At 71.0% G+C, this 56959-nt stretch carries 50 protein-coding genes and 3 pseudogenes (2 of these 53 cut by a window edge); 21 read left to right on the top strand and 32 right to left on the bottom strand.

What is annotated here, in order from left to right:
• Both E0500_RS22575 and E0500_RS22570 read left to right on the top strand, forming a co-directional pair.
• On the top strand, window positions 1-406 hold the 3' portion of the coding sequence (locus E0500_RS22575) for a type 1 glutamine amidotransferase domain-containing protein (RefSeq protein WP_131559872.1). It extends 176 nt beyond the left edge of the window; only the last 406 of its 582 coding nucleotides appear in the window; the start codon falls outside the window, past its left edge; it ends in the stop codon at window positions 404-406.
• The gene (locus tag E0500_RS22570) at window positions 406-2571 is read left to right on the top strand and encodes a catalase (protein ID WP_131559870.1); all 2166 of its coding nucleotides are present in this window, start codon (window positions 406-408) and stop codon (window positions 2569-2571) included. Before E0500_RS22575 ends, E0500_RS22570 begins: the two co-directional genes overlap by 1 nt.
• Before the next feature lie 89 nt (window positions 2572-2660).
• On the opposite strand, the pseudogene E0500_RS22565 reads toward E0500_RS22570, so the two are convergent.
• From E0500_RS22565 to E0500_RS22555, 3 genes and pseudogenes are all read right to left on the bottom strand, one after another.
• Window positions 2661-4364, bottom strand: a pseudogene (locus E0500_RS22565) (glycoside hydrolase family 9 protein); the annotation flags it as partial.
• 543 nt (window positions 4365-4907) lie between these two features.
• Window positions 4908-5495: a TIGR03086 family metal-binding protein gene (locus tag E0500_RS22560; protein ID WP_131559868.1), complete on the bottom strand. Its 588-nt coding sequence runs from the start codon at window positions 5493-5495 to the stop codon at window positions 4908-4910.
• Window positions 5492-5797, bottom strand: coding sequence for a DUF6158 family protein (locus E0500_RS22555; RefSeq protein ID WP_131559889.1), 306 nt, complete (start codon window positions 5795-5797; stop codon window positions 5492-5494). Before E0500_RS22555 ends, E0500_RS22560 begins: the two co-directional genes overlap by 4 nt.
• 13 nt (window positions 5798-5810) lie before the next feature.
• Between E0500_RS22555 and E0500_RS22550 the strand changes: the two genes are divergently transcribed.
• Window positions 5811-6965, top strand: coding sequence for a hypothetical protein (locus E0500_RS22550; protein ID WP_131559866.1), 1155 nt, complete (start codon window positions 5811-5813; stop codon window positions 6963-6965).
• A 108-nt stretch (window positions 6966-7073) separates the two neighbouring features.
• On the opposite strand, the gene E0500_RS22545 is transcribed toward E0500_RS22550, so the two are convergent.
• Window positions 7074-8693, bottom strand: coding sequence for an ABC-F family ATP-binding cassette domain-containing protein (locus tag E0500_RS22545; RefSeq protein ID WP_131559864.1), 1620 nt, complete (start codon window positions 8691-8693; stop codon window positions 7074-7076).
• A gap of 120 nt (window positions 8694-8813) precedes the next feature.
• Here E0500_RS22545 and E0500_RS22540 point away from each other — a divergent pair, with 120 nt between their 5' ends.
• From E0500_RS22540 to E0500_RS22530, 3 genes are all read left to right on the top strand, one after another.
• Window positions 8814-10349: a bifunctional phosphatase PAP2/diacylglycerol kinase family protein gene (locus tag E0500_RS22540; RefSeq protein WP_131559863.1), complete on the top strand. Its 1536-nt coding sequence runs from the start codon at window positions 8814-8816 to the stop codon at window positions 10347-10349.
• A gap of 121 nt (window positions 10350-10470) precedes the next feature.
• Entirely contained in the window at window positions 10471-11352 is an 882-nt protein-coding gene (locus E0500_RS22535) for a class I SAM-dependent methyltransferase (protein WP_131559861.1), read from the top strand.
• Window positions 11353-11401: 49 nt separating this feature from the next.
• Window positions 11402-11572, top strand: coding sequence for a hydrophobic protein (locus E0500_RS22530; protein WP_131559887.1), 171 nt, complete (start codon window positions 11402-11404; stop codon window positions 11570-11572).
• Between the two features lie 35 nt (window positions 11573-11607).
• On the opposite strand, the gene E0500_RS22525 is transcribed toward E0500_RS22530, so the two are convergent.
• From E0500_RS22525 to E0500_RS22465, 13 genes and pseudogenes are all read right to left on the bottom strand, one after another.
• On the bottom strand, window positions 11608-11889 hold the full coding sequence (locus E0500_RS22525) for a gas vesicle protein K (protein WP_131559859.1): 282 nt from the start codon (window positions 11887-11889) through the stop codon (window positions 11608-11610).
• 1 nt (window position 11890) lies between these two features.
• Window positions 11891-12079, bottom strand: a complete 189-nt coding sequence (locus tag E0500_RS22520; protein ID WP_131559857.1) for a gas vesicle protein — start codon at window positions 12077-12079, stop codon at window positions 11891-11893.
• Window positions 12076-12906: a GvpL/GvpF family gas vesicle protein gene (locus E0500_RS22515; RefSeq protein ID WP_131559855.1), complete on the bottom strand. Its 831-nt coding sequence runs from the start codon at window positions 12904-12906 to the stop codon at window positions 12076-12078. The genes E0500_RS22520 and E0500_RS22515 overlap by 4 nt, the downstream gene beginning before the upstream one ends.
• Complete coding sequence (gene gvpJ / locus E0500_RS22510; protein WP_131559853.1) at window positions 12906-13325, bottom strand: gas vesicle protein; 420 nt, start codon at window positions 13323-13325, stop codon at window positions 12906-12908. Before gvpJ ends, E0500_RS22515 begins: the two co-directional genes overlap by 1 nt.
• Window positions 13322-14413, bottom strand: coding sequence for an SRPBCC family protein (locus E0500_RS22505; protein ID WP_131559852.1), 1092 nt, complete (start codon window positions 14411-14413; stop codon window positions 13322-13324). Before E0500_RS22505 ends, gvpJ begins: the two co-directional genes overlap by 4 nt.
• Window positions 14410-15135 carry a DNA primase gene (locus E0500_RS22500; RefSeq protein WP_131559850.1) on the bottom strand — a complete coding sequence of 242 codons (726 nt, stop codon included), beginning with the start codon at window positions 15133-15135 and terminating at the stop codon, window positions 14410-14412. The genes E0500_RS22505 and E0500_RS22500 overlap by 4 nt, the downstream gene beginning before the upstream one ends.
• Window positions 15132-15458, bottom strand: coding sequence for a gas vesicle protein GvpG (locus E0500_RS22495; protein WP_131559848.1), 327 nt, complete (start codon window positions 15456-15458; stop codon window positions 15132-15134). Before E0500_RS22495 ends, E0500_RS22500 begins: the two co-directional genes overlap by 4 nt.
• 33 nt (window positions 15459-15491) lie before the next feature.
• A complete protein-coding gene (locus E0500_RS22490; RefSeq protein WP_131559846.1) occupies window positions 15492-16247 on the bottom strand; it encodes a GvpL/GvpF family gas vesicle protein in 756 nt (251 codons plus the stop codon).
• A complete protein-coding gene (locus tag E0500_RS22485; protein ID WP_131559844.1) occupies window positions 16244-16672 on the bottom strand; it encodes a gas vesicle structural protein GvpA in 429 nt (142 codons plus the stop codon). Before E0500_RS22485 ends, E0500_RS22490 begins: the two co-directional genes overlap by 4 nt.
• A gap of 65 nt (window positions 16673-16737) precedes the next feature.
• Window positions 16738-17052, bottom strand: a complete 315-nt coding sequence (locus E0500_RS22480) for a gas vesicle protein (RefSeq protein WP_165934873.1) — start codon at window positions 17050-17052, stop codon at window positions 16738-16740.
• Between the two features lie 100 nt (window positions 17053-17152).
• Window positions 17153-18066: pseudogene (ligD, locus tag E0500_RS22475) on the bottom strand (non-homologous end-joining DNA ligase).
• A gap of 30 nt (window positions 18067-18096) precedes the next feature.
• Window positions 18097-19944: a transketolase gene (locus E0500_RS22470; RefSeq protein ID WP_131559840.1), complete on the bottom strand. Its 1848-nt coding sequence runs from the start codon at window positions 19942-19944 to the stop codon at window positions 18097-18099.
• The gene (locus tag E0500_RS22465) at window positions 19941-21389 is read right to left on the bottom strand and encodes an NAD(P)/FAD-dependent oxidoreductase (RefSeq protein ID WP_131559838.1); all 1449 of its coding nucleotides are present in this window, start codon (window positions 21387-21389) and stop codon (window positions 19941-19943) included. The genes E0500_RS22470 and E0500_RS22465 overlap by 4 nt, the downstream gene beginning before the upstream one ends.
• 207 nt (window positions 21390-21596) lie before the next feature.
• Here E0500_RS22465 and E0500_RS22460 point away from each other — a divergent pair, with 207 nt between their 5' ends.
• Window positions 21597-22688 (top strand): enolase C-terminal domain-like protein, encoded by a 1092-nt coding sequence (locus E0500_RS22460; RefSeq protein WP_131559836.1) that lies wholly within the window; start codon window positions 21597-21599, stop codon window positions 22686-22688.
• A gap of 20 nt (window positions 22689-22708) precedes the next feature.
• Here E0500_RS22460 and E0500_RS22455 read toward each other — a convergent pair whose 3' ends face one another.
• Complete coding sequence (locus E0500_RS22455; protein WP_309505118.1) at window positions 22709-23773, bottom strand: SDR family oxidoreductase; 1065 nt, start codon at window positions 23771-23773, stop codon at window positions 22709-22711.
• A gap of 88 nt (window positions 23774-23861) precedes the next feature.
• Complete coding sequence (locus tag E0500_RS22450; protein WP_131559835.1) at window positions 23862-24380, bottom strand: phage holin family protein; 519 nt, start codon at window positions 24378-24380, stop codon at window positions 23862-23864.
• Between the two features lie 125 nt (window positions 24381-24505).
• On the opposite strand from E0500_RS22450, the gene E0500_RS22445 reads away from it, so the two are divergent.
• Entirely contained in the window at window positions 24506-24859 is a 354-nt protein-coding gene (locus tag E0500_RS22445; protein ID WP_131559833.1) for a VOC family protein, read from the top strand.
• Between the two features lie 38 nt (window positions 24860-24897).
• Here the strand turns inward: E0500_RS22445 and E0500_RS22440 are convergent, their stop codons facing one another.
• From E0500_RS22440 to E0500_RS22400, 8 genes are all read right to left on the bottom strand, one after another.
• The gene (locus tag E0500_RS22440) at window positions 24898-25803 is read right to left on the bottom strand and encodes an arginase family protein (protein ID WP_131559832.1); all 906 of its coding nucleotides are present in this window, start codon (window positions 25801-25803) and stop codon (window positions 24898-24900) included.
• Between the two features lie 11 nt (window positions 25804-25814).
• Window positions 25815-26390, bottom strand: coding sequence for a GNAT family N-acetyltransferase (locus tag E0500_RS22435; RefSeq protein ID WP_131559830.1), 576 nt, complete (start codon window positions 26388-26390; stop codon window positions 25815-25817).
• Window positions 26391-26445: 55 nt separating this feature from the next.
• Window positions 26446-28233, bottom strand: a complete 1788-nt coding sequence (locus E0500_RS22430; RefSeq protein ID WP_309505117.1) for a CocE/NonD family hydrolase — start codon at window positions 28231-28233, stop codon at window positions 26446-26448.
• Between the two features lie 168 nt (window positions 28234-28401).
• Window positions 28402-29364: an LD-carboxypeptidase gene (locus tag E0500_RS22425; protein ID WP_165934872.1), complete on the bottom strand. Its 963-nt coding sequence runs from the start codon at window positions 29362-29364 to the stop codon at window positions 28402-28404.
• Window positions 29361-31568: a prolyl oligopeptidase family serine peptidase gene (locus E0500_RS44015; RefSeq protein ID WP_258572893.1), complete on the bottom strand. Its 2208-nt coding sequence runs from the start codon at window positions 31566-31568 to the stop codon at window positions 29361-29363. The genes E0500_RS22425 and E0500_RS44015 overlap by 4 nt, the downstream gene beginning before the upstream one ends.
• A gap of 13 nt (window positions 31569-31581) precedes the next feature.
• Complete coding sequence (locus E0500_RS22410) at window positions 31582-32916, bottom strand: M20/M25/M40 family metallo-hydrolase (protein ID WP_131559826.1); 1335 nt, start codon at window positions 32914-32916, stop codon at window positions 31582-31584.
• Window positions 32909-33742 (bottom strand): M55 family metallopeptidase, encoded by an 834-nt coding sequence (locus E0500_RS22405; RefSeq protein WP_131559824.1) that lies wholly within the window; start codon window positions 33740-33742, stop codon window positions 32909-32911. Before E0500_RS22405 ends, E0500_RS22410 begins: the two co-directional genes overlap by 8 nt.
• Window positions 33743-33946: 204 nt before the next feature.
• Window positions 33947-34612, bottom strand: coding sequence for a DUF4232 domain-containing protein (locus tag E0500_RS22400; protein ID WP_131559822.1), 666 nt, complete (start codon window positions 34610-34612; stop codon window positions 33947-33949).
• A gap of 707 nt (window positions 34613-35319) precedes the next feature.
• Here E0500_RS22400 and E0500_RS22395 point away from each other — a divergent pair.
• The 10 genes from E0500_RS22395 (at window position 35320) to E0500_RS22350 (ending at window position 45542) form a co-directional block, all read left to right on the top strand.
• Complete coding sequence (locus tag E0500_RS22395; RefSeq protein WP_131559820.1) at window positions 35320-35523, top strand: terminal protein Tpg-like protein; 204 nt, start codon at window positions 35320-35322, stop codon at window positions 35521-35523.
• A gap of 656 nt (window positions 35524-36179) precedes the next feature.
• The gene (locus E0500_RS22390; protein WP_131559818.1) at window positions 36180-37637 is read left to right on the top strand and encodes an ATP-binding protein; all 1458 of its coding nucleotides are present in this window, start codon (window positions 36180-36182) and stop codon (window positions 37635-37637) included.
• A gap of 2 nt (window positions 37638-37639) precedes the next feature.
• Entirely contained in the window at window positions 37640-38053 is a 414-nt protein-coding gene (locus E0500_RS22385) for a roadblock/LC7 domain-containing protein (RefSeq protein ID WP_131559816.1), read from the top strand.
• Window positions 38050-38430 (top strand): DUF742 domain-containing protein, encoded by a 381-nt coding sequence (locus E0500_RS22380; RefSeq protein ID WP_131559814.1) that lies wholly within the window; start codon window positions 38050-38052, stop codon window positions 38428-38430. The genes E0500_RS22385 and E0500_RS22380 overlap by 4 nt, the downstream gene beginning before the upstream one ends.
• Window positions 38402-39028, top strand: a complete 627-nt coding sequence (locus E0500_RS22375) for a GTP-binding protein (RefSeq protein WP_399119666.1) — start codon at window positions 38402-38404, stop codon at window positions 39026-39028. Before E0500_RS22380 ends, E0500_RS22375 begins: the two co-directional genes overlap by 29 nt.
• A gap of 17 nt (window positions 39029-39045) precedes the next feature.
• Window positions 39046-40320 (top strand): cytochrome P450, encoded by a 1275-nt coding sequence (locus E0500_RS22370; protein WP_131559812.1) that lies wholly within the window; start codon window positions 39046-39048, stop codon window positions 40318-40320.
• A 162-nt stretch (window positions 40321-40482) separates the two neighbouring features.
• Entirely contained in the window at window positions 40483-41565 is a 1083-nt protein-coding gene (locus tag E0500_RS22365) for a polyprenyl synthetase family protein (protein WP_131559810.1), read from the top strand.
• Window positions 41566-41611: 46 nt separating this feature from the next.
• Window positions 41612-43225 carry a prenyltransferase/squalene oxidase repeat-containing protein gene (locus tag E0500_RS22360; RefSeq protein WP_131559808.1) on the top strand — a complete coding sequence of 538 codons (1614 nt, stop codon included), beginning with the start codon at window positions 41612-41614 and terminating at the stop codon, window positions 43223-43225.
• Window positions 43222-44583: a cytochrome P450 gene (locus E0500_RS22355; RefSeq protein WP_165934871.1), complete on the top strand. Its 1362-nt coding sequence runs from the start codon at window positions 43222-43224 to the stop codon at window positions 44581-44583. The genes E0500_RS22360 and E0500_RS22355 overlap by 4 nt, the downstream gene beginning before the upstream one ends.
• The gene (locus E0500_RS22350) at window positions 44580-45542 is read left to right on the top strand and encodes a terpene synthase family protein (protein WP_131559804.1); all 963 of its coding nucleotides are present in this window, start codon (window positions 44580-44582) and stop codon (window positions 45540-45542) included. Before E0500_RS22355 ends, E0500_RS22350 begins: the two co-directional genes overlap by 4 nt.
• Window positions 45543-45638: 96 nt before the next feature.
• Here the strand turns inward: E0500_RS22350 and E0500_RS22345 are convergent, their stop codons facing one another.
• The 5 genes and pseudogenes from E0500_RS22345 to E0500_RS22320 form a co-directional block, all read right to left on the bottom strand.
• A complete protein-coding gene (locus E0500_RS22345) occupies window positions 45639-45836 on the bottom strand; it encodes a hypothetical protein (protein WP_258572892.1) in 198 nt (65 codons plus the stop codon).
• Between the two features lie 409 nt (window positions 45837-46245).
• On the bottom strand, window positions 46246-46971 hold the full coding sequence (locus tag E0500_RS22340) for a class I SAM-dependent methyltransferase (RefSeq protein ID WP_131559800.1): 726 nt from the start codon (window positions 46969-46971) through the stop codon (window positions 46246-46248).
• Window positions 46972-47094: 123 nt separating this feature from the next.
• Window positions 47095-49575, bottom strand: a complete 2481-nt coding sequence (locus E0500_RS22335) for a SpoIIE family protein phosphatase (protein ID WP_131559798.1) — start codon at window positions 49573-49575, stop codon at window positions 47095-47097.
• A 218-nt stretch (window positions 49576-49793) separates the two neighbouring features.
• A pseudogene (locus tag E0500_RS22325) lies at window positions 49794-52252 on the bottom strand (MFS transporter).
• Between the two features lie 820 nt (window positions 52253-53072).
• Complete coding sequence (locus tag E0500_RS22320; protein ID WP_131571802.1) at window positions 53073-53516, bottom strand: SRPBCC family protein; 444 nt, start codon at window positions 53514-53516, stop codon at window positions 53073-53075.
• 210 nt (window positions 53517-53726) lie between these two features.
• Between E0500_RS22320 and E0500_RS22315 the strand changes: the two genes are divergently transcribed.
• The 3 genes from E0500_RS22315 to E0500_RS22305 form a co-directional block, all read left to right on the top strand.
• Window positions 53727-54770 (top strand): Rv2578c family radical SAM protein, encoded by a 1044-nt coding sequence (locus E0500_RS22315; RefSeq protein WP_131571805.1) that lies wholly within the window; start codon window positions 53727-53729, stop codon window positions 54768-54770.
• Between the two features lie 166 nt (window positions 54771-54936).
• Complete coding sequence (locus tag E0500_RS22310; protein ID WP_131571808.1) at window positions 54937-56535, top strand: alpha/beta hydrolase; 1599 nt, start codon at window positions 54937-54939, stop codon at window positions 56533-56535.
• Between the two features lie 66 nt (window positions 56536-56601).
• Window positions 56602-56959 carry the 5' portion of a GNAT family N-acetyltransferase gene (locus E0500_RS22305; protein WP_131571811.1) on the top strand. It continues 182 nt past the right edge of the window, so only the first 358 of its 540 coding nucleotides appear in the window; it begins with the start codon at window positions 56602-56604; the stop codon falls past the right edge of the window.

The following is a 56959-nucleotide window of genomic DNA, read 5'->3' as shown; positions in this document are numbered from 1 at the left end:
GGGCGAGGTGGCGGCCGAGTCCTTCGGCGGGCTGGTCCTGCCGGGCGGGGTGGCCAACCCGGACTTCCTGCGCCTGAACGAGCGGGCCGTGTCCTTCGTGCGGGACTTCTTCGAGCAGGGCCGGCCGGTCGCCGCGATCTGTCACGCGCCGTGGACGCTGATCGAGGCGGACGTGGTCCGCGGCCGTGTGCTCACTTCGTGGCCGAGCCTGCGCACGGACATCCGCAACGCGGGCGGCCTGGGGGCACCTCCCACGCCGTTAAGGCAGTGGGGGAGGGTGGACGAGCAGGTGGTCGTCTGCGACCACGGCCCGAACAAGCTGATCACCAGCCGCAAGCCGGACGACCTCAAGGCGTTCTGTGAGGCGTTCCTGGAGCAGTTCGCCAAGGCCAAGGAGGCCGTCTGATGGACCCCGACAACACTCCCGGAAGGCAGCTCGGCAGGCAGTTCGACAGCCAGAGGAACGACCAGGACACGGGCGACCGCAAGCAACGGCAGCGCGGGGCCTTCCAGGCGGACGATCCCGCGGGCGGGCCGCTCACCACGGACCAGGGCGTCGAGGTCGACCACACCGACGACTCGCTGACCGTCGGCGAGCGCGGGCCCACGCTCATGGAGGACTTCCACTTCCGGGAGAAGCTCACCCACTTCGACCATGAGCGGATTCCCGAGCGGGTGGTGCACGCGCGGGGCGCGGGCGCGTACGGCTACTTCGAACCGTACGAGTCCTGCGCGGAGTTCACCCGTGCCGCCTTCCTCCAGGACCCGTCGGTGCAGACGCCGGTGTTCGTGCGGTTCTCGACGGTGGCGGGGCCGCGTGGCTCGGCGGACACCGTACGGGACGTGCGCGGCTTCGCGACCAAGTTCTACACGTCGGAGGGCAATTACGATCTCGTCGGGAACGATGTCCCCGTCTTCTTCATCCAGGACGGCATCAAGTTCCCCGACTTCGTGCACGCGATCAAGCAGGAGCCGCACAACGAGATTCCCACGGGCTCGTCCGCGCACGACACGCTGTGGGACTTCGTGTCGCTCCAACCGGAGACACTGCACGCGATCATGTGGCTGATGTCGGACCGGGGGATCCCGCGCAGCTTCCGCATGATGCAGGGCTTCGGCGTGCACACCTTCCGGTTCGTGAACGCCGAGGGGCGCGGCACGTTCGTGAAGTTCCACTGGAAGCCGAAGCTGGGCGTGCACTCGATGGTGTGGGACGAGGCGCAGGAGTGCATGGGCCGGGACCCGGACTTCCACCGGCGGGACCTGTGGAACGCGATCGAGGCGGGCGAGTACCCGGAGTACGAGCTGGGTGTCCAACTCGTACCGGAGGAGGACGAGTTCGCGTTCGACTTCGACCTGCTCGACGCCACGAAGATCATCCCGGAGGAGCAGGTGCCGGTGCGGCCGATCGGCCGGATGGTGCTGGACCGCAACCCGGAGAATTTCTTCGCGGAGACGGAGCAGGTGGCGTTCCACACGGGCAACGTCGTCCCGGGCATCGACTTCACCAACGACCCGCTGCTCCAGGCCCGCAACTTCTCCTACCTGGACACCCAGCTGATCCGGCTCGGCGGCCCCAACTTCTCCCAGTTGCCGGTCAACCGCCCGGTCGCGCCCGTACGCACCAACCAGCGCGACGGCTACCACCAGAGCGCGCTCCACTCCGGTACGAACTACTTCCCGAACACGCTCGGCGGCGGCTGCCCCGCCCACGCGGGCGTCGACGGGAGCGCGTACACCCACTACGCGGAACGCGTGGACGGTGCCAAGATCCGGCGGCGCAGCGCGAGTTTCCAGGACCACCACAGCCAGCCCGCGATGTTCTGGAACAGCATGGCGGACTGGGAGAAGCGGCACATCGTGGAGGCGTTCCGCTTCGAGCTCGGCAAGGTCGACGCGCGGACGGTCCGCTCCCGCACGGTGGAGGAGCTCGCCAAGGTGGATCCGGAGCTGGCCTCGCAGGTGGCGGCCGGCATCGGGGTGCCGGAGCCGGCGCGGGACGAGTCGGTGGCGCACAAACTGGTCTCCCCCGCCCTGAGCCTTATGTCGCTGCGCGGCGGCGGCTCGATCCGCACCCGGCTGATCGCGGTGCTCGTCAGCGACGGCGTGGACGCCCAGCAGGTGACCTCCACGCGCGACGCGCTGGCCGCCGAGGGCGCGGTCGTGGAGGCGATCGCCGCCACGGACGGGACCGTGCTCGGCTCGGACGGCGAGCGGTACGCCGTGGACCGGGCGCTGCCGACCGTGGCGTCCGTGCTGTACGACGCGGTGCTGCTGCCTGGCGGGCCCACGGGCACTCCGGCCCATGTGGACGATCCGGACGTCCTGCGGTTCGTGCGGAGCGCCTACCGGCACGGTAAGCCGGTCGGTGCCCTCGGCTCGGGCGTCGGCCTGGTGTCGGCGCTGGAGCCCGAGGGGCTGCGGCTGTGCGCCGAGTTCCACCATGTGGTCGCCGACCGGGGCGTGGTGACGGACACCGCGCCGGGCACACCGAGCGAGGAGTTCCTGCGGGCGTTCGTGGCGGCGGTCGGCGAGCACCGCCACTGGGACAGGCCGCCGGTGCGCTGCTGACTTCCGGCGAATCCAGGAGCAGCGAAACGAAAGGTCCCGGCCGCCGAGCGGCCGGGACCTCCGTCATCATGTGGTCGCGGTGACGTCTGTCAGGCCGCCTTGTCGTCCAGGTACGAGGCCACCCACGCCAGCGGCGCGTTCCAGTTGATGGTGATCTCGTTCGTGGCAAAGGACTCGATGTCGTCCAGGTAGCACTTCGCCGGGGCGCAGCCCTTGAGCTTGGTCTGGGCGACCGGGTCGTCGAGCGAGGAGTTCGGACCGCCCGCCACGGCGCCGGGGGCCGGCTGCGGCAGCTTGGGGTCCTTCTGCTTGGCCCAGAAGCGGTGGTGCTGGTTGTGCGCGTACCGCTCGCCGTAGCCGGTGACGTACGACATGCCCATCGGGTTGCGGCCCAGGATGTAGTCCATGCCACTCGTCACGGCATCGCGGTACTTGGTGTCACCGGTGATGTCGCCGGCGGTGGCGAGGACGACCATGTTGTTCAGCACCTGACCGTTGGAGCCCCACTGGTAGCGGCCTCCGTCGGGGGCGTACGGGACGCCGAACGCGGCCTTGCGGGCATCGGCGGCGTAGCGGTCGGCGGCCTGGGTGACGGTCTTCTTCACGGCCTTGGTCTCGGCCTCGCCCAGCTTGTTCGGCACGGTGGCCAGGTCCAGGGCGCCGAGCCCGCCGACCGACTGCCAGGAGACGCCGGTGCTCGGGAAGAGCGCCTTGCTGTCGTTGTGGAGGGGGGAGTCCAGGACGGCCTCGCGGTACTCCTTGTCGCCGGTCGTGATGAACAGCTCGGCCGCGGCCCAGTAGAACTCGTCCTTGACGTCGTAGTCGCTGTAGGCACCGCCGCCGGTGGCGTCGCCCGGGTCGGCGAACATCTTCGGGTTGGCCTTCGCGGCGTCCCAGGCGGCGCGCGCCGCCTGAAGGGACTTGGCGGCGAACTTCGCGTCGTACGGCTCGAAGAGGCGCGCGGCCTGGGCGGCGGTGGCGGCCAGGTTGAGGGTGGCGGCGGTGGACGGGGCGTGCAGCTCTCGCTTGCCGGCGCTCTTGTCGGCCCGCAGCGGCAGTTCGGACCACTGGGCGTCGTGGATCTTGTGGTGGGCCATGCCCGCGAGCTTCTGGCCCTTGGGCACCTGCATCTTCAGCAGGAAGTCCATCTCCCAGCGCGCCTCGTCGAGGATGTCCGGCACCTTATTGCCGTGCTCGGGCACGAGGAGCCGGCCGTCGCCGAGGGCCTTGCCGTCGGCGCCCTTGGTGTGCAGGGTGCGCTCGTAGGAGGACATCAGCTGGGCGACGGAAATACCGCCGTTGACGACGTACTTGCCGTAGTCACCCGCGTCGTACCAGCCGCCGCTGACGTCCAGGGTGTAGTCGCAGCCCATCGGCTGGCAGGGGACCTTCTGGTCACTGGAGGCCGCACCGTCGACGTGGCCGGCGGGGCGGGCGTACTCCTTGCCGACGAGGCCGGCGTCGATCTTGATACCGCTTCGGTTCTGGTAGAAGTACGCGAGTGAATCGGTGCGCAGCTGCGAGTAGACGTTGTCGTCGATGGCGAAGGGCTCGCTCTTCTGACCGGCGATGGTGACGGTGTAGCCCTTACCGCTCTTGGTGACCTTGCTGAAGTCGAAGGTGTGGACGTTCTCGCCGGAGGACGGGTCGACACCGGCGGGCACGGTCATCCCCTTGGCCACCTCCTTGCCGCCCGCGTCCTTGAGGGACCAGGACAGTGGCGTCTTGGCCTTGGTCACGACCGTGCCCTTCTTCGGGCTCTCGGTCTGGTACCCGACCTGGTTCACCTGCACGGTCGGGGCGGGGCCGGTCTTGGAGGCGGCCGGCTTGGACAGCTGCGGCGCGACGGCAGCGGCGGCCGAACCGGATTCCGAGTCGAAACCGTCGGCAATGGTGGGGACGGCGACAGCGCCGACCACGACACCGGCGACGGTCGCGACCGCCAGCTTGCGGCGTCCGCCACTGTTCAGCCGGTCCAGCACATGGGCCATACGGGGGAGCGGGCGAGGCACCAGGAGGTTCCTTCCGAGGTGGGGGGCAGGAAATCCGCGGTCTTCCAACCGCCGCACCGACTGTAGGAGCGGAACCTGGCCGTAATCGCCGTACGCGTGAGCGAAGTTGAGAACCTTCAATTGAACGAAAAGCGCGTACCTCAATTGAGGTACGCGCCTGGGGGGCACCCGTCAGAACGGGTACGGAACGATCTTCAGAGAGGCAGACAGCCACTCTTTGCAAACGTGCTATGACAGGGGGTGATGCATGACCGCCGGACCCCACGGTGGAGGGATGCGGTCAGACCGCGGAAAGACGGAGGCGGGCCCTGCGCCGGACAGACCCTAGGGCCGCCGCCCGAGCAGGCAGAGCAGCTTCGTCTGCACGTCCGAGCCGGGCGGGGGTTCCACCGGCTCCGCGAACTGGCCGCTCTTCGCCAACTCGGCAGCGTACGGCGTCACTTCGCGCACCGTGAACTGCAGCAGGCCGTCCGGCAGCCGCTCGTCGGCTCCGATGGCGCGCGACAGGTCCCAGCTGTGGACGACGAGATCGGCGACCATCTGTCCGCAGTAGTCGGCGGCCGGGGTGTCGCCGTGCGAGAGGTGGACGGTGCGGTCGAGCGCGCCCGGCGCGGTGAACGCCTCGTGGGTGACGCGGGCCGCCGTGTCCCAGGAGGCCGCCGGGTCGGAGCCGAGCATGTCGCCGTCGAAGGTGTCGCCGACCTCCTCGATCATGCAGCCGTGGAGCACCAGCGGCGACGCCCACAGCTGCTCGGAGACGAGATGGTTGACGAGATCGCGCACCGTCCACTCGGCGCAGGGCGTGCCCGCCTCCCACTGGTCGTCACGGACGGCGTGAGCGAGCGCGCCGAACAGGTCGAGGGCCTCCTCCAGCCGGGTGAGCAGCGGGTTCCTTTCGGCCGTGCCGGTCATGACTCAGCGAGTTTCCGGCACCGCGCGCCCTGACGCGTGCGTCCGGCTGCCACCGGGCGGCGGGGATTGCGGCGCAGGTACTCGCCCTCCAGCTGCGCCATGCGCATGTTGTGGGCACGCAGCGCGTCGTTCGATCCGTAGAGCAGCGTGTCATGGCGTGTGCGGTGGATCGTCTCCAGCTCTTTCATCAGCTGCTGGTCGTCCAGCCGGACCGGGTCGACTCCGTTCATGGTGGTACCCCACTCGTCGTGTCCTTCGGTGCCGTCCGGGTACCCGCCCGGCAAGCGGTACCCGAGTGGCATCCGGGAGGGAGCCATGGATCTCGCCTTTCTGCATCCACTCTACGAACATCCGGGGCCCTGGGCCTCTGTCTATGTCGACACGTCCTCGCACACGGAGTCCACTCCTCACGAGCGTTCCCTGGTGGCCGCGGCCGTCTCCCGGGAGCTCGCCGCCCAGGGTGCCGACGAGCCGACCCGGTCGGCCGTGCACCGGGCGGTGGACGAGCTGCGCCACTCCTCCGAGCCGCACGGCCGGGCCTTCTTCGCCAGGTCGGGCGAGGTGGTGCTGGATCCGCCGCTCGCGCACGCGCCGCCGGGTACCTCGGCGCACTGGGCTCCGCTGCCGCGCACCACCCCACTGCTGGAGCTGGCCGGAGAGGACGCGGTGTGTGTGGTGGCGTACGTGGACCGGCGGGGCGCCGAGTTCGAGCTGCGGGGCTCGCGGGGCAGCCAGGACGTGGGGGCGGTGGCCGGCCGGCAGTGGCCCGTACTCCTGCCCGCACTGCGTGCGGGGCCCGGCCGCCGCCGGTTGTCCCCCACTGCGTCAGGGGCGTGGGGGGACCCCGGGCGGCACTTCCAGCTGCGGGTGGAGAACACCTGGGAGCACAACGCGGCGGAGATCGCCGACGCGCTCGCCGTGTGCCAGGAGGAGACCCGGGCCGACCTGCTGGTCCTCGTCGGCGAGGTGCGCGAGCGGCACGCCGTGCGGGAGCGGCTTCCGCAGCGGCTGCACGACCTCGTGGTGGAGACCCGGCAGGGCACGGGCAGCCGGCTGCTGGACGAGGACGTGGAGCGGGCGCGGGCCGAGCACGTGCACCGGCGGGCCGCGGCGGAGCTGGCGCGGTTCCTGGCGGCGCGGTCCCCGGACGCCGAGGGGCGCACGGCCGCCGTGGAGGGCGTTCCCGCCCTGGTGGAGGCGGCCCGGGAGCACCGTATCGACGAGCTGCTGGTCCGCCCGGCCGGGCCCGACGCGCACCACGAGGTGTGGATCGGCGAGGCCCCGGACCAGCTGGCGGTCCGGCGCACGGACCTGAGGACGCCGGGCGATCAGCGCTCGTGGGCGTCCCGTGCGGACGACGCCCTGCTGCGCTCCGCGGTCGCGACGGACGCCCCGGCACTCTCGGTGACGGCCGCCGCTGCGGGGGAGGCGCCCGAGGGTGGACTGGGGGCTCTGCTGCGCTGGGCGTGACCCGCTGCTGCCATCGAAGGCCCTGATCAAGGCTTGACCAGGGCCTTGATCAGGGCCTTGATCAGGGCGGGCCTTGATCAGGGCCTTGCCCAGGGAGTTACTCAATGCTTATCTGACGCGGTCCACCCTCCGCTCATCCCACACCGGCTCCGGTGTCTCGCGTACGCGGCCGTCGGAGCCGAAGACGAGATAGCGATCGAACGAACGAGCGAACCAGCGGTCGTGGGTGACCGCGAGGACCGTGCCCTCGAAGGCCTCCAGGCCTTCCTGGAGTGCCTCGGCGGACTCCAGGTCCAGGTTGTCCGTCGGCTCGTCCAGCAGCAGCGCGGTGGCGCCCTCCAGCTCCAGGAGCAGGATCTGGAAGCGGGCCTGCTGGCCGCCGGAGAGGCGGTCGAAACGCTGCTCGGCCTGGCCCGTCAGCTCGTAGCGGCGCAGCCGGGACATGGCGGCGCCACGGTCCTGGGCGTGCTCCTTCCACAGGATGTCGAGCAGAGTGCGTCCCTGCAGCTCGGGGTGGGAGTGGGTCTGCGCGAAGTGGCCGGGCACGACCCGGGCGCCCAGCTTCCACTCCCCCGTGTGCGCCACGTGGTCGCCCGCGAGCAGGCGCAGGAAGTGCGACTTGCCGGAACCGTTGGAGCCGAGGACCGCGACGCGTTCGCCGTAGAAGACCTCCAGGTCGAAGGGTTTCATCAGCCCGGTGAGCTCGAGCCGCGCGCAGGTGACGGCCCGCACGCCGGTGCGGCCGCCCTTGAGCCGCATCCTGATGTCCTGCTCGCGCGGCGGCTCCGGCGGCGGTCCGGCCTCCTCGAACTTGCGCAGCCGGGTCTGGGCGGCGCGATAGCGGGAGGCCAGTTCGGCGCTGTTCTCGGCCGCCTGACGCAGCGTCAGCACGAGCTTCTTCAGCTGGGCGTGCTTCTCGTCCCAGCGGCGGCGCAACTCCTCGAACCGCGCGAAGCGTTCACGACGCGCCTCGTGGTACGTGGCGAACCCGCCGCCGTGCACCCATGCGTCCGCGCCCGCCGGGCCCGGTTCCACGCTCACGATCTTCTCGGCGGCACGGGCCAGCAGCTCACGGTCGTGCGAGACGAAGAGCACGGTCTTGCGGGTCTCCTTCAGCCGCTCCTCCAGCCAGCGCTTGCCGGGGACGTCGAGATAGTTGTCGGGCTCATCGAGTAGCAGCACCTCGTCGGTACCACGCAGCAGGGCCTCCAGCACGAGCCGTTTCTGCTCCCCGCCGGACAGGGTGCTCACCTGCCGCCACTGCGCCTTCTCGTACGGCACGCCGAGCGCCGCCGTGGTGCAGATGTCCCAGAGCGTCTCCGCCTCGTATCCGCGCGCCTCGGCCCAGTCGGCGAGGGCCTGCGCGTACTGGAGCTGGGAGGCCTCGTCGTCCACGGTCATGATGGCGTGCTCGGCGGCGTCGACGACCCGGGCCGCCTCCCGGACGCGCGGCGGCGCCACGGACACGAGCAAGTCCCGGACGGTCGTCTCGTCCCGCACGGACCCCACGAACTGCCGCATCACACCCAGGCCGCCGCTCACCCCCACGCTCCCGCCATGAGGCTTCAACTCGCCCGAGAGCAGCCGCAACAGCGTGGTCTTCCCGGCGCCGTTGGGCCCGACGAGGGCGACGACGGCCCCTTCGCCGACCCGGAACGACACATCGCCGAGCAGCGTCCTCCCGTCGGGGAGGTGGTACTCCAGGTGAGCGGCTTCCAGATGTCCCATGAGCAGGCATTGTCCGAGCCCTCCGTACCACCGGGCAAGCACTTTTTCGAGGGGCGCGCGACCGCTCCCGGGGCGACCCCGACTTGACACGAGGTGGCTGCCCTGGGGTACCCGTGCCCCATGAGCCCAGATGTCGATCTCACCGTCCGCCCCCCGGGGCACCACATCCTCAGGGACCGTTTCCTGGCAGCGGACACCCGTCTGTTCGAGGCGGTGGCGGCCCGTCACTGGCCGGGGGCCGGCCCGGTACTGCCCCGGCTGAGCCGTGCCGCGAACCACGGGGTGCTGTGGTTCGCCACGGCGGCGGCCCTCGCCGCGACCCGGAGCCCGAGGGCCCGGCGGGCGGCCACCCGGGGTCTGGCGTCGCTCGCCCTCGCCTCGGCGACGATCAACACCGTCGGCAAGCGTTCGGTCCGCCGCCCCCGTCCACTCCTCGACAACGTCCCGATGCTCCGGCAGCTGAAGCGGCAGCCGATCACCACGTCGTTCCCGTCGGGGCACTCGGCGTCCGCGGCGGCGTTCGCGACGGGTGTCGCCCTGGAGTCCCGCGGCTGGGGTGCGGCCGTCGCGCCGGTGGCGGCCGCGGTCGCACTGTCCCGCGTGTACACGGGCGTGCACTTCCCGAGCGACGTCCTGGTGGGCGCCGCCCTCGGCGTGGGCGCCGCCTACGCCGTACGCGGCCTCGCGCCGACCCGCGACCTGCTCCCGCCCCCCGGACGTCCGGGGTCCCCGAAGCTCTCGACTCCGCTCTACCAGGGAGGTACCCCCATCGCTCCCGCCCTGCCCGACGGCGAGGGCCTGGTCGTGGTGGCGGGCGGGGGCGCGGCGACCGTGGACCACGTGAGCGCGCTGCTGGACGCCCTCCCCCGCGCCGAGGCCGTGGAGTGCGAACCGGACGACGTGCGGACCGAGTTGGAGAAAGCGGCGACGCGCGCCCAGGTGCTGGGCGTGTGCGGCGGCGACGGCGCGGTGAACGCGGCGGCGGAGGTGGCCCTGCGGCACGGCCTCCCCCTCGCCGTCCTCCCCGGCGGCACGCGCGACCACTTCGCGCGGGACCTGGGTCTCGAGGACGTACGGGATCTCGCCCGGGCGGTGCGCGCCGGGGACGCGGTCCGCGTGGACGTGGGGCGGTTCTCCTCCGGTGACCAGGAGGGTGTGTTCCTCAGCATGTGCAGTCTGGGCGTCTATCCGCAGCTGGCGCGTGAACGCGAACGCTGGTCGCGGCTGATCGGCGGCCGGCCGGCCGACGTGCTCGGCGCGGCACGCGTCCTGCGCGGGGACCACCACCCGCTGCGGGCCAGGTTCCAGGACCGGACGCGCCCGCTGTGGCTGCTGTTCGCCGGCAACGGCACGTACCACCGCACAGGCCCCGTCCCCGGGCGCCGCCACGACCTCGCCGACGGTCTGCTCGACGTCCGTGTGGTGCACGGCGGCGGCCACCCTGCCCTGCGCCTGCTCGCCGCCGCCGCGACGGGCCCGCTCACACGGTCCCCGCTCCACGCTGCGATACGCGTCCCCCGCCTGCACCTGGACCGCATCACCCCGGGCACTCTCCTCGCCTACGACGGTGAAGTCACCCAAATCTCGGGCGACTTGACGCTGAGCAAGCTCCCGGAGGCGCTGACGGTCTACCAGCCACGGTCCACCGACAGCTGACACGCGCTGACCACATAGCAAGACGAGGGTCTCAATATTCGACATGCGGGCGTACGGTGCCCAGTACTGCCCCACGGAGCGACGAGCTCCATGGGGCCCGTACGCGACAAGGGGACCGGTCATGTCGAAGCCGCGGGAGACCGCCGTCTACACGCACGGACACCACGAGTCCGTGCTGCGCTCGCACACCTGGCGGACGGCCGCCAACTCGGCGGCCTACCTCCTCGGCTCGCTCCGACCCCATATGAAGGTCCTGGACATCGGCTGCGGCCCGGGCACGATCACCGCGGACCTGGCCGAGCTGGTGCCGGACGGGCATGTCACCGGCGTGGACCGCGCGCCGGGCATCCTGGACCAGGCGCGGGCCACCGCGGCCGAGCGGGGCCTGACGAACGTCGACTTCGCGGTGGCGGACGTGCACGCGCTGGACTACCCGGACGACACCTTCTGTGTGGTCCACGCCCACCAGGTGCTCCAGCACGTGGGCGATCCGGTGCGGGCCCTGCGCGAGATGATCCGGGTGACGAAGCCGGGCGGGTACGTCGCGGTCCGGGACGCGGACTACGCGGCGATGGCCTGGTTCCCGCTGTCGCCGGGCCTGGAGGACTGGCTGGACCTGTACCGGAGGGTCGCCCGCGCCAACGGCGGCGAGCCCGACGCGGGGCGGCGGCTGCGGTCCTGGGCACTGCGGGCCGGTCTCACCGGCATCACCACCACGTCCACCACCTGGACGTTCGCCACGGCCGAGGAGCGGGCCTGGTGGAGCGGGCTGTGGGCGGACCGGACCCTGGCCTCCGCCTACGCCGGGCGCGCCACGGAGGGCGGCCACGCGACGCCGGAGGAGCTCCGGGCGGTGTCCGAGGCGTGGCGGGAATGGGGGCGGCAGGAGGACGGCTGGTTCTCCGTTCTGCACGGGGAGGTTCTGTGCCGGAAGCCGAAAGCCGAAAGCCGGAAGGCCGGGCGGCCGGAAAGCCAGCGGGCCGGAAGTGACTCCGCCTGCTGAGGCCTGATCCCGGGAATCCGGGTCACTCGAAAAGCAGGAGGTGGTCGGAATGGTAGCCGTCCTGCTCGTCCTGCTTCTGGCCCTGATTCTCTTCGGCGTCGGATTCGCGGTGAAGGCACTCTGGTGGCTCGCCCTCATTGTTTTCGTGATCTGGCTGCTGGGTTTCCTCATGCGCGGCACGAGCGCCACGGGCGGCCGGGGTCGCTGGTACCGCTGGTAGGGGCTCAGCCCATCACGGGTCGGCCCCGGGAGGCGTCAGTTCCTCGGAAGCAGTGGTCCGAGCGGTCCGAGGTCCAGGTTCAGGTCCTCGGGCCGCAGGCCGTAACGGTCGCGCAACTCGCCCATGCGGTCCTCCAGCAGCATCAGGGTGAGCCCGATGCGCTCCTCCTGTTCCTCGGTCAGCTCACCCGTGTCGAACCGGCGCACGGCCTGCCGTTCCATGAGCTGACGGAGCAGCTCGACGACGGTCAGGACGAGTTTCACGAGATCGCGCTCCACCGTGTCGGGTTCGAGGTCGAGGCGGTTCCTGCCGGTCACTTCACTCCAACTCCCCCCAGGGTGCGGGGACCTGTTTGTTCACCGAGCTGATGAGCGCGTTGAGGTCGATGCGGACGAGGTCGACGTCCGCGATGCGCAGGGTGAGGTCGCCGGTGATGACGACCCCGCCCGCGAGCAGCCGGTCGAGCAGGTCGACGAGGGCGATCTCACGGCGTTCGACGACGGTCACGCGTCCTCCTCCTCGGGCTTCGCGGGCTCCTCGGACTCCGCGGACGCCTCGGACTTCTCGTGCTCCTCGGTGAACGAGTAGGCGGCCCAGGGGCCGGTGAGTTCTACGCGCAGTCCGGGGGCGTCGTCCTTCGTACGGTCCACGGCTTCCACGAATTCCTCGGAACTTCCGCGCGGGACCAGATAAGCGGCGTTCAGCACGTTCCGGCCTGCGGATCCGGAAAGCGTGGGGTTCTGTGGCGGGTGCAACCGGAAATCCTCGGCACGGCCGGAAAGAGTTTCGTGCAGTCGACTGGAGAACGCCTCGGCCTTCTGCCACATATCCTCGTGGGACCTGCTGCGCATGCGCCGCTGTCGTAGGTAGTCACGCCCGGACGCGGCTCTCTCCTGCGGGCGGTCGGCCTCGGCGGCGCGGGCAGCCTCGGCGGCCTCGGGGTCGAGGTAGACCTTGACGCCCCACTCCACCCGGCCCTCCAGCCGGTCCAGGCTCCGCCGGAAGGCGGCCTCGCGGGCCTCCATCATGACGCGGACACCGCTGTCGTCCCGGAAGACGGTGCCGAGCCGGAGCGGCAGGGGCGTGGTGACCGCGGTGAGCGCGTCGATCACGCCCTGGTGGCCACGGGCGGTGGCGGCCAGCCAGTCCAGGTCCTCCAGGTGCGCCTTGAGGGGATCCTCGGCGAAGTCGCGCTCCGGCACCTCGCTGACGACGGCGATCAGGCCGTGGTGGGGCAGGAGCTTCGGCGGCGCGCCCGCGACCCCGGTCAGCTGGGCCTTCAGCGCGCCGTCGAAGGGGCGGCACACGGCGTAGACGTACCGCAGTCCGGCCATCAGGACTCCTCCTCCTGCGGACGGCTCCGCTCGCGCTCGCTCTCGCTCTGCTCCAGTGACGGTCCGGCCCGGGAGCGGCCACGGCCATCCAGCAACGCCTCACTCTCCGGGCGCCCCTCGTCGAGTGCGGCGATCCGGGCGCGCAACTCGGCGTTCTCGCGGGTGAGTTCCTCGCGGCGCGCCCGGGAGGACAGCATCGGATCGGTCTCCCACCAGTCGATGCCCATCTCCTTCGCCTTGTCCACGGAGGCGACGATGAGGCGCAGCTTGATGGTGAGCAGTTCGATGTCGAGCAGGTTGATACGGATATCTCCCGCGATCACCAGCCCCTTGTCGAGCACACGTTCGAGTATGTCGGCCAGGTTGGCACTTCCTCCACTCTGGCCGTACGGCTCCGGGGCCCGGCTGGGGAACGTCATCGCCGGCTCCCGCTCACAGCGGCCCGGTCCTCGTCCTCTTCTTCCTCGTACTCCTCCTCGGGCTCCTCCTCGGCTGCGTCTTCAGGTGCCTCGCCCTCGGGGGCCTCCTCGCCGCCCTCGTACTCCTCGCCCTCCTCATAGTCCTCGGGCTCCTCGGGCTCCTCGGTCTCTTCTCCCTCCTCGTACTCCTCCTCCGCCACCGCGTCCTCGTGGCTGCGGACGACGTCGCCGTCGCGGATCTCGCCGCGCCAGCCGTCCTCCGCCTCGCCGCGCAGCGTGATGAAGCGGGCGAAGTTCTTGAGGTCGAGCCGGGCCCGGCGGCCCTGGGCGCGCCAGATGTTGCCGGTCTTCTCGAAGAACCCCGACGGGTAGTACTCGATCAACAGCAGGACGCGGGTGAGGTTCTCGCCGAGGCGGTGGAAGGAGACCACGCCCTTCGTGGTGCCCTTCGCACCCTCGGACACCCACGAGATCCGGTCGTCGGGCACCTGCTCGGTGGTGTGGGCCTTCCAGCTGCGGTTGGACCACCAGACCTTGAGCTGCCAGTCGGAGTGCGTGTCGTCGTCGCGCCGTGCGCTCTTCACTCCCTTGGCGAAGGTGCTGAAGGTCTGGTACTGGGTCCACTGGTCGTAGGCGGTGCGCACCGGCACACCGATGTCGATGGACTCGATGATGACCGTGGGCTTGTGGCCCGCCCTGCCCTTGCCCTTGTCCTTGCCGCCGCCCAGGTTCTTCAGGGCACCGACCACGTTCTCCTTGGCCCGGCCGGCGCCGAGCTCCAGGGCAGAGCGCAGCGGCCCCTTGCCCTCGATGAGCTTTCGGCCGCCGTCGAGGGCGAGTCTGCCGAGACCGGGGCTTTTGCCCTCGGCGATGTCGTTGAGCTTCACGGTCGCCTGCCCGAGCCTGTGCCCGGCGCCCACGAGCAGACGTTGGGCCTGGGCGGCCAGATACTCCTGGGCCTCGGCCTTGAGATGGTCGACGGCAGGGCTGTGGGCCAGACCGGCGAGCGGGGTCTCCTTCGCCCCGTTCCCGGCCGAGTCGGCAGCGTTCTTCGCCCGCCCGGTCACCGAACCGACGGTGTCAGTCATCGTCCCCGCCTCCTCTCACGCCCCGCCTCCCGTGTGTCCTTGCGCGGGGCCGCCTGAGCGGCGGCCGTCCTCTTGCCGGACCCCTTCTGCGCGGTGGTCCTGCGGCCCGCAGTCTTCTTCGCGGCCGGCTTCTTCGCCGAGGCCTTCTCCGCGGCCGGCGTCCTGGCCGACTTCCTGGCCGCGGCTTTCCTTGCCGTGCCTGCCCTCGCCGCGCCCTTCCTCTCCACGCCTTTCCTGGCCGACGGCTCCTCCTCGCGCCCCTCCTCGGACTCTTCCTCCGGCCCCTCGTACGCGTCCCGCGCCTCCCCCTCGTCCCGCTCCTCGCGCTCGCGGGGCTCTTCCTCGGTCTCCTCGATCTCGTCCCGCTCCTCCTCGGCATCGGCACCGGGCACGTCCGGGGTCACCTCCGCCGCGAGCTGCTCGCGTACCTGGGCCGTCCGTCCGTGCAGCCGGTCGGCGAGTCCGTCGATCTGCCGTTCGAGCAAGGCGCCGGTGGCCGCCTGGCCCGCACCGCGCGCGTCCTCGCGGAGCTGATCACTGATCTCCTTGAGCTGCGGATTGTTCTGCAGCTGCTGGGACGCCAGATCCGCGAGCGCCCGGGGGCTCAGGTGCATCCGCTTGCCGGCCACGAGGGTGCCGAGCGCGAACGCGAGCTTCATCTTCTTCGTCCGTCCGAGGACGTATCCGGCCCCGACGGCGAGGCCCAGTCCCACGCGATTCATCCTGTCGTCCCCTCGCCTGTCGTACCCCCGCCGGTTCCTTCACCCGTTCCTCCGCCAGTTCCTCCGACGGCTCCTCCGCCCGTTACCGCCCTCCAGTTCAGAGCGATCTCCAGCCGGTCCAGGAGTTCGTCCTCCAGCCGGTCGAACTCGTCCTCATCGATCTCGCCCGCGTCGAGCAACTGCTCAAGCCGGGCGAGTTCGGCACGCACAGCGGCCGGGTCGTAGTACTGGCGCTCGGCCTCGTCCAGTACCTGCCTCACCACCCGGAGGCTGCCGCGGACCGGTGCGAACGGCAGCAGCAGCACCTCACTGATCAGTCCCATGACCGCACCTCACCTGACTGTGCCTCATCGTGCTCACACCGGGGGCCGGGCTTCCGCGGGCTCCGACGGCCCCGGTTCCACGAAGCTGTACGGCGGCAGCGGCCCGTTCACCCGCACGTCGAGGTGCGGATGGCTCTTGCGGACGTCCTCCACGGCCGCGAGGAAGACCTCGGCCGCCCCGTGGTCCACGAGGAACGACACATTGGCCAGCCAGCCGGTGGACTCGGGGCCCGCACTCACCGCTTCGGCGGCGGGCTCCAGCGCGTGCCGCAGGTCCGCCGCATCCTCGGCTTCCTGTCTCTGCACCGCGGCCGCCACCATCTCGCCGAGTTGCATCCGCTGCTCGTAACTTCCGCCGCCCCCCTGCCGGTTGGCCTCGGCGAGAGCCCGGATCTCGGGGCTCTCGGCCATCACCCGGTGCAGCACGGCTTCCTCGTTGTGGCTGGCCTTGACGTTGTACTCGGCTCTGCCGTCCAGAGCCCGAAGCCGCTCCAGGTAGTGCTCGGCACGCTCGGCCAGCACCCCCGTCACGGCCGCGTCGTCCGGGGCGACGCTGCCGAACCGCATGGGCAGCACGGCGCCCGAGGCGCCCGCCTCGCTCAGCACGTGCTGGTGGGCGAGCAGGTCGTTGCGCTTGGGTCGCAGCCCCTCGGGGGCGTCGCTGACGATGGCCTCCAGCCCGCCTTCCGTCAGCACGCGCACGGGCCGCGCCGGATCGCCGACTCCGCCCAAGTCCTTGGGGAGCGCGGGGTGCGAGCTCGCGGCGATGCCGTAGACATAGGTGCTCACTCCTGCTCCACCTCCTTCTTGCGCGAGCTCGTGGCGTTGCGGGCACGCGGCCGCGGTTCCGCATGGCCGTCCTCGCGGGCCTGCCTGAAGGCGTCCGAGAAGGTCTCGGCGGCACCGGACAACGCCCCCTTGGTCTTGCCGCGCGCTCCGGACTCGGTGACCTCACCGACGATGTCCGGCAGGCCGGGGGTCTTGCTCGGCCCGGCCTCCAGGTCGAGCCGGTTGCACGCCTCGGCGAAGCGCAGATATGTATCGACGCTGGCGACCACGACCCGGATGTCGATCTTGAGGATCTCGATCCCGACGAGGGAGACCCGTATGAAGGCATCGATGACCAGCCCTCTGTCGAGAATGAGCTCCACAACGTCGTAGAGGCCCGTGGAGCCGCCTCCGCCGCCTGCCTGCTGTGCCGGGACCACGGTCATGACGACCGTTCCTTCCTTGTCTCGCCTGTCTTGCCTGCCTCGTCGAAGCTGTGCGGGACGGCGGCCTACCGGCCGCCCTGCCGGTGCGGGTCCGCCCTCCCGCGTTCGTAGCGGCGGACTCGCCGGTACCCCGTCAGCTCCCCGTCGGGGTCGAGCTCGACCTGGTAGCTCGCGATCAGGCTCATCGTGTCGGGAACCCGGGCCAGCTCCAGAACCTCGATCTCCAGCGTCCAGCCGTCCTCGCTCTGCTCGAAGGACGTCACGGACTCGGGCGCCATGCCGGTCAGCTCAGCCAGCTGGGTGCGGGCGTGACGCAGCACCTCCACAGGACTGGGCTGACGCGCACCCTGTGACTTTGGTGTGTTCGATGTGTTCGTCATGGCCACCTCGGTCCCCGAGTGGCCCCGCGAACGGCGGCCAAACCTCCACATGGACGTGCGAGAATCCGCGTTTCTGCTCAGTGCTCCTGCCGAGCGGCGTTCAGCCACGCAGCCGGTTCAGCCTCCGTCGGGCCGGGCCCAAGGCACGGCCCCGCCGCGTCAGCCCCTCCCACGGGTCGGTGCGCGCCTGGTCGACGGCGTCGGCGACGGACCAGCGGCGGGCGTCGACGGCCTGGTCGTCCAGCTGGACCCACGCGAGCGGGGTGGCCACGGGCCCGGCCCGGCGCGCACGGCGAAGGGGGCGACCGCTGTCTGCGCGTACGCGTTGCGCTGTACCTCGAGGTAGAGCCGGTCGCCCCGGTCCTGCTTGCGGACGGCCGTGGTGAACTCGTCGGGGTGATCCCGGACGAGCAGCTCGGCGACGTCCCGGGCGAACTCCCGGACCTCGTCGAAGCCGTGGCGGCCGCCCAGGGGCACCACGACGTGCAGTCCTCGCGAACCGGTGGTCATCAGCCCGGCCGGCAGCCCCAGCTCGTCGAGCAGCCCGCCGAGCCGCCGGGCGGCCTGCCGTACCTGATTGAAGTCGTCCTCCGCCGGATCCAGGTCGAAGACCAGGCGGTCGGGCCGGTCGAGCCCGCCTACCCGGGACAGCCACCGGTGCAGGGTGAGACATGCCTGGTCGGCGAGGTAGACGAGGGTGGCCGTATCGTCGCACACCGTGTGGCAGACGGTGCCGCCCTCCTTGGGCACCTCGATCCGCTTGATCCACTCCGGGTAGTACTCGGGCGTGTTCTTCTGCATGAACCGCTGCCCCTCGACGCCGTCGGGGTGCCGTTCCAGCATCAGGGGGCGTCCGCGCAGGTGAGGCAGCAGGAAAGGGGCGACGGACCGGTAGTACTCGACGAGGTCGCCCTTCGTGTACTCCTTGTCCCCGTCGCCCGGGAAGAGCACCTTGTCCGGCCGGTGGACCTCCACGGTGCGGCGGCCGGCCCGCACCGTGCGCGCGCTCGCCATATGAGCCTCCCTGTTCCGGATCGTGGCTGATCAGGGCACCACGGCATGCTCCACCAGCAGCCGGGCCGCCGCCGCGATCGACTCGGCGTCGATGCCCGCGGCGTGCAGTTGCTCGGCGGGCGTGGCCGAGCCCGGCATGTTCCGCACGGCGAGCCGTACCAGGCGCGGCACCGGGCGCCCGTCCAGGAACGCGTCCAGCACCGCGTCACCGATGCCGCCCTCCGCATGGTGGTCCTCGACGGTCACCAGGCAACTCGTGCGTTCGGCGGCCTCGCGCAGGGTGCGGCGGTCGACGGGCTTGACCGAGTACAGGTCGATCACCCGTATCCCGATGCCCTCGCCCTCCAGTGCCTCGGCCGCGGCGAGCGCCTCGTGGACGGTGACCCCGGCCGCGACGAGCGTGAGCCGGTCGTGGTCGCCGGCCTTGAGCACCTTGCTGCCGCCGATGGGGAACTCCTCGGTCGGGCTGTAGATCACGGGGCTCGCCCCGCGGGACGTGCGCAGGTAGCGGATGCCCTCCCGGCCCGCCATCGCGCCGATCAGCTTGGCCGTCTGGTTGGCGTCGCACGGATACAGCACGGTAGAGCCGTGGAGCGCGCGGAACATCGCGAGGTCCTCCAGGCCCATCTGGGAGGGCCCGTCCTGGCCGATGGCGACGCCCGCGTGCGAGCCGACGAGGTTGATCCCGGCGCCGCCGACCGAGGCCATGCGCAGGAAGTCGTGGGCGCGGGTGAAGAACGCGGCGAACGTGGACGCGTACGGCACCCAGCCACGCGCCGCGAACCCGACCGCGGCGGCGACCATCTGCTGCTCGGCGATGTAGCACTCGAAGAAGCGGTCGGGGTGTTCCTTGGCGAAGTACTCGGAGCGCGTGGAGTCGCTGACCTCGCCGTCCAGGGCGACGATGTCGCCGCGGGCCGTGCCGAGGGCGGTGAGGGCGCTTCCGTAGGCGTCACGGGTCGCGACCTGCTCGCCGAGCTCGTAGCGCGGCAGGTCGAGGTGGCCCGTCCGCACGGCATGCAGCATCCTGGCGACCGGCGGTGGCTGGACCTCGATGTGGAGATCGCGGACGCCGCCGAGCTCCGCGATGGCCTCCTCGGGGTCCGGCAGCGGCTTGCCGTGCAGTCCCTCGCGGTCCTGGACGGACTCGACGCCCTTGCCCTTGAGGGTGCGGGCGAGGATCACGGTGGGCTGCCCCCGGGTGGAGAGGGCCTCGCCGTACGCCCGGTCGATCGCGTCCACGTCATGGCCGTCGATCTCGATGGTGTGCCAGTCGAAGGCCCGGAAGCGTCGGGTGTACGCGTGGAGGTCGTGCCCGTGCCGGGTGGGCCCGCGCTGGCCGAGCCGGTTGACGTCGACGATCGTGACGAGGTTGTCGAGGTGCTCGTACCCGGCGTGCTCGGCGGCCTCCCAGATGGAGCCCTCCGCGAGCTCGCTGTCGCCGCACAGCACCCACACGCGGTACCCGGTGCGGTCGAGCCGCTTGCCGGCCAGCGCGATGCCGACGCCCACGGGCAGCCCCTGGCCGAGCGAGCCGGTGGCGGTCTCCACCCACGGCAGGCGCTGCGGGGTCGGGTGCCCTTCGAGCCGGCTGCCGAGCTTGCGGAAGGTCATCAACTCGGTCTCGTTGATGGCGCCCACCGCCTTGTACGCGGCGTACAGCAGCGGGGAGGCATGGCCCTTGGAGAGGACGAAACGGTCGTTGGCGGAGTGCTGCGGGCGCTCGAAGTCGTAGCGGAAGTGGCGGGCGAGCAGAACGGCCATGAGATCGGCAGCCGACATGGAGGAGGTGGGGTGACCGGAGTTCGCGGCGGCCGAGGCGCGGACGCTGTCGACGCGCAACTGCTGTGCGTACTCCGTGAGCTGACGGGTCTTCATGAGTTCTTCTCCGTCTCTGACTGCTGCTCCGATACCCGCACCGGCCCGGGCCCTTCCGGGGGTGGGGACACCTCCTGGCCGGACTTCCCGGTCGCTTCCCGATCCCGGTCCCGGTCCCGTTCGCTTCCGGCGGGTCCCGGTGCCCCCGGAACCCGCGCCAGCTCCGGCGAGGCCGTGTCCAGGGGCACCGACCAGGACCGTACGAGCCCCAACTGGACGGCCTGACGCGGCAGTACGGCGTCCAGGAGCCAGTCCGCGGCGACACGGACGCGGTTGCCGGGCATGGCGGCCAGGTGGTAGCCGCGGGTGACGGCGTCGGCGAGCGGGCCGGAGAGCGGGATACCGAGGGGGTTGGCCGCGGCCTTGGCACCGCCGAGGTCGACGGTGAAGCCCATGTCACGGTGGCGATAGACGCGCCGTTCACCCTTGCCGAGCGAGGCGAGGACGTTGTGGGCCGCGACCTTGCCCTGCCGCCAGGCGTGCTGGGCCGTCATCGCCGTGTACTGGCCCGGCTTTTCCAGGTCCGGCACGGCGGCAGCGTCCCCGCAGGCGAACACGTCGGGGTGACCCGGCACCTGGAGGTACGGGTCGACGAGGAGCCGTCCCCGTTCCAGGGGCCGCCCGGCGCGCTCGACGAACGGATCGGGCCGGACACCGACGCACCACACGAGGGTGCGCGTGTCGATGAACTCGCCGTCACTGAGCCGTACTCCGGTGGGCGTGGCCTCCTCCACGGACGTCTCGGTACGCACGTCCACGCCCCGCTTGCGCAGCACGCGGTCGGCGGTGCGGGAAAGCCGCGCGTCCAGCTCGGGCAGCACGCGAGACGCGATGTCGATCAGCAGCCAGCGCGGCCGCATACCCTCCCGCAGGGGCTGCTTGCGCACCAGCGAGTCGGTGTACAACTGCCCGTGCGCGGCGACCTCCGTGCCCGTGTAGCCCGCGCCGACGACCACGAAGGTGCACCGCGCGGCACAGCTCTTGGGGTCGTGGGACGCGGCGGCGAGCTCCATCTGCCGGGTCACGTGGTCGCGCAGGTACAGCGCCTCGGGCAGCCCCCGGAAACCGTGGGCGTTCTCGGCGACCCCGGGGATGGGCAACAGCTTGTTGACGCTGCCGACGGCGAGCACGAGCCGGTCGTACTCCAGCGTGCCCCCGTCGCTCTCCGGGTCCGTGTAGTGCACGGTGTGCGCGTCGAGGTCGATGCCGTCGGCCTCACCGAGCACCAGCCGTACGTTCGGCAGGGTGCCGGTGACGGAGACACTGACCCGGCGCGGCTCCAGGAGTCCGGCGGCGACCTGGGGCAGCAGGGGCAGGTACAGGAAGTAGTCCGTCGGGTTGAGCAGGGTGATGTCGGCCTTGCTCCGGGTCAGCCGCGACAGGGTGCGGGCCGTCCGGTACCCGGCGAAGCCGGCACCGACGATCACGATGCGGGGTCGACTCACGGTTCGCCTCCTGCGAGGTCGCGTACGGGCCTACCGCGTCCCCCCGGGCAGGGCGCCCAAACGTCCGTGGGTTTCCACCGCGGCCTCCGGGTACTCGGACCGCGGTCCACCGCAGGCTCTCGGTCCGGACGGTGTTCCCTCTCCTCGCCGTCCGGGCCGGGTACACACGTACGGGGAGGGCGCGGGCAGGCCCCGGAGAGGCCCACGATGAAGATCCAGCAACCGGTGGTGTCCGTCTACACCGTCCCCACGGACGCTCCCGAGGCCGACGGGACGCTGGCGTGGGACACCACGACGGTCGTCGTCGCCGAGGTCACGGCGGGCGACACGACGGGCACGGGCTGGACGTACGGTCCGGCGGCGGTCGCCGACCTGCTGCACGAGCAGCTCACGCCGGTCGTCACGGGCCTCGACGCGTTCGACATCGCGGCGGCCCATGACGCGATGTGCCGCACGGTACGCAACGCGGGCCGCCCGGGCGTCGCCTCCTGTGCGATCTCCGCGGTGGACGTGGCCCTCTGGGACCTCAAGGCCCGCCTCCTGGAACTCCCGCTGGCCCGGCTGCTGGGCAGGGCCCGCGACACCGTGCCCGTCTACGGCAGCGGCGGCTTCACGACGTACCACGAAACACATCTGGCCGCGCAGCTGGGTGGCTGGGTGCACGGGCAGGGTATCCCCCGCGTGAAGATCAAGATCGGTGAGGCGTGGGGGCGGGCAGTCCCCCGCGATCTGGCCCGCGTGCAGGCCGCACGCCAAGTGATCGGCCCACAGGCGGAGTTGTACGTCGACGCGAACGGCGCGTACACCCGCAAGCAGGCGATACGGGTCGGACACGCCCTCGCGGACCACGGCGTCGGCTGGTTCGAGGAGCCGGTGTCCTCGGACGACCTGACGGGACTGCGCCTGGTCCGCGACACCCTGGTCTGCGACGTGGCGGCGGGCGAGTACGGCTACGACCTGCCGTACTTCGCCCGCATGCTCGCAGCCGGCGCGGTCGACTGCCTCCAGGTGGACGCCACGCGCTGCGGCGGCATCACGGAGTTCCTCCGCGCCGCCGCCCTCGCCCAGGCCCATGGGCTGGAGATCTCCGCGCACTGCGCGCCGCACGTTCATGCCGCCGCGGCCGCCGCCGTCCCGAACCTCCGTCACATCGAGTGGTTCCACGACCACGTCCGCGTCGAGTCCCTCTTCTTCGATGGCATTCTCGACCCCGCCGGAGGCTTCGTCCGGCCGGGAGCGGGAGTGGGCCACGGTCTGACCCTGCGGTCGGCCGATGTGGAGGAGTACCGCGTCGTGTGAAGACGCTTGTCCGCTATCCGCTATCCGCGCCGACTGCCGACCCGTCGCCGCGCCGCCAGCACGGCCGCCGTCCCGCCGAGCGCTGTTCCGCCCAGCACCGCCCCCGCGCCCAGCCGCCCCCGGTTCCGGGAGAACCACTCCTCGGCGCTGTCCGCCACGGCCTCGTCGTCGAAGCGCCCGTGCGCCCCGAAGTCCCGGCCGTGCGGCCCGTCGGCCGGGCTCCACAGGTTCCCCGGCCCGGCCTGCTCCCCCGTCTCCCGCTGCGCCTCGAACGCCGTCCGTGCCAGATACCGGTCCAGCACTCCGGGAGCCACGGCGTTGGCCAGCAGAGTCGTGACCGTGGAGCCGCCCACCCAGTACTCGCGCCGCCGCGCGTGGCCCGCCGCGTGCACGACGGCCCGCGCGGCCACCTCGGGCTGGAAGACCGGCGCGACGGGCCGGGCCCTGCCGGGAATACGGCTCAACACCCAGTCGAACTGCGGGGTGTTGACGGCAGGGAGCTGCACCATCGTCGTACGCACCCCCGCCCCGGCGTGCAGCAGCTCGCACCGCAGCGACTCGTTGAACCCCTGGATCGCGTGCTTGGCCCCGCAGTACGCGGACTGCAGCGGGATCCCCCGGTACGCGAGCGCCGACCCGACCTGCACGATCGTCCCCCGGTCCCGGGGCAGCATGTGCCGTAGCGCCGCCCGGGTCCCGAACACACAGCCCAGGTACGTCACCTCGGTGACCCGGCGGTACTCGTCGGGCGTGATGTCGGTGAACGGGGCGAAGACCCCGGCGAACGCGTTGTTCACCCAGACATCGATCCGCCCGAACTCGTCGGCGACCTGCTGGGCCGCGTCCTCCACGGCCTTCGCGTCGGACATGTCGACGGTGACGACGAGCGCCTCACCTCCGGCGCGCTCCACCTCGTCCGCGGCCGCGACGAGCCCCTCGCGTCCCCGGGCGAGCAGGGCGACCCGGTCGCCACGGGCGGCGAAGGCCCGTGCCGTGGCCCGGCCCACGCCGCCACTGGCCCCGGTCACCACGACGGCCCTGCGTTTCCTCGGCAGTCGTCTCCTCAGTGCCCGGTGATTCAGCACGGTCCTGTCCCCCTGTTCCCAGCGATGTTCCCAGCGATGGCTTCCGGTCGTGCCGAAAGATCGGCTCTTGTCGGGCCGCCGCACCCGCTCACCGCTCCCGGCGGTGCGGTGCTCCGGGGTCCGTGTCGTCCGGACGCGGCGCTCCCGTACCCGTACCCGTGCCCGTGGCCCCGGGCGCCGATGTACCTGGGGCTCCGGCCGTCCCGCCGACACCGCCAGGGGCGACGGGCGGTACCGGCGGACGCTCCGGTCCGCGCCCGCCCGGGGGCGTCACGGGGGACGTGCCCGGCGCCGTCTCGGGGACGGGCCGGGACGCGGAGGGACGCGCCGCGCTGCGCAGTGCGTACGCAGCGGCGCCCAGCAGCACCGCCGTGATCAGCGCGGCGACCCAGCCGGGCAGGCCCAGCGCGAGCAGCAGGCCGACGGTGAGTGCGAGCGCGGCGCCCGCGTACAGGGCGGCGGCGCCGGACGCGGCGTACAGCGTGGCCGTGCGCCGCTGCTTGCGGCTCTGCTGCCGCAGCTCGTCACGTACGGTCTCGCGGGCCACCTGCGCCAGCTCGTCGACCAGATCCTTGTCCAGATGTTCCAGGTGATCCAAGCGTTCCATGACCGGCGAGTACCCGTGCCCCACCGCACGTAACGCCGCTCGTCACCACCGGCGGATTCCGGGGAGATCCGAAGGAACCCCGGGAAACGATCTCCTGCCCGGCCCGCCCCAACTAGGCTCGGCACATGGAAATTCTGGGAGCCACGCTGCGCATCTGCGTCGACGACCTGGAGACCACGGTCCCCTTCTACGAACGGCTCGCGGGCGGCCCGGCCCTGCGCTTCGAGCGCGGTGGCGTCCAGGTGGCCGCCGTCGGCTGCTTCCTGCTGATGAGCGGTCCCGAGGCCGAGCTGGAGGTGCTCCGCAAGGTCGCCGCCACCATCGCCGTCAAGGATGTGGACGAGGCCCACCAGGTCCTCACCGGCTCGGGCGCGCACGTCCTGGCCGGCCCGGTGGTGACGCCCGCGGGCCGCAATCTGATCGCGATGCACCCGGACGGCACCATCTACGAGTACGTGGACCGTCGCGCGCCCGAGTGAGTACCCGCCGCGGGCGGCTCCGGTCCGCGGCGGGCGGCTCAGCCGGCGGCGCCGGAGAATGCCGCCACGATGACGTCGGTGAGCAGGGCCCCGGCCGTGCCCTCCGGGTCGAGGTCGGGGTCGTAGATGGTGACGTTGAGGCCCGCGCAGTGCGGTGAGGTGACCAGGGGCCGCAGCAGGGCGACGAGTTCGTCGGGCAGCAGCCCGTCCGGGTCGGGGCTGTCGACTGCGGGCATCACCGAGGGGTCGAGGACGTCGGCGTCGAGGTGCACCCAGAAACCGGCCGGCTCGGGCGTCTCGAAGCTCTGCGCGGTGACCTGCCCGAGCTCCTCTGCGCCCCATGTGCGCAGGTCACCCACCGTCACCGTGGGGATCTTGAGGGCGCCCAGTTCGGCCAGGTCGTCCGTGAACGCGTCGCGGATACCGATGAGCCGTATGTCCTCGTCGCGCACGTACGGCTCGCGTCCTTCCAGGTTCGTCAAGTCCTTCTGCCCGCGCCCCGTGGCGAGGGCGAGCTCCTCGCCGCCGGCGGCACCGATCCGGTCGGAGTTCCCCGGATGACGGAAGTCGGCGGAGGCGTCCACGGCCACCAGCCCGTACCTCCCGATGCGGCGCAGCGCCAGCGACGCGCCGAGCTGGATGGAGCAGTCGCCACCGAGGACGACGGGCAGGTCACCGGCGCGGACATGGCGCTCGATCCGGTCGGCCAGCTTCGGCGTGTACGTGGCGATGGCAGCCGCGTTGAACACGCCGTCGCCCTCCTGCCAGTCCCCCCGGTCGTAACGCGGCGGTATTACGCCCCCGCCCTCCTGCGCGCCGAGTCGGCGCACGATGTCCTGCTCGCGCAGGGCCCCGGCGAGCTTGTAGCAGCCGGGCACGGTGCCGGGGGCGGGCGGGCGAAGGCCCAGGTTGGACGGGGCGTCCACGACGACGAGGGTTCTCATGGGCCCCATCCTCACGGACGGGACGACCTCCGGGAAGACTGCGCCTTGGCGATCATCTCGGTGGTGATGGCCCACCGCTCGTGGTCCCGCCAGGCGCCGTCGATGAACAGGAAGTCCGGCGAGAACCCCTCCAGCCGGAAGCCGCACCGCCGGGCGAGCGCGATGGACGCGGCGTTCCGGGGCTGCACGTTGATCTCCAGCCGGTGCAGGCCCATGGTGGTGAAGGCGTACTCGACGACGAGTCGCAGCCCCTCGCTCATGAGCCCCCGCCCCGCGGCGTGCGCGAAGGCGCCGTAGCCGAGAACCCCGCACAGAAACGCGCCCTCGACGATGTTGTTGATGTTGATGTACCCGGCGATGGCCCCGCTGTCCTTCTCACAGACGAGGAACCCTGCCCTCGTCGGGTCCTCGATCAGCCGCTCCGCGTAGGCGGCGTACGCGGTGGGGGTGACCGGCGGGAACAGCCACGGGTGGTGCAGAGCCCTGCTCTCCCGCGCCCGGGCGGTGAACTCGGCGCGGTCGTCGTACGTGAAGTGCCGGATGCCCACGCGGGGGCCTTCGGCCAGGTAGGGAACGGTGTCGGACACCCCGCCACGGTACGCCGGAGCAGGCACCGCCGCGCCCGCTGCCCCCGGCCCCGCGTCAGCGAACGACCGGCAGCCGCAGCACACCCGTGTCCTCGGGCGTGCTGCTGACCGTGACCCGTTCGACGCCGCGGTTGCCGACGTACGCGTCGTCGCTGCCGGCGATCACGAACCGTAGCCGGTGCCCCGCCTCGTACCGGTGCACGATGCCCGGCAGCGACACGGTGAACGGCTTCGTCACGTCCGGGACACGCACGGGTGCCACCAGTCGGCGGACGAGGGTCTGCTTGCCGTCGGGCGCGACGTCGTACAGCTTCGCGAACAGCACGAGCTTGTCCGCCGCGTTCCCGGAGCCCTGCCCACGCTCGGCTCCTGGCGATGTCACCCGGACGGTGACCCGGGGCGCGCCGACGACGTCGACGGGGGCGGTGAGGGGGCCGGTCGTCCAGGCAAGGTGCGTCCCCGGTGTGTCGTACGGCGGCGGGTCGGGAAAGCCGATCAGTCCGGCGAGGGAGCTCTCGGAATGGCTCGTCGGCGTCGGCCAGTTGGTGTAGGAACGGCTCCCGGGGGCGACCTTCCTCGGGCTGTCGACGAGCGTTCCGTCTCCCGAGAGGTACAGGGTCTCGGTGAGGGCGGGGACCTGGGTGGCCGTGGCATACGTGCGCGCCGGGTCCGTGACCCAGTCGCGGTAGTACGCGAACGCCGGTCCCGTGTCGACCGGGCGGTGCCGCAGATGGCGGTCGAACCAGGCGAGGATGCGGCGGCCGACGTAGCTGGACTCCAGGTTGCCCTTCGCCAGGTCGAGTTCGCCGGTCGGCGGGCCGGTGAGGCCGCTGCTGTGGCCCCATGACTGCCAGATCATCCTGGTCTCGGTGCCCTGCGCCCTGAGCGTCCGGTAGGTCGCCGTGGCCTCACCCAGGTTGAAGAGAGTGTCGGCCTGGCCCTGGATCAGGAGGGTCGGTGCCTTCACCGTGCCGAGGTAGGAGACGGGGGACACGCTGCGGGTGTACGCCAGGAACTCCTTCGTCCGTTCCGCCGGGTAGCTGCCCGAGTTCAGCGTCCGGAACATCTCGCAGGCCCGGCTCACGAAGTGCAGACAGCGGCGGGAGTTGAAGCGGGACGGGTCGAGGCTCGGCGCGAGCAGCTGCTGGCCCTCCCCGATGAGGTAGAAGCCGTTGGTCCACTGCCACTTGAAGGCGCCGGGTACCGCGCGGGCATCCGTGGCGTTGTTCGGGGCGACCGAGTAGGCGAGGTCGTTCCAGGTGATCATGGGGACGAGGGCGTCGACGCGGTGGTCGGCGGAGGCCGTCGCCAGCTGGACCGCGCCGCCGTACGACCCGCCGATCATGCCGACTCTCGGGTCTCCCTCGCCGTCCTGGGTGACGAAGTCGGCCTTCGTGCCGTCGTCGGCGGCGCGCGTGCCCGCCAGGAAGTCGACGAGCCGGGACGCTGCCGCGCCGTCGACGCGCGGGTCGTCGAGGGAGATCAGGCAGCCGGACCGGCCGAAGCCGAGGCCGGAGTAGACGAGTCCGACATAGCCGCGCGCCGCGAACGCCCTGCCGATCTCGGCGGTCCCGCGGTCCGACTTGCTGCCGCCGAAGCCGTTGGTGGCGAGGACCGCTGGTGCCGGGTGGGCGGGGTCCACGCCGGCCGGGCGGTAGAGGTCGGCGTCGACCACGCAGGTCCGGCCGCCTGCCTGGACCGTGAACCTCAGAGCGGTGACGGTGTGCTGGCCGGCAGACGCCGCTTCCGACACAGGCCCTAGGAGCGGGACGGCCAGTGCCGTGCCCAGAGCGAGGGCGAGCGAGGAACGGGTTCTGGACGCACGGGTGCGACGACGGGACACGAGGACCTCCACGCAGAGGACAACCCGACTACCGGCCGATAAGTAACGGGCGGTTTGTCATGGTGTGGCACGTGCCGGGACGGGTCAATCACCGGGTCGATCACCGTGTCGTACGTTCCTTGACGGGGCTTCAGTGAAGGACGCCCCCCTCCCCCGGCGCCCCCGGGCTCACACCAGCGCCGGCTCGTCCAGCGTCAGCGTGCCCGCGTCCGCGTCCAGCTCGGCCGTCACTCCGAACGGGATCGTCAGTGCTCCCTCTCGGTGCCCGAACCCGAACTCCTCCACGACCGGCACTCCGAGCCCCGCGAGCCGGTCGGCGAGCAGGGCGCGCACCTCGTCGTAGGGCGCGCACTCGGCCCAGGAGCCGAGCAGAATCCCCGAGACGCCGTCGAGCCAGCCCGCGCGCAGGAGTTGGGTGAGGTAGCGGTCGAGGCGGTACGTCTCCTCGCCGACGTCCTCCAGGCAGAGCAGTCCTCCGCGGGCGGAGGTCCGGCCGTGCCGGCTGCCCAGCTCGGTCGCGAGCAGGCACAGGCACCCCCCGAGCAGGAGGCCCCGGGCCCGCCCGGGTACCAGCGCGGTCGTCCCGGCGGGGGCGATGGTCCGTACTGTCTCCGGCTCGAAGAGTGTGGCCCGCAGATGCTCCTGGGCAGTCGCGTTCTTGAGGAAGTCGACACCCGCCGCCATCGGCCCGTGCAGGGTGACCAGTCCGGCCCGGGTCGCGAACGCCTCGTGCAGCGCGGTGATGTCGCTGAACCCGACGAACACCTTGGGGCCCGCGGCGCGTATCGCGTCCCAGTCGAGCAGGTCGACCATCCGCTGCACCCCGTAGCCTCCCCGGGCGCACAGTACGGCGTCCACGGACGGATCGCACCAGGCGGCCTGGAGGTCGGCGGCCCGGTCGGCGTCCGTGCCCGCGAGGTAGTCGAACCCGGGGTGCCGGTCGAGCACATGGGGTGCCACGACGGGTTCCAGGTCCCAGCCGCGCAGGAGGTCGAGTCCGGTGCTCAGCCGCTCCTCGGGGACGGGGCCGCTGGGCGCGACGATCGCCACCCGGGCCCCGGGAGCGAGACGGGCGGGCCGGGTCAGCGAGGCCGGAGAGGACGGCGGAACCGGACGGGTCGGTGCAGTCACTTGGCGAGCTCCAGGGTCGGGATACCGGGTGGGTTGAGGCCGAAGACCTGTGCGTACAGGGAGAGTTCGGACTCCAGTACCCGCACCATGGTGGTGGCCCGCCGGAATCCGTGGCCCTCGCCCTCGAACGCGATGTAGGCGTGCGGGACCCGCTGTCCCTCCAGCCTCGCCAGGAACCGCTCGCACTGCGCGGGCGGGCAGATCACGTCGTCGAGTCCCTGGAGGAGGAGGAACGGGGTGGTGACCCGCTCGGCGTGCTCGGCGGGCGAGCGCTCCGCGTACCGTGCGGGGACCTCGGCGAGCGGGCCGACCAGCGTTTCCAGGTACTGCGACTCGAAGTCGTGGGTCTCCCCCGAGCCCCAGCTCGCGAGGTCGAGAATCGGGTACAGGATCGTGCCGCAGGCGTAGACGTCGGTCGTGGTGAGTGACGCCGCCGTGGTCCAGCCGCCGGCGCTGCCGCCCCGGATGGCGAGCCGGCCGCGGTCGGCGGTGCCCTCGTCGGCGAGCGCGCGGGCGACGGCCGCGCAGTCCTCGACGTCGACGACGCCCCACTGCTCGCGCAGCCGGTCGCGGTAGGCCCGTCCGTACCCGGTGGACCCGCCGTAGTTGACCTCGGCCACGCCGATGCCGCGCGAGGTGAAGTAGGCGATCGCCAGGTCCAGGACGAGCGGCGCCCGGCTGGTGGGGCCGCCGTGGGCCCAGACCACATAGGGCGGCAGTTCGTCGCCGGGTGCCACATGGTCCGGGTGGTGGGGCGGATAGACGTGAGCGTGGATCTCGCGTCCGGCGGGTCCGTGGAAGGTGCGGATCTGTGGCTCCGGGTAGTACGCCGGGTCCACCGGGTCGTCCTGGGCGGCACCGATCACGCGTGCGTGGCCCAGGGCCTGTGGCGGAAGTGGCGTCGTTCGCCCGGAGGGCGGGCTGGGCGGGCCGGACGGGGTCCGGTGCGTGCTCTCGGCGTGCCGGGCGGAAGACCCCGTTGATGGACCGGACGTACTTGGGCTTTCGCCCGGCGCGGCGAGAGGGCGTGCCAGGCGTCGCCCGGCAGGCGCCACTTCCGCCACAGGCCCTAGGGGGGCGCCCCCGCGCGAGCCCGGTCGGGGGTGGGGGACGGTGTCCAGCTCGACCACCTCGTACGCGCTGCGGGGGCTCGCCCCGATGGTCACGACGCGGCCGCCGTGCACGGCGAGCGTCGGTGCGTACTCGGTCCAGGGGCCGGCCGCGTCGACGACCTCGCCGGTCTCCGGGTCGAGGACCCCGAGCGCGGTGGCGCCCCGTCCGTGCACGACGGCGATCAGTCCGCTCTCCAGGGGCGCGAACCAGCGCGACCCGATCTTCCACAGCGGCCCGCCGAACTCCTCGTCCCGCGCGCACAGGGCGCGCTCCGGGCCGTCCGGTCCCACCCCGTACACGTTCCACCAGCCCGTGCGGTCGCTGGAGTACACGAGGGTGCCGTCTGCCGCCCAGTCGGCCTGGGCGATGGACTCCTCGGGACCGCCTGCCGTGGTCCGCGGCTCCCGGAGCGTGCCGTCGTCGGCCACGTCGGCGACGACCAGCTCCGTGCCGTCCCAGGGCATGCGCGGGTGGTCCCAGGCGAGCCATGCCGCGCGCCGCCCGTCGGGGGAGACGCGAGGGCCCGTGACGAAGCGGTGTCGCTCGCCGGTCAGTTCCCTCACGGCGTCGCGGTCCTGGGCGGCGGAGCCGTCCAGGGGCACGGCGGCGAGGACGCGCCGTACGTCCGTCGGTCCGTCGCCGGTGAACTCCTCCAGGACGCACCACACCTCGTCCCGGTCCGGCCGCAGTTGCGGGTCCACCCACCTCAGGCCGCCGCCCACGGAGGACAGCGGGGTGAGGGGCTGGGGGGCGCCGTCCGCCCGGTACCGGTAGAGCCGCTGGTCGGCGAAGTTCACGAACACCACGAGGGGCTCGCCGTCCCGTACCGTTCCGGCCCACGGCTGGCCGCCGTACTCGATGACCCGGCTGCGCACGTTCCACGGGGCGGGCAGCAAGGACTCCTCCTCGCCGTCGGGTCCCCGCCGGACCAGGGTGCGCCGGCCGCCCTCGGTGGGCCGTGGCTCGGTCCACCAGACCTCCTCGCCGACGAAGCCCACGTACTCGGCGTGGCCGTCGTGCGCGGCGGCGAGCGTCGCGTCGATCGGCGAGGGCCACGAACCGTACGGCAGCGTCTGCACCTGATCCCCCATTTCCCTGTCGTCCCTAGGCCGTCCGCAGGAAGCGGTCCAGGACATCTACCCCGAAGTGCAGTGCTTCGACCGGTACGCGCTCGTCGACACCGTGGAAGAGTGCCCCGTAGTCGTAGCCCTCCGGCAGCTTCAGCGGCGAGAACCCGTAGCCGGTGATGCCGAGGCGTGAGAACTGCTTGGCGTCCGTGCCGCCCGACATGCAGAACGGCACCACGTGGCCCTCGGGCGCGAACTCCTCGACGGCGGACCGCATCCGTGCGAACGTCGCCGATTCCACGGGTGACTGGAGGGCCGCCTCGCGGTGGTGGAACTCCCAGTCCACGTCGGGTCCGGTGAGCCGGTCGAGGGTCGTACGGAACTCGTCCTCGCCGCCGGGCAGATACCGGCCGTCAACGTACGCGACGGCCTCCCCGGGGATCACGTTGACCTTGTACCCGGCGTCCAGCATGGTCGGGTTGGCGCTGTTGCGGACGGTCGGCTCGACCAACGCGGCGGCCGGGCCGAGCTTGCCGAGGAGTCCGTCGACACCGTCGGGGTCGTCGAGGTCGGGCTCGATCCCGTACAGGGCGGCCAGTTCGGTGAGGGCTGCGCGCACGGTCGGGGTGAGCCGGACGGGCCACTCGTGGGCGCCGATGCGTGCGATGGCCTCCGCCAGCCGGGTGACCGCGTTGGCGCGGTTCACCTTGGAGCCGTGGCCCGCCCGCCCGCGCGCGGTGAGCTTCAGCCAGCCGGTGCCGCGCTCGCCCGCCGCGATGGGGTAGATCTGCCGTCCGGAGCCGTCGTGGAAGGTGAACGCACCCGATTCGCTGATGCCCTCGGTGCAGCCCTCGAAGAGTCCGGCGTGCTCGTCGGCGAGGAACCCGGAGCCGTCCTCGGCGCTCGCCTCCTCGTCGGCGGTGAAGGCGATGACGAGGTCGCGCCGGGGCCGCACCCCGAGCCGTGCCCAGGCGCGCACGACCGCGAGGATCATCGCGTCCATGTTCTTCATGTCGACGGCGCCCCGCCCCCAGACGACGCCGTCGCGGATCTCCCCGGAGAACGGGTGCACGCTCCAGTCCTCCGCCTGGGCCGGCACCACGTCCAGGTGACCGTGGACGAGCAGCGCGTCGGCGGACGGGTCGGTGCCCTCGATGCGGGCGACGACGTTCGTGCGGCCCTTGGTGCGCTCCAGCAGGGTGGGCTCCAGACCGGCCCCGGCCAACTGCTCGGCGGCGTACTCGGCGGCCGGGCGCTCCTGGCAGTCCCCGCCGCCGCGGTTGGTGGTGTCGATGCGGATGAGGTCGGAGGTGAACCGTACTACCTCGTCGAGCGCCTCCTCGTCGACGTGTCCTCGTGTGCTGTCAGCCATACTGTTCCTCCACCGCGGCCGAAACGATCGTGGTGACCGCCTTGAACGTGCGAATGCCCTCGTACATGGTCGCGCTGGTGTAGGCGACCTTCCGCTCTCCGACGCGGTCCACGCCCGGGACGACGGTGGCCGCCATCGCCAGGTGCTCCGCGTCGAACTCCAGCGCCACGGTGAACGGCCCGCCGACGGCCGGTTCGTGACGCACCGCCAGCGATGCCGCCTGCTTGGCCGCCGCGCGGATGTCGGCGGCCGTTCTGGCCGGTGTCCGGCACACCGCCGCGTACCGCGACACATGGTCCTTTACCGCGACCTTGAGCGCCTCGGGAGCGTACCCGAGGGCGTCCTCGCAGGCCACGTCGTCGCCGGTGACAAGGACGACGGGGACGCCGTACTCGGCGACGACGTGCGCGTTCAGCAGGCCCTCACTCGCCCGTACGTCATTGACCCACACCCCGGTGATCGAGTTCGCGAGGTAGGTGTGGGCGAGGACGCCCTCCATGCCGGCGCCCGCGTGGTAGCCGACGAACGCGATGCCGTCCACGTCCCCGTGCTGCACGCCCTCGACCATGGACAGGGACTTGTGGCGTCCGGTGAGCATCTGGGCGCGCTCGTCGAGCCGCTCCAGCAGCAGGTTGCGCATGGACCAGTGCGCTTCGTTGATCAGTACCTCGTCGGCTCCGCCGTCGAAGAAGCCGAGCACCGCCGCGTTCACGTCCGAGGTGAACATCGACCGGCACCGCTCCCACTGCGGTGTCCCCGGCAGCACGTCGCCCGGCCAGGTCACACCGGTGGCGCCTTCCATGTCGGCGCTGATGAGGATCTTCATACTGCTTCACGTTACGCGTCGGCGGGGGATGTCGCCGACCGGCACCCGGAACCTCCCGCAACCCACCAGTGCCTCGGCGGCGTGTGCGGCAGGACGCCCTCGGAGGCCGGCCGGTACATCACCTGGCGAAGCGTGTCCTTGGGTGGGGCGTACAGCTCAACGATCTGTCTCACAGGCCGGAACGTGAAGCGCAGGGCGTACGGGTCAGCTCGCCCCGCCCTGGCCGGCGCTGCCCATCGGGCCGACCTTGACGGGGGAGCCGGCGCCGTCGGTGACGGGCAGGGTGGCGGCGCCCGGCCATTCGAGGGAGAACGACTTCGTCTCGTCCGGCGGGGTCACCACAAGGGCGGTGACGCTGACGCCGGAGCCGCCCGAGTCGTTGATCGGGTAGGTGACGCCGAAGTGCACCGACTCGCCATCCTTGAGGATCATCGGGCTGGACTCCTGGCCACTGCGTGTGGCGGACAGATCCCCCTCGCTGGTCTTCAGGTCGACGCCCGCGTATCCGGACAGGGCGCAGTCCGAACCGCCGCCGTTCACGAACGTGACCGCGACTGTGCCCTCGGTGTCGCCGTCGATGGTGCTGTCCTGCGCGGTGATGTCCAGGTCGTCGGTGCGGCACTTGCCGACCTTGGCGTTCGCGTCGGAGCCGCTCCCGGCGGCCGTGCCCTGCCCACCGGAGCCCTTTTCGCCACCCTGATCCGAACCACCCTGATCCGAACCGTCCGAGCCCGAACCGCCGCCCGTGGAAGACGCAGAGGACGCGGACGACCCGTCGCTCTGTGCCGTGCCGTCATCGCCGTTGCAGGCCGTGAGCGAGAGACCCGCAGCAACGGCCAGGGCAGCGAAGGTGAGCTTGCGAACGCGCATCGTTTCTTCCTCAGTCTCGGTTGGAGGTGCCCGCCGCTCGGTCCGGGTCGGTACCAGCGAGCGTTTCTGCACACCAGGACCCGCCCGACCCGGCGAACCGTTCCGCCCAACTGCTGCCTAGGACACCTCCGTTACACACACAGCCCTGCACACCGCGGACCATCACGGCGAAAACCGGGCCCCTCCCGTACCCCTGCCGTGCCCCTCCCCTGATGCCGTCCGGCCCAGGAAACGGGGCCCGGACACGGTGTCCCCCGGCACGTCGGGGCTCATCCGGCGGCCAGCCGTGACGCCGGTTCCGGCCACCAATCGGCACCATTTCGCGATCACCGCCCGCTGGGACAGACCCGTGACCCGGCGGATCTTGACCACGGTTGTCAGCGCCGGATCCTGGCCCGCGGACGCGGTGGTCGCCGCGTGCCCGAGGCCGACTGGGATCAACTGCGCAACGTCGGGAAAGGGCGGCGCCCCCACTCGCCGCCCTGGTGAAGGCGCTGCTTCACTGCCACCGCCCGGCACCGCCCGGCACGCGAAAGCGCTCGCCGTACGGCTTCCCGACGGACGCGTGGCGCTGTCCCAGCGGTGACCACGGCGCTCCCTTCCGTCGTCGCCGTGCGCCTGGTCCCCCAGACCGGGCGGGCGTTCACGAAGGCCGGCGGCACGATTCGGGTTCGCCGCGTTCGGCGGGCTCCTCGGACGATCCGCGGGTGCGGTGGATCACCCAGTACCTACCAGGAGAGGTCGCCCGGGAGTTGTTCGCCGCCCGGGACGCCGGCGCGGGCGAGCAGCAGCAGATGGTGATCCTCGCCCGCGCGCTGGGACACTCCTTTTTCCGCGACGGGAGCCGCCACACACACGGCCTGCACATCGCCTTCACTGACGTCGAGTTAGCCGACTTCTCGATCGGATGACTTCACCTCCGACCGGGGGGATTCGGCGAGGCATGTGGCCGACCCCGCGGGCGAGCCGGTTCAGCGCTGTTGTGGCCTTTCACGTACGACAGGCAGGGCGTCGTAGCGCCTGCCCTCCCGCCGGGCCTTCAGCCGTCTCGCCTGACCCGCATGCTGTCAGCCACGCCGCCGCCCGTCGCCGTGATCATCGATTGTGGCGAGGATGTGAAGCCCGGATGATCTCGCTTCTCCCTGGGTGATCCCAACGCCTTGCCGAGGCTGGCTTTGCAGGTCAACTCCCGTAAGATGAGCCGCGCTTCGGCGTAAGACATCGCCGAGATGCGGCAGGACTTGATGGCGGTAAGCACCTGCGTTCGCCGCCAGTCTGTAATGGAGTCCTGATCGACGGTGACTGAAAGTAGGACCGGCCCGGCGACTGTGCCAGAGGCCAACGACTGCGAGGCGCTTGAAGGCCCCGTGATGTGTGAGGGCCAACGACTTCCTTCATGTCGGGTCTTGCGCCGGACCGTCCGGGCCGGCAGGCGGTTTGCCGCATCGCAGCGCTTCGGCTCAACTTTCCGGTACCGCTCGGCTCCCACCGCCGTATGGGCGGCGAACTGCCGTCGATATCCGGAGACTTGCCCCTTTTCCTCTTAATCCCCTAGGACCCCTTTTCCGTGACCTCTCTCTCCGAACCCGAACTTGCGCTCGGCGCCGTGACTGCCGTCATCGCTGTCGTCGCACTGCTGCTGGCGCTCTTGTGCCGCAAACACGTGCGACACGGCAGGAAAATGGAAGCAGCTCTGAAGAGCTCCGAGGCGCGCGTGCTCGGCATGGAAACCGCCGCGAAGAGCGCTGAGGCGCGCGTGCAGTCCGCCGAGGCGGGCAGGCTCGGCGCCGAATCGCGTGCGGATGACGCGGAAGCTCGCGCGGGGATGTTCCGCGACGAGGTGAGTCATCTCGTCTCCGTTCGGCTTCCGGCCCTCGCGCTTCATCTGATCAGCTCTCACCATCCCGTTCCTGGGCTGCTGCACGAGGATGCGGCGGAGCCCAAGGATGTGGAACTCCTCGACTCCGTACTCGCGTTGGTTTCGGGGATTGCCCTGAAGGAACGTCGCCGCGTGGACGCTGCCGCCCGGGCTGCCCTGCGCGGCGCGAGCCAGGACTCGCAGGCTCTGTCCTACCGTCTGCAGACGGAGCTTGACGCCCTGCAGAAGGAGTTCACCGGGTCTCGGAGTCTGACGCACAAGGTGCTCACCGCCGACCACCTCAATGAGCAGAATCTGCGGCTCATCCAGCGGACCGCCATCGTGTGCGGGGCGTGGCCGGGGCACGTTCGCAAGGACACCTACGTGACCGAGATCGTCACGGGTGCCTCTTCCCGGCTGCGGGGCTTCGAGCGTGTCAAGATCAACTCTCGACTCGGAGCCAGCGACATCGGGATTGTCGGGCGTGCCGCCGAACCCATCGCTGTGGCCTGCACGGAGCTCATGGCCAACGCGCTGGAGCACTCCCGTGACGACCTCGCGGTGGATGTCAGTCTGGTCAAGACCGGGAACGGCAGCGTCTGCATCACGGTCGATGACGCGGGCAAGGGCATGACCCCGGAAGCAGTCGCCCGGGGTGCCCGCCTGATATCGGCCGAACAGCATGAAGTGATGCTCACCGAACTCGGTGACCCGCCCTCCCAGGGTTTCGCCGCCATCGGCCGCCTCGTCGCCGATCATGGCTTCCATGTATCCATCGATAACCCGTCTCCCTATGGCGGGGTGCGCGCTGTGGTGACCATCCCCCCGAACCTCCTGACCTCGATCGACGGGGAAGCCGCGCCGCCTTCTGTGATGGCGCCCCTGCCCGCCATGGCGCCCAGGGCCGACATTCGGCCCACCCCGGCCACCGATGACGCCCCAGCCGCCGATGACGCGGCGACTGTCTCGCGTCCGCGCACTCCCACTCCGGGCGCGGCGGCGGACTTGCCGCAGCGTCGCCGCCGGGTGCACGCCGCGCCGACCGGCGAAGTCGCCGCTCCCACGCACCGCGCCCCGGATCCGGAGCGGTCCCGCGACGCCTGGAGTGACTTCCAGAAGGGCCTCGAAAGCGGCCAGAACGGTACTGATTTGGAGGAAACGCAGTGACCATGCCCGACCGTGACAACGAGACTTGGTACTTGGCTCCCATCACCGAGATCCCCGGTGTCCGCCATGCCCTGATCATGACCCTCGACGGGATGGTCCAGGCCAGGTCCGAGGACCTCCCGAAGGACGCGGCGGACGGTATAGCCGCGATGACCTCCTCCCTGCACGCCGCTTCTCGCGCTGCTTCCATCCCGGCGCTGGAGGCCCCGGCGGACAGCCCCATTGAGACCGTCACGGTGAAGATGGCGGCAGGCACGTACATGGTGATGCCGGCCGGTGCCAACACCTTGATCGCGGCCGCGGGTGACGACTCGATGCCCATGGGGGTGGTCGCCCACACCATGGCCCGCCAGGCGATGAAGCTCGGGGAGCAGTTCATGTCCGTCTCCGCGCGTGTCAACGACGGCGCGTCATGAGCCGCGACAAGCACCAGCGGCGGCTGCTCCCGGCGTATCTGGCGACCGGCAGTGGTACCGCTTCGTTGCCCAGCACTCTCGATACGCTGACGGCCCTGCGTGCCAGTGGCCGTCCGCTCGCGTCGTACCACACACCGGTGCACCGGCGCGTCGTCGAGTTGGTGACCGACGGTTCCCTCACCGCGGTCGAGATAGCCGGCTATCTCTCCCTCCCCGTCAGTGTCTGCCTGATGCTCGCCGAGCAACTCGTCAGTGACGGCCTGTTAAACGCCAGCGTGCCCACCCCCGATGCTCTCGCCCCCTCGCGCGCCGGCAGGCCGTCGAGGCAACTCATGGAAGAGGTGCTGAGTGGACTCCAAGCCCTCCGTGTCGCCTGACCCGCGTCCCGCGTACCTGCCCGAGAGGGAGCACCAGAGGGTCAAGATCCTTGTCGCCGGTCCTATGGGCGTGGGCAAGACGACCGCGATCAAGACGCTGTCACAGATCCCCACGCTGCACACCGAAGAAGTCATGACGGACGCGGCGGTCGGGACCGACGATCTCAGCCTCGCCGGCCTGCGGGACAAGAAGACCACCACGGTCGGCATCGACTTCGGTCGACTGACCCTCCCGGGCGACCGGATCGTCCTGTATCTGCACGGAACTCCGGGGCAGCGCCGGTTCCTTCCCCTGTGGGAGGGGATCGCCTTCGGGGCTCTCGGTGCGCTCGTCCTGGCGGACACCCGGCGCCTGGACGAGTCCTTCGAGGTGATGGATCTCATCGAGGAGCGCGGTTTGCCGTACGCCGTGGCGGTCAATATCTTCCCTGACTCGCCCGACTACGACTTGGAGATCGTTCGCTCGAAGCTGGACCTGCACCCGGACACCCCACTGGTCACCTGTGATGCCCGAGAGATGAACAGCAGTCTCAACGCGCTCATCGAACTGACCGCCCATTCCATATCTTCTGTCGGCGTCGGAGTCGGAGCCTCGTGAGCATCACACCACCAGCCGTGACCGCTGTGCCCCTGCACGGGCCCGAGCACGCGGCCGATCCGCAGCGAAGCTACGAACTGCTGCGGCTTCAGGGGCCTGTCGGCCTCGCGGAGATCGCACCTGGTGTCGTTGTCCATCTGGTGACCGACTACCGGGCGGCGCTCGACCTCCTGCAGGACACCGACACATGGACCAAGGACACCCGGAGCTGGCTGCCGCAAGTTCCCGAGAACAGCCCGATCAGACCGTTGGTGGAGTGGCGGCCGAGCCTCTTCTTCGCGGACGGTGAAGAGCACGCGTATCTGCGCAAGGTGATCACGGACAGCTTCGGACTCCTTGATCCGTACGATGTTCGTGTTCTGACGTTCCGTCATGCCGACCGGCTCCTCCAGGATTTCGCCGCTGCCGGAACGGTCGACCTGGTCAGCCAGTACGCACAGCAGCTGCCCCTGATGGTCTTCAACGCACTGTTCGGCATGGGGGACGAATACGGTCCCCAGCTTGTGCGGGCTCTCTCCGCGATGATGGACACCGATCCGGAGAAGAAGGCAGAAGGCGCCCAGTCGTTCGGCGCATACCTGCAGACCCTGTATCAGACCAAGGCCGCACAGCGCGGCCATGACCTGACCTCCTGGTTCATCGACCATCCCAACGGGCTGAACCAGGAAGAGGCGATCAACCAGATCCTCATCACCCTGGGCGCGGGGAACGAGCCGACGGCCAACCTCATCGCGAACACATGCGTCCGGATGCTGAGTGACGACCGGTACTACGGCACGCTCACCACCGGAAGTCTGCCCATCCAGCACGCCATCGACGACGCTCTGTGGAACGACTCGCCGCTGGCCAACTACAGCTTCCACTTCCCCAAGGAGGACATCACCTTTCACGGCACACGCATTCCCGCCGGCTCCCCGGTCATGGTCTCGTACGCCGCCGCCAACACCTGCCCGCACGCCGGGGCGCCGTCCGACGGCTACCGCTCGGGAACCAAGGCGCACCTGGCCTTCGCCGCCGGCCCCCATACCTGTCCGGCCCGCGACCTCGCCCTGCTGATCGCGACCGCCGCGATCGAGAGACTCGCCAGCTACCTGCCGGACATCGAACTCGCCGTCTCCCCGGATCAGCTGACCTACCGCGACGGAGCCATCCACCGGACGCTCACCTCGCTCCCTGCCCGGTTCACTCCGCTGACCCCCGACGCCAACGGCGCCACCCCCTGGAGCCGGAACTCCCCCAGCCCCAAGACGGACACGGGGCCTCCCCAACGGCAGGCAACCGCGAGTCGGTGACCTCTTCCTAGCCTGCTCATCCACACCGCGTCGCGGTGGTGCCACCCGGCGGTACGACGGCACCACCGCGACACTCGCGGGAAAAAGCACTGTCTCCGGCCCCATCCCTCTGCCCGAACGGAATCGCAACGACGGTTCTTGACCGAAAGAGGATCACCACCGATGACGGATACACTCCCCGGCACCAGCCTGCCGGGCCTCTCCTCCGTACGACACAAGGTGGGCGCGGCTCTCACTGGATTCCTGGATGCCAAGGACCAAACCGCGCCGGGAACCGAACTGCTTCACCTGACCACAACCCTGCGCGGGCTTCTCTCCAGCGGGAAACGGCTTCGAGCCGTGTTGTGCGTGTACGGATGGCAGGCCGCCGGAGCCACCGGAGAGATAACGGCCGCCATACGCGCGGCGGCCAGCCTCGAACTCTTCCAAGCGTTCGCCCTGGTGCACGACGACGTGATGGACGACAGCGATGTCCGCCGCGGTCAGCCGTCCGCCCACCGCGCGCTCGCCGCCGCGTACACCGACAGCGGCGGTCCGCACGGCCGCGCCGAGGCACACGGTATGGGCGCGGCTGTCCTGCTCGGCGACCTGGCACTGGTGTGGTCCGACGAACTCCTCCACACCGCGAGCCCCGCCCCGAGCCAACTCGCCACGCTGCTCCCCCTGGTGGCCGAGATGCGCAGCGAAGTCATGTACGGCCAGCTCCTGGACCTTCAGACCACCGGCCGACTGACCGGTGACGTCGAAACAGCACTGCGCGTCATCCGTTACAAGACCGCCAAGTACACCATTGAACGTCCCCTGCACATCGGGGCGGCCCTGGCCGGAGCCACGCAGCCCATGCTCGACGCGTGCACCGCCTTCGGTATCCCACTAGGAGAAGCGTTTCAGCTGCGCGACGACCTGCTCGGCGTGTTCGGCGATCCCGCCAAGACCGGCAAATCGATCCTGGACGACCTGCGCGAGGGCAAGGCCACCGTACTGATGGCTCTGGCGGTCCAACGGGCGTCTCCCACCGAACTCACGACCTTGCGCAGGCTCGTCGGCCGAAGCGACCTGAACGAGGACCAAGCCTCCCAGGTCCGCGAGATCCTGGACGCGACCGGCGCCAGGCAGACAGTGGAAGAAATGATCACCACGCGCCGGAACGCCGCCCTCACCGCTCTGGACGAGGCTCCCTTCACCGAAGCAGCCACCGCCCGACTGCGCCAGATCGCCCTGACCGCCACGGAACGGCAGGCATGACCGCCCGCCCGTACACCCGTCACCGGAACCGTGAGGTGGAAAGCACATGAGCGGCACGGCCGTGAGCACAACCTACGTCGAACAGGCCGCACGCCTGGTGGCCAAGACCGATCAGGACCCGTGGGGCAGCGTCCGCCCCTCCCTGTACGAGACCGCCCGGGTCATCTCGGCGGCCCCCTGGCTGCCCGGGGAACCGCGCCGTGTCGCCTATCTGCTGCAGGAGCAGGCGTCCGACGGCAGTTGGGGCGAAGGACCTGAACGCTACCGGCTTCTGCCGACGCTCAGCGCGGTGGAAGCGGCGCTCGCGGTCCTGCGGCGAGGCTCTACGTCCGCGGAGGTCACCCGACGGCTCGCGACCGCCGTGGACAGGGGCCTGGCCGCGCTACGCGCGTTGCCGTCGGCAGGACCGTGGCCCGACACCGCCGCGGCCGAAATCCTTGTCCCCAGCCTCATCGCGAAGATCCACGATCACGTGGCCCTCACCGCCGAGGACGAGATACCGGGCCTCGGAGGATGGCGCCCGGGGCCCGGCCCCACCATCCCCCGAGGCTATGACCAGGCCGCGCCCGCGTACGTGGCGAAGCGGTGCGCCTCGGCGGGCAGCCTCCCCGTCAAGCTTCACCACACGTTCGAAGGCGTGGCCGGGTACCTGCCTCAGGCGCTCATACCCGACGGGCAGGACCTGCTGGGCAGTTCTCCGGCCGCCACCGCCGCGCGAGCCTGGGCATCGCCGACACTCACGGCGGGAGCCGTGGCGGCCCTTGAACCCGTGGCGCGGCGCTACTCGGGTCTGTTCCCCGAGGCGGCCCCGATCCTCGTCTTCGAGCGTCTGTGGGTCGCCGCCGCGCTGGCTCGCGTCCACCTGCCGGCCGCTGCCCTGCCCACCATCCGGCGGTGGACCGCCGACATCTACGACCCCCAGGGAGTACGCGGCGCGCCCGGCCTCATGGTGGACGCCGACGACACCGCCATGGCCGTGCTGGTGGCCACGCTCGTCGGCCTGCCGTACACCCCTGAGCCGCTCGACCTGTTCCACAACGGCAGCCACTACGACTGTTACATCGGCGAGGACACCGGATCGATCACGGCGAACGCCCACGCTCTCCAAGCGCTGGGCAGCTACCTGCGCCGTCACCCCGAAACACAGCACACCTACGGCCCTCGTACGGACAAACTGCGCGACTGGCTCATCAGCCAGCAGCAGCCCGAAGGACCATGGCCCGACAAATGGCATGCCTCCCCCTATTACGCCACCATGCGGTGCGTGACCGCGCTCGCGCGGTACGGCGGAGTCCACGCGTCCACGGCCGTCGAAGCGGCCGCCGCCTGGACGGTGGAAACCCAGCACGACGACGGTTCGTGGGGCATATGGGGCGGCACCGTCGAAGAGACCGCGTATGCCGCACAGATCCTGCTGTCCACCGCCACCCCCACGCGGCAGCCAGAGCAGGCTCGCGCACTGGACCGTGCCGAGACCTACTTGAACGCCGCAGCGGGCCGGGGCCACCGCCACCCGGCCCTGTGGCACGACAAAACCCTGTACGCACCCGACGCGATGATCGAAGCGGAAGTGCTCGCGGTACGGGAGACGCTGCGGACACGCCACGGCGTCAACCGGCCAGGGGCCACGCACACGGACGCGGAAAGGACCGAAGCGTGACAGCCAGCATGAACGTTCCGCCAGTCGCACCCGGGAAGCTGCCGCTCATCGGACACGCCGTGCCCCTGATCAGGGACCGTCTGGCGTTCATCCAACGTCTGCGCACCTACGGCCCCATCGTCCGCGTCACCGTCGGCCCGAAGACCCTGACCGTGGTCAACTCGCCCGAGCTGATGCACAAGATGCTCACCAGCCAGGCCGACCAGTTCACCAAAGGGCTGCTCTTCGAAAAGCTCAAGCTCTTCGGCAAGGACGCCCTGCCGGTCGCGGAAGGCAAACCGCACCTGCGCCGGCGCCGCATGATGCAGCCGGCCTTCCACCGCGAGCAGATCGCCGGCTACGTCACCACCATGCGCGACACCGTTGAGCCGTACATCACGAGTTGGCACGACGGAACCCCGCTGGACCTGAAGACCGAGATGCAGCTGATGACCCAGGGCGTCGTCATGTCAGCCCTGTTCTCCTCGTCCCCCGAGCGCGAACCCGCCCACACGATCCTCCACAGCGTCGACACCGTCTTCAGGACCGCCATTCAGCGTGCCCTGATGCCCGTCTCCGCGCTGGAACGGCTCCCCATCCGGCGCAACCGAAAGGCCAAGGCCGCCGCCACCGCGCTGCGCGGCGCGGTCGCCGACATCATCACGGAACACCGCACGAACCCCGGCGCGTACGACGACATCGTGTCGCTGCTCCTGACCGCCCAGGACGAAACCGGCGCGACACTGCCCGACGACGAGATCCTGTCCGAGGTCACCGGGCTGCTCGCCGCGGGCTCCGAGACCACCGCGGTCGTCCTCGCCTGGCTGTTCCACGAACTGGGCCGGAACCCGGACCTGGAGCGCCAACTGCACGAGGAAGTCGACCCCGTGCTCGCCGAAGGCCCGCTCACCGTCGACAAGATTTCCCGCCTGCCCTTCACCCGCAGGCTCGTCAGCGAGACGCTGCGTCTGTACAGCCCCGCGTGGCTCGTGACCCGGCGGACCATCGCGCCCGTGACCCTCGGCGAGTTCAGCCTGCCCGCCGGGGAGGACGTGATCTGGAGCGCGTACGCACTGCACCGGGACCCCGGCCTCTATCCCGATCCGCTGCGCTTCGACCCCGACCGCTGGCTGCCCGAGCGTCCCCAGCCGCCCAAGGGAGCCTTCATCCCCTTCGGTTCCGGCAAACGTATGTGCATGGGGGACGCGTTCGCCTGGACCGAGGCGACCATCATCACCGCGATGGTCGCGTCCCGATGGCGGCTGCGGCCGATCCCCGGCTCCACCGTACGGCCGGTCGGTGCGATCACCACGCACCCCTCGTCCCTCCACATGGTCCCCGAGGCCAGGCAGCACGCCCTCACAGGGATGGCCCGATGACCGACGCGACCCGCACGATCCCCCGTGTCCTGCCCATGCCCGACCTGCGGGACTCCTTCCCCGGGCCCTTCCCGGCCAGCCCCTACGCCGACGACATCGAGCAGCACGCCGCCCGGTGGCTGCACACCTTCCCGCTCGTGACCTCACCACGCGCACGGAGCGCCCTGTCCAACATCACAGGCCAGGGCATGGCCCGCACTTTCCCGACGGCCGACCTGGACGACCTTCTGCTCTGCGCCGACCTGTTCCTGTGGCTCACCGCGTTCGACGACGCGCACGGTGAGGCCACGGGAGCCCGCGACCCGGCCCTTCTGGTCCGGCAGATCAGTGAGAGCGTCCACCTCCTGGCAGGCCACGAGGAGCCACCGACCGGGCCCAGCGTCTTCGGTGCCGCGCTGCACGACCTTCTGGCCCGGCTCCGGCAACGGGCCGCGCCCACGCAGTATCTGCGGATCACCGCACACCTGCGGGACAACCTCTTCGGCATCCTCTGGGAGGCGCATCACCTCGACCGACCCGACCACGTCACCTTGCCCGATTACCGTGCGATGCGCCCTCATACGGTCTTCGTGCGAACCCTCATGGCGACCGCGGAACTCATGCTCGGGTACGAACTCACCGAGCAGGAGCGGTCCTTGGCGTCGGTGCGCGAACTGGAGACGGCCGTCGCGGACCTCGCCGGCTGGATCAATGACCTCGCCTCGTACGCGAAGGAGACAGCTCACGAAGGGCCGGGCCAGCTCGGCCTTCCCACGCTGCTGATGCGAGAGCACGCGTGTGACCTCGAAGAAGCGTTCCGGCGGGCCTCCCGCATGTGCGAACAGCGGGCCGCGGTGGCCGCCGCCCGAATCGCCGAACTGACTGCCGGTCAAGGGCCGCTCGCCGATCACGCGCGGGCCGCCAAGTCCATCGCATCCTCGTATGCCTGGCACATCCATCACTCCCGCTACCAGATATAAGCCTCGGGCTGCGCGCTGGGTGGCCTTGGCCTGTTCAGAACCGCCACGGGCCCCGGATCGGATGATCCGGGGCCCGTGGGTGGGCACATGTCGTCGTCAGCCCGCGGCGAGCTGGACGCCACCGCCGAGGCCGGCGGCGTGGACGCCCGCGCCGAGGCCCGCGCCGACACCCTCGGCCGAGGCGCCGGCCGTGACGCCCGCACCGACGCCGGCGAGCGGCGTGTCGAGGAAGAGGCCGCCGGAGACGCCGGCCGCGAGACCGCCGGAGACGTTGTCCAGGTCGGCGTCGGACATCTCAGCAGTTGCAACCTGAGGAGTGAGGTTCATAACGCGCGGTTCCCTTCGCATGAGCAATTCCGAACGGCGAAGTCCGCCCGGTTCCCGAACCGGGAACCGGGCGGACTTCGCGATGAGCAGGATCAAAGCACGTCAGCGTAGGGACGGCCAGCCGCTCGGAGCCTGATCGGGGCTCTTGGCGAAAGCCGACGTCACCGGTGTGGCAGCACGGTGACCGAGCTCACCGGCACCTTCACACGGCCTGCCGTCCCGCTGCACGCACGACGGTTGCCACGGGCTCCGGCGATGGTCATCGTCGCGGGAGAACCCTCGTGCGGCGGCCCAGTCGTGACGACTGTCCGGTTTGCTTACGAAGTGCCGGTGAACGGTGTGCAGGTTTACCGGAGGTTGCCGCCTCCCCGTACCCTCATGCCGCGCGCCCGGCCACCACCCACTGCGCCGGCAACTCGACACGCGTGCCGTCGGGTGCGTGCTCGGTGGTGAGGAGGGACAGTTCGCCGCCGCCGAGGAGGGCGAGGCCGGCCGCGTTCAGGTACTCGGGGACCGCCTCGTCGGCCACCTCGCCCGGGGCGATGCCGTGCCTGAGGACGGGCGCCAGCTTGGACGGCGGCCCCTCGGTGCCGCGGGCCAGCCCCTGCAGCAACGGGCGGGCGGTTTCGGAGAGTTCGACGAGGAGGACCCGGCCGCGCTCGCCCACGAGGGTCGCGAGGCCGTCGGCGAGGGGCTGGCGGTCGTCGGGGTCGCACTGGTGCAGGACACCCCGCATGTAGACGTTGGCGTCGCCGAGTTCCGTGTGCAGCGCCTGGATCTCCGCCTTCTCCACCGCGTCGAGCTGCCGGTACCCGGCCTGTCCCGCGGGATCGGCGCGCCGGGCGTGGTCGAGCGCGGCGGCCGATATGTCGGCGCCGACGACGTGCCGGAAGCGGTCGGCCAGGAACCGTGTCTGGGTGCCGTTGCCGCAGCCGAGGTCCACCAGGGGCAGGCCCGGGTCCACCAGGTACGGCTCCAAGAGGGCTAGATGGACGCCCGCGGTCAGCGCGGGCTCCGCGTCCCAGAAGACGGCACCCTGTTCCTTGGGGGCCTCGCTCCAGAAGCCCTCCCAGGCTTCCCGGTACCGACTCGTCACACTCATGCCCACTCCCCGGATGCGACCGTGGCCCACCCGAGGTGGCGGACCAGATCGGGTGTATCGCGCCGGGGGTGATCCCACAAGCGCCCCGGCGCATTCGTTCGCGCCGGGGTGGGTGTCAGGGTGTCAGCGGGAGCGGCGCGGCGGCGTCAGCTCGAACCACACCGTCTTGCCGGTGCTGGTCCGGCTGGTCCCCCACTCCCGGGCCAGTGTGCTGACCACGCGCATCCCACGCCCGAACTCGTCGGCGGGGCCCGCGCTGAGCAGCGTCGGCAGGGTGGGGTCGTCGTCATCGACCTCGCACAGCAGCGTGTCACCCCGGACCAGACGCAGCGCGACCCGGCGGCCGTCCGCGTGCCGTACGGCATTGGTGACCAGTTCGCTGACCAGCGTCTCGGCGGTGTCCACGAGCGTGTTCAGGCCCCAGACATGGAGCTGTTCACGGACGGCGGCACGGGCCCTGCCGACCTCGGCCGGGTCACGGGCGAGCCGCCACTCGGCGACGTCCTCGGGTTCGATGCCGTTGAGCCTGGCCATCAGCAGGGCCACGTCGTCCTTGCGGCCGCCACGCGTGTTGAGGGCACGGATGATGGTGTCGCAGGCGTCGTCCATGGAGGCGGCCGGGTGGGCGGCGGACTCGCAGAGCGTGGCGAGGCCGACGCCGATGTCCTCGCCGCGCATCTCGACCAGGCCGTCGGTGCACATCACGAGCCGGTCGCCGGGCTCCACGCGCACGCGTACGGCCTCGAAGGGCACCCCTCCGACGCCGATGGGCGCGCCCGTGGGCAGGTCGAGCAGCCCACTGCTGCCGTCCTCGGCGCGGACCAGCACGGGTGGGATGTGGCCCGCGTTGGCGAGGTGCAGTTCGCTCGCGATCGGGTCGTAGACGGCGTACAGACAGGTCGCGAGGTAGTGCTCGCCGAGGCGCTGGGCGAGGTCGTCGAGGTTGCGCAGGAGCTGTGCGGGCGGCAGGTCGAGTCCGGCCATCGTCTGGACGGCCGTGCGCAACTGGCCCATCATCGCTGCCGAGTTCAGGCCGTGTCCCATGACGTCGCCCACGACCAGGGCGGTGCGGGCGCCGGGCAGCTTCACCGAGTCGAACCAGTCACCGCCGACGCGCCCCAGCAACGTACCCGGCAGATAGCGGGTGGCGATGTCGCAGCCCGGCATACGGGCCGCGATCTGCGGCAGCATGCTGTCCTGGAGCGTCTCGGCGACGTTCTCCTGGTACGTGTACATGCGCGCGTTGTCGAGGACGAGGCCCGCGCGGGCGGCGAGTTCGGCGCCGGTGACGCGGTCCATGTCGTTGAAGACCGGCCGCTCCGGGTGGCGCAGCAGGATCATGAAGCCGAGCACCACATTGCGCGCCTTCAGGGGCACGACCAGCATGGAACGGCCGGTGATCAGCGGCCGGATGTCACGCTTCTCGAACTGCGCGGCGATCGCGTGTCCCATCTCCTCGCTGATGCGCGGCACGAGGACGGGCTCGCCGGTGGTCATGCACTGGAAGAACGGCGTGTGCGCGGGGAAGGGCATGGCCTCGCCGACCGGGACGACATCGTCCCAGCGCCCCGGCTCGTCGGTGTGCTCCAGGGCCACGCGGTGCCACATGGTGGTCGTGTCGGGCACACCGTCGGGGAAGCCCTCACCGGCGACGACCTGTTCGCGCAGATAGGTGCCCGCGACGTCGGTGAAGCGCGGTACGACGGCCTTGCTGACCTCGATGATGGTCCGGGAGAGGTCGAGGGAGGTACCGATGCCCGAGCTGACCTCGTTCAGGAACTCCAGGCGCTCGCGCACGGCGGCGTACTCAAGGTCCTCGCCCTCGTCCTGGAGGTCCTCCGGTACGGGCATGCCCGCGGCGACGGCCCGCGCGGCCCGCTCGCGGCGCGCCTTGCGCTCGGCCCGGCGCGGGACGCCCCAGTCGGGGGTGACCGGCACCCGGTCGTTCTGGCTGAACTCCAGTACGGGATAGCCGAGTTCCAGGATCTGGGCGACGATGCGGGCACTTTCGCCGACGCTCACGCTGGGCAGGATCTCGGGAAGCCTGCGGGCGAGTTCCTCCGCGCCGGGGAAGTCGGTGTGCAGGGCGAAGCCGGGGGCGATCCGCTCCACGGAGACGTCACCGTCCTCGCCTTCGAGCCGAGTCCCGTCCGCGTCGGCCGCGAGCACGAGCAGCCGTTCCCGCCCGGGTCCGACCAGCGGGTACGCCCACCACAGTACGTCGACGCGGCCGCGGCCCCGGTCCCGCTCCGGAACGGTGAGCCGGGCACGCCCGGCGGCCGGGTAGGAGAGCCGTCCGTCGAGGGACGACTCCAGGCCGGGGCCGAGTCCGTCGTACGCGGCGTACGACCCGTACTCGGCGGAGTCGTCGGGCTCGGGCAGCGCACCGGACACGGGGAGCAGGTCCACGGCGGGGCGGCCCACCGCGTCCTCCTTGGCGGCACCGAACAGCCGGCGCGCGCCGGTGCTCCAGTGCGAGACGAGCCCCTCGCGGTCGACCACGACCACAGCCAGCGGGATGCGGCCGACGGTGACGTGCCCCGCCGTCTCGCCGCCCCCGCCCCCGCGGCTGGGAGGTGTGCCGCGCTCTCCGCCACGGTCCATGACCCAGGCCCTCTCTCCCCACGGCTCCGCAAGATCTGTGCCGCCGTCACTACCGTACGGCCACGTCCGGTCGCGATGTGTGGCAATACGTGAATTGGCCTCGGGGTCGCCTCCGGCGCGCGGACACCGGCGCACGGCTCGGCCGCGCATCCGCTCTCACGTGGGCGGCACGTGCACGACCACCGGTTGAAGGCACCGTCAGTCCTCGTCGGCCCTCGTCAGTCCTCGTGCCTCAGTTGCAGGTCGCGTTCCGTCCTGCCGTCACCCGCGATCTCCAGGGCCGTGGCGACGGGTGGGTAGCCGGACGCGATGACCGTGTACTCGCCGGCGGCGAGGCCGTCGAAACGGAAGCCTCCGTCGGTGCCGGTGGTGAGCGTGCCGACGACGGTGCCGGTGGCGTCGAGAAGGGTGACGCGGGCGTCCTCGACGGGGCGTCCGCCGGCGGCGCGGACCGTGCCGCACAGGACGGCGCCGCCCGCGAGTTCGATGTCCTGACGGGTCTCGCGGGCGGCCTGGACGGTGACGGGGAGGGCGGCCGGGCGGAAGGTGTGCGCGCCGGCGGCGAGTGTGTACACGCCGGCCGCCACCTCCGTGATGAGGTACCCCCCTTCGCTCCCGCTGCGGGTGGTGGCGACGACCTGTCCGTGGACGTCGGTGAGCGTGACGGTCGCGTCCCGCAGGGGTCGCCCGTCCGCGGTGATCACACGCCCCGCGAGCCGTCCCGCGCCGCCGAGCACCACGTCGAGCTCCACCGGCCGCTCGCCCAGCGTCACGGTCACCGCGAGCGGCTGGTGGCCGCCGGCCGCCGCGATGAGCATGTACGAACCGGCCCCGGGCGTGGCCAGCGCGTACCGCCCGTCCTCTCCGCTGGCGCCGCGCCCGATCTGCTGTCCGAGCACGTCGATGAGGGTGAGCGCGGCTCGGGGCACGACGGTGCCGTCGTGGTTCCGGACGATGCCTTGGACGGGGACGGCGGTGGGGTGTGGGGATCGGGCGTGGGGAACGGGGGCGGGCAGTACGGGGGTGGGAGGTGCGGGGTTGGGAAGTGCGGGGATGGGGGTGCCGGGACGGGAGACGTGGGGTCGGGAGATGCGGCGTTGGGCGGTACGGCGTTGGGCGGTACGGCGTTGGGCGGTACGGCGTCGTGGGGCACCAGTGGCCTCCCCTTGAGGAAGAAGGCGAGGAGCACACCGAGGACCAGCAACGGCACGAGGTACAGGAAGATCCGCGGCAAGGTGTCGGCGTACGCCCCGACGTGGTTGTGCGTCAGGCCGGTGCCCGCGCGCGTGGGCCCTCGGTCGGCGGCCTGCCCTCGGTCGGCGGCCCGGGTCGCGAGGAGCGCGCCGCAGACGGCCACGCCGACGCTGCCGCCGATCTGCCGGAGGTAGCTGTTCGCGCTGGTCGCGGCCTGGACGTCGGCGGGGCGCACGGAGTTCTGCAGGGCGAGGACCAGGACGGGCATCACCATGCCGATGCCGGCGCCGAGGACAGCCGTCCAGACGCCGTAGTGCAGCCGGGGCGTGTCGGCGTCGAGGCGGGAGAGGAGCCACATGCCGACGGCGGCGAGGGCGGTGCCGAGGATCGGGTAGGTCCGGTAGTGCCCCGTGTGGCTGATGAGTTGGCCGGCGACGACCGACGCGCCGACGATGCCGGCCGTCATCGGCAGCATGAGCAGCCCGGACTCGGTGGCCGAGGCGCCGTCGACCAGTTGCAGGAAGGCCGGCAGACAGCTCCCCGCCACGAACAGCGCGGCCCCGATGACCAGGCCCACGAACCCGGTGACGATGAACACGGAGTCCTTGAACAGCCGCAGGGGGAGCAGGGGTTCGGGGGCGTGGTGCTCGACGACCAGGAAGAGGACGGTCGCGCCGACGGCTCCCGCAGCCAGGCCCCGGATGATCTCTGAGCCCCAGGCGTACTCGGTGCCGCCCCAGGCGGCCGGCAGCACCAGGCAGGTGGAGGCGGCGGCGAGCAGCAGCGCTCCGAGGACGTCGAAGCGGGCCTTCGGCCCGGGCTTGGGCCCGGGCTTCGGCAGGTTCAGTGCGAGGGTGACGGCCGTCAGGGCCATGAGCCCGAAGGGTACGTTGCCGTAGAAGCACCACCTCCAGGAGAGGTGGTCCGTGACGTAGCCGCCCAAGAGGGGGCCGGCGACGGAGGCGAGGCCGAACGCCGCGCCGGCGAGGCCCACGAAGCGACCGCGATTACGGGCGGGCACGATGTCCGCCATGATCGCCTGTACGCCGATCAGCAGGCCGCCCGCGCCGACGCCCTGGAGTGCGCGGAAGGCGATGAGCTGGTCCATCGTGCGTGACCAGCCGGAGAGCGCCGAGCCGACGATGAAGACGACGATCGCGAACTGGAAGGCGCCCTTGCGCCCGTACAGGTCGCCGCACTTGCCGTAGACGGGCAGGGCGATGGTGGCGGTGAGCAGGTTCGCGGTGATCGCCCAGGACATACGGTCCAGACCGTGCAGTTCGGCGGCGATCTTCGGGAGCGCGGTGGCCACCGTCATCTGCTCCAGCGCGGCGAGCAGCAGCGCGAGCACGAGCCCGAGGAACACCAACCGGACGCGGTGCGGGGCGAGTTGACCGGAGGGGGGCTCGGGTGGGGGTGTTGTCCGCGGGGGTGCGGTGGTCGGTTCGGCCTCGTCGGCCTGCGTCAGAGTGATCCCGCCCACGTGCCGCTCCCCTCGTCGCACCTGCTGCGCGATTCCCGCGTTACGCGACAACTGCGAGCAAGCGCGACGAGTTACGGCGGACCGTGGGGTGCTGAGGGCGATCCACCCGAACCGGTGAGGTCGGGCGCCGACGGTTTGCTGGTGGGTCGGGGCGGCCTCGGCGGCTTTCCCACCGTGCTGGCCCGAGTGCCCGTGGTTCGCTGGTGGGTCCGGGCGGCCTCGGCGACTTTGCCACCGTGCTGGCCCGGGTGCCCGTGGTTCGCTGGTGGGTCCGCGCGACTTCAACGGCTTTCCCACCGTGCTGGCCCGGGTGCCCGTGGTTTGCTGGTGGGTCCGGGCGACTTCAGCGGCTTTCCCGCCGTGCTGGCTTGGGCGCCTGCGGTTTCGTCGTGGGTCGGGGGCGCGCCGAGAGGTCTCCGTCCTCGGTCCGGCGGGTCTGTGGGGGTGGTAACAGCGCCCGGCGGCGGACGCCGGCCGCTGCGGGCGGACACCTCCCGGCACACCCCCTTCCGTCCGTACGCGGCTGCCGGGCGCGTCGGGGGGGTGCGCACGGCTGGCAGTGCGCGGACGGGCGCGGGCACGCGAGTGGTGCGGTGGGGCCGGGGTGCGGGCGCGGCTGCCGGTGCGGTCGCGGGCTCGGGTGCGTGGCGGGTGCGGGCACGGCTACCGGTGGGGCAGGACCGGGGGTACGGCGGGCTCGGGTGCGCCGTGCTTTTAAGGGGCGCGGGGAACTGCGCGACCAGCCACAACGAACCCGCAGCCGCCCACCGACAGGAACCCGGCAGACGAGACGCACCCGCCCAACCCCCGGAGGGAACCCCTACTTCTCGACCTCGGCCGCCAGCTTCGCCAGAACCAGGTCGTAGATGCGAGCCAGTCCCTTGGGCGCGAAGGTCCTCTCGAAGAAGCCGCCGATCCCACCCGCACCGTTCCAGACGGTGGTGACCACGACCCGGGACTTGCCCTCCCCGGCCGGCGTGACCCGCCAGGTCGTGACCATGGAGGAGTTGCGGTCCTTCTCGACGAGCTCGCCGTCGGTGGGCTCGGTGACCTCAAGGAGGCAGTCGCGGACGCGCTTGCTGGTGGCCTGGAGCCTCCAGTGGACGAGGGTGCCCTCGCCGTCGCCGCCCTCACGCACCTCGTACTCGCTGAAGTGCTCGGGCAGCAGCTTCGCGCGGGTGTCGCTGTAGTCGGCGATGGTGTCGAACACCGTCTCCGCGTCCGCCGCGACGACTCGCTCCGTGGTGGCCTCGACCTGCGCCATTGCACTTCCTCCAGCACTTGGTGTTGCACGGGTTGGAGGAAAGCCAACCATCAGGCGGCCGAGGCGCCCAAATCGGGGTCCGCCAACGGGACTCGAACGACGCCCGCGGACAGGGCCGGAGGAGACCTTCACCCGATATTCGAGAATAGGTTCGCACGATCAAGGGAACGTGTGTTCTATTCTGTGGCCAGTGCTACCGAGGAGGTGCCCATGCGCTGGGACCAACTGGCCGAGAACCCCACCCGGGCCCGGGACGCCGCCCTGTTCGGCGCGGACGCGGTGACCACCCGCACCTTCGACACCCCGGAGTTCCGCGGCGTGACGTTCCACGAGATCCGGGCGAAGTCGATCGTGAACCGGGTGCCGGGGGCCTCCCGCATGCCCTTCGAGTGGACGGTGAATCCGTACCGGGGCTGCACGCACGCGTGTGTCTACTGTTTCGCGCGCAAGACCCACAGCTACCTGGACCTCGACACGGGCCTCGGCTTCGACTCGCAGATCGTCGTGAAGGTCAACGCCCCCGATCTGCTGCGCCGCCAGCTCGCCTCACCCCGCTGGCACGGCGACCACATAGCGATGGGCACCAACGTCGACTGCTACCAGCGCGCGGAGGGCCGCTACGGGCTGATGCCCGGCATCATCTCCGCTCTGCGCGACCACGCGAACCCCTTCTCGATCCTCACCAAGGGCACGCTGATCCTGCGCGACCTCGACCTGCTGAGGCAGGCGTCCGAGGTCACCGAGGTCGGTATCTCCGTCTCCGTCGGCTTCACCGACCACGAGCTGTGGCGCACCGTCGAACCGGGCACGCCCGCCCCTGAGCGCCGTCTGGACGTGGTGCGCACCCTCACCGACCACGGCATCGGCTGCGGAGTCCTGATGGCCCCGGTGATCCCGTTCCTGAGCGACAACCCGGCCCAACTCCGGGCCACCGTACGGGCGATCGCGGCCTCCGGGGCCACCTCCGTGACGCCTCTGGTGCTGCATCTGCGGCCCGGCGCCAGGGAGTGGTTCATGGCCTGGCTGGAGCGCAACCACCCGCATCTCGTACGGCGTTACGAGCGGCTGTACGCGGAGGGAGCGTACGCCCCGAAGTGGTACCAGCGCCGGGTCACCGGCCAGGTCCACGAACTGGCCCAGGAGTACGGCATGGGCCCCACACGCGCGGGGCTGCCGCGCAGGATTCCGGCACCCGAGCCCGAGGCACCCGAGCTGCGGTCGGAGCCGACGGTGACCCAGTTGACGCTGCTCTGACCGCGGCGGACCGGTGGGTGGACCGGAGAAGAGCGTCCGAGTGCTTCTCCCGGTCCGTTCGGGTCAAGTGTGGGCAGAACGCGTTCTTCCGGAAGTCGGCTCCGGGACGAGTGCGATGAGGGCCGTGGAGCGCACGGCTCACGTCCTGCGTCCCGGGAGCCCGACAATGAAGAAGCGCGCAGTTGCTCTGTGCGGTGCCGCCGTCGTGGTGGCCGGAATGGTCACAGGGGTCCCGGCCGACGCGAGCGCGGGCGCCGTATCCGGGCCGCGCACCACGATCGACGCTCCGCCCGCGAAGCCGTCCTGGAAGAAGTGCGGGACGAGCGACTACCCGACGCTCCAGTGCGCGTCCCTGAAGGTGCCGCTCGACCACACCAACCCGCGCGGCAGGCAGATCACACTCGCCCTCTCGCGCGTGCCGCACACGGCGAAGAAGTACCAGGGGCCGCTGCTGGTCAACCCCGGCGGGCCCGGCGGCAGTGGTCTCACACTGGCCGGGTTCGTCGCGTCCGCACTGCCCCCGAAGGTGGCGGCGCAGTACGACGTCATCGGCTTCGACCCACGCGGTGTCGGCGCCAGCAGGCCCGCCCTGAACTGCCGCCCGGGGCACTTCTCGCCGGTGCGGCCCGACTCGCTGCCGTCCACTCCGGCCGTCGAGAAGGCCAACCTCGACCGTGCCGCCGCCTTCACCAAGGCGTGCGCCGCCAAACACGCGGACCTGCTGCCGCACATCGGCACGGTCAGCGTGGTCAAGGACATGGACGCGATCCGGCAGGCGCTCGGGGCGAAGAAGATCAACTACTTCGGGTACTCGTACGGCACCTATCTGGGCGCCGTCTACGCGAAGCTCTACCCGGACCGTGTGCGTCGTGCGGTGCTGGACTCGGTCGTCGACCCCACGGGCGTCTGGTACGGCGACAACATCCAGCAGGACCACGCGTTCAACGACCGCCACCTCGCGTTCACGGCGTGGGTCGCGCGGCACGACGCGAAGTACAAGCTGGGTACCGACCCGGCGAAGGTGGAGGCCAAGTGGTACGCCATGCGCGGGGCCCTCGCCAAGAAGCCCGCGGACGGCAGGATGGGTGCCTCGGAGCTGGAGGACACCTTCCTCCCGGGCGGCTACTACAACGGCTACTGGCCCTACCTCGCCGAGGCGTTCGCGGCCTACGTGAACGACGGTAACGACGACCCGCTGGTCAAGGCGTACGAGAACTTCGGCGCCGTCGACGCGGCGGGCGACAACGGCTACAGCGTCTACTCCGCCGTGCAGTGCGCTGACGTGGCCTGGCCGCGCGACTGGGGCCAGTGGCGCAGGGACAACTGGGACACCTTCGCGAAGGCACCGTTCATGACCTGGAACAACGCCTGGTACAACGCACCGTGCGCGTTCTGGCCGACGAGCGCGTCGCAGCCGGTCGACGTCTCCAACGCCGCCGCGCCGCCGGTGCTGCTCTTCCAGGCGACGGACGACGCGGCCACCCCGTACGAGGGCGGCGTCGCGGTCCACCGTCTGCTGCGCGGCTCCAGCCTGGTGGTGGAGCAGGGCGGCGGCAACCACGGGATCACGCTCAGCGGGAACACCTGCCTCGACAAGCATCTGGCGGCGTATCTGACCGACGGCACGGTGCCGCGGGGCGCGGGCGGGGACGGGGCCGACGCGGTGTGCAAGCGGCTGCCCGACCCGAAACCGCTGACCGCGAAGTCGGCACCCTCGTCCTCGCGGGGTGCGGCACTGCACAGGCTGCTCGGCTTCCGCGGCTGAGACCCGCGAGGCCAGCCCGCAGCAGTCGACGGGCGCGCGGCCCTGGTGCCCACTTAGGGTGCCGTCATGGAAGACCGACTCGCCCGACTCCGCATCCGTGAGATGACCCTGGCCGACTGCCGTTCCGTGGCCGAGATCCGGATCGGCGGCTGGCGGACCGCGTACGCGGGGATGATCCCGCAGGCGTACCTCGACCGGCTCGACGTGGACGCGGACGCCGAACGGCGGCGCGGTCACCTGGAGAAGGGCAACGGAGAGGTCGTGAACCTGGTCGCGGAGCGGCACGGCGAGGTCGTCGGCTGGGCCTGCCACGGGCCGTACCGGGACGGTGAAGTCCGCACCGACGACGCCGAGTTGTACGCCGTCTACGTGCGGCCCGGCCACCTCTCGACGGGCGTGGGCCACGCGCTGCTCCGTGAGTCGG

This window comes from Streptomyces sp. KM273126 (genome assembly GCF_004337435.2).
Classification (GTDB): Bacteria; Actinomycetota; Actinomycetes; order Streptomycetales; family Streptomycetaceae; genus Streptomyces; species Streptomyces acidicola.
The sequence above is the reverse complement of the archived record's forward strand: the minus strand, read 5'-3'. Positions and strand labels throughout refer to the sequence as shown.

Excerpts from the sequence above, each read along its gene's own strand:
- E0500_RS22450 (WP_131559835.1), bottom strand. The coding sequence starts at position 24,380 with ATGGAACGCTTGGATCACCTGGAACATCTGGACAAGGATCTGGTCGAC.
- E0500_RS22340 (WP_131559800.1), bottom strand. The coding sequence starts at position 46,971 with ATGAGTGTGACGAGTCGGTACCGGGAAGCCTGGGAGGGCTTCTGGAGC.
- E0500_RS22360 (WP_131559808.1), top strand. The coding sequence starts at position 41,612 with ATGAGCGGCACGGCCGTGAGCACAACCTACGTCGAACAGGCCGCACGC.
- E0500_RS22380 (WP_131559814.1), top strand. The coding sequence starts at position 38,050 with ATGAGCCGCGACAAGCACCAGCGGCGGCTGCTCCCGGCGTATCTGGCG.
- E0500_RS22570 (WP_131559870.1), top strand. The coding sequence starts at position 406 with ATGGACCCCGACAACACTCCCGGAAGGCAGCTCGGCAGGCAGTTCGAC.
- E0500_RS22460 (WP_131559836.1), top strand. The coding sequence starts at position 21,597 with ATGAAGATCCAGCAACCGGTGGTGTCCGTCTACACCGTCCCCACGGAC.
- E0500_RS22440 (WP_131559832.1), bottom strand. The coding sequence starts at position 25,803 with ATGAGAACCCTCGTCGTCGTGGACGCCCCGTCCAACCTGGGCCTTCGC.
- E0500_RS22310 (WP_131571808.1), top strand. The coding sequence starts at position 54,937 with ATGAAGAAGCGCGCAGTTGCTCTGTGCGGTGCCGCCGTCGTGGTGGCC.
- E0500_RS22365 (WP_131559810.1), top strand. The coding sequence starts at position 40,483 with ATGACGGATACACTCCCCGGCACCAGCCTGCCGGGCCTCTCCTCCGTA.
- E0500_RS22560 (WP_131559868.1), bottom strand. The coding sequence starts at position 5,495 with ATGACCGGCACGGCCGAAAGGAACCCGCTGCTCACCCGGCTGGAGGAG.
- E0500_RS22445 (WP_131559833.1), top strand. The coding sequence starts at position 24,506 with ATGGAAATTCTGGGAGCCACGCTGCGCATCTGCGTCGACGACCTGGAG.
- E0500_RS22515 (WP_131559855.1), bottom strand. The coding sequence starts at position 12,906 with ATGGCCGGACTGCGGTACGTCTACGCCGTGTGCCGCCCCTTCGACGGC.
- E0500_RS22535 (WP_131559861.1), top strand. The coding sequence starts at position 10,471 with ATGTCGAAGCCGCGGGAGACCGCCGTCTACACGCACGGACACCACGAG.
- E0500_RS44015 (WP_258572893.1), bottom strand. The coding sequence starts at position 31,568 with ATGGGGGATCAGGTGCAGACGCTGCCGTACGGTTCGTGGCCCTCGCCG.
- E0500_RS22350 (WP_131559804.1), top strand. The coding sequence starts at position 44,580 with ATGACCGACGCGACCCGCACGATCCCCCGTGTCCTGCCCATGCCCGAC.
- E0500_RS22485 (WP_131559844.1), bottom strand. The coding sequence starts at position 16,672 with ATGACCGTGGTCCCGGCACAGCAGGCAGGCGGCGGAGGCGGCTCCACG.
- E0500_RS22410 (WP_131559826.1), bottom strand. The coding sequence starts at position 32,916 with ATGGCTGACAGCACACGAGGACACGTCGACGAGGAGGCGCTCGACGAG.
- E0500_RS22405 (WP_131559824.1), bottom strand. The coding sequence starts at position 33,742 with ATGAAGATCCTCATCAGCGCCGACATGGAAGGCGCCACCGGTGTGACC.
- E0500_RS22315 (WP_131571805.1), top strand. The coding sequence starts at position 53,727 with ATGCGCTGGGACCAACTGGCCGAGAACCCCACCCGGGCCCGGGACGCC.
- E0500_RS22505 (WP_131559852.1), bottom strand. The coding sequence starts at position 14,413 with ATGACTGACACCGTCGGTTCGGTGACCGGGCGGGCGAAGAACGCTGCC.
- E0500_RS22530 (WP_131559887.1), top strand. The coding sequence starts at position 11,402 with ATGGTAGCCGTCCTGCTCGTCCTGCTTCTGGCCCTGATTCTCTTCGGC.
- E0500_RS22500 (WP_131559850.1), bottom strand. The coding sequence starts at position 15,135 with ATGAATCGCGTGGGACTGGGCCTCGCCGTCGGGGCCGGATACGTCCTC.
- E0500_RS22555 (WP_131559889.1), bottom strand. The coding sequence starts at position 5,797 with ATGCCACTCGGGTACCGCTTGCCGGGCGGGTACCCGGACGGCACCGAA.
- E0500_RS22480 (WP_165934873.1), bottom strand. The coding sequence starts at position 17,052 with ATGACGAACACATCGAACACACCAAAGTCACAGGGTGCGCGTCAGCCC.
- gvpJ (WP_131559853.1), bottom strand. The coding sequence starts at position 13,325 with ATGACGTTCCCCAGCCGGGCCCCGGAGCCGTACGGCCAGAGTGGAGGA.
- E0500_RS22385 (WP_131559816.1), top strand. The coding sequence starts at position 37,640 with ATGCCCGACCGTGACAACGAGACTTGGTACTTGGCTCCCATCACCGAG.
- E0500_RS22495 (WP_131559848.1), bottom strand. The coding sequence starts at position 15,458 with ATGGGACTGATCAGTGAGGTGCTGCTGCTGCCGTTCGCACCGGTCCGC.
- E0500_RS22470 (WP_131559840.1), bottom strand. The coding sequence starts at position 19,944 with ATGAAGACCCGTCAGCTCACGGAGTACGCACAGCAGTTGCGCGTCGAC.
- E0500_RS22540 (WP_131559863.1), top strand. The coding sequence starts at position 8,814 with ATGAGCCCAGATGTCGATCTCACCGTCCGCCCCCCGGGGCACCACATC.
- E0500_RS22345 (WP_258572892.1), bottom strand. The coding sequence starts at position 45,836 with ATGTCCGACGCCGACCTGGACAACGTCTCCGGCGGTCTCGCGGCCGGC.
- E0500_RS22335 (WP_131559798.1), bottom strand. The coding sequence starts at position 49,575 with ATGGACCGTGGCGGAGAGCGCGGCACACCTCCCAGCCGCGGGGGCGGG.
- E0500_RS22400 (WP_131559822.1), bottom strand. The coding sequence starts at position 34,612 with ATGCGCGTTCGCAAGCTCACCTTCGCTGCCCTGGCCGTTGCTGCGGGT.
- E0500_RS22545 (WP_131559864.1), bottom strand. The coding sequence starts at position 8,693 with ATGGGACATCTGGAAGCCGCTCACCTGGAGTACCACCTCCCCGACGGG.
- E0500_RS22550 (WP_131559866.1), top strand. The coding sequence starts at position 5,811 with ATGGATCTCGCCTTTCTGCATCCACTCTACGAACATCCGGGGCCCTGG.
- E0500_RS22320 (WP_131571802.1), bottom strand. The coding sequence starts at position 53,516 with ATGGCGCAGGTCGAGGCCACCACGGAGCGAGTCGTCGCGGCGGACGCG.